At 62.2% G+C, this 57,247-nt stretch carries 50 protein-coding genes and 1 pseudogene (2 of these 51 only partly in view); 27 read left to right on the top strand and 24 right to left on the bottom strand.

All coding sequences use genetic code 11. From position 1 onward, the window contains the following. Positions 1-1,278 carry the 5' portion of an ABC transporter substrate-binding protein gene (locus ACJJVH_RS27760; RefSeq protein WP_112795084.1) on the bottom strand. The gene continues 75 nt to the left of window position 1, outside the view, so the window shows 1,278 of its 1,353 coding nt (coding positions 1-1,278); its start codon is at positions 1,276-1,278; the stop codon falls past the left edge of the window. A gap of 60 nt (positions 1,279-1,338) precedes the next feature. Continuing rightward, complete coding sequence (locus ACJJVH_RS27755; protein WP_112795083.1) at positions 1,339-2,343, bottom strand: LacI family DNA-binding transcriptional regulator; 1,005 nt, start codon at positions 2,341-2,343, stop codon at positions 1,339-1,341. Positions 2,344-2,549: 206 nt separating this feature from the next. Here ACJJVH_RS27755 and ACJJVH_RS27750 point away from each other — a divergent pair, with 206 nt between their 5' ends. The 3 genes from ACJJVH_RS27750 to ACJJVH_RS27740 are packed head-to-tail and all read left to right on the top strand — an operon-like array spanning position 2,550 to position 4,265. After that, complete coding sequence (locus tag ACJJVH_RS27750; protein ID WP_113405321.1) at positions 2,550-3,143, top strand: hypothetical protein; 594 nt, start codon at positions 2,550-2,552, stop codon at positions 3,141-3,143. Beyond that, positions 3,143-3,703, top strand: coding sequence for a hypothetical protein (locus ACJJVH_RS27745; protein WP_113451809.1), 561 nt, complete (start codon positions 3,143-3,145; stop codon positions 3,701-3,703). Before ACJJVH_RS27750 ends, ACJJVH_RS27745 begins: the two co-directional genes overlap by 1 nt. Next, a complete protein-coding gene (locus tag ACJJVH_RS27740; protein WP_412066708.1) occupies positions 3,693-4,265 on the top strand; it encodes a hypothetical protein in 573 nt (190 codons plus the stop codon). Before ACJJVH_RS27745 ends, ACJJVH_RS27740 begins: the two co-directional genes overlap by 11 nt. Before the next feature lie 2 nt (positions 4,266-4,267). On the opposite strand, the gene ACJJVH_RS27735 is transcribed toward ACJJVH_RS27740, so the two are convergent. Further along, entirely contained in the window at positions 4,268-5,599 is a 1,332-nt protein-coding gene (locus tag ACJJVH_RS27735) for a hypothetical protein (protein ID WP_412066707.1), read from the bottom strand. A gap of 40 nt (positions 5,600-5,639) precedes the next feature. Next, positions 5,640-6,710 (bottom strand): LacI family DNA-binding transcriptional regulator, encoded by a 1,071-nt coding sequence (locus ACJJVH_RS27730; protein WP_113422241.1) that lies wholly within the window; start codon positions 6,708-6,710, stop codon positions 5,640-5,642. Positions 6,711-6,930: 220 nt separating this feature from the next. Between ACJJVH_RS27730 and ACJJVH_RS27725 the strand changes: the two genes are divergently transcribed. The 6 genes from ACJJVH_RS27725 (at position 6,931) to ACJJVH_RS27700 (ending at position 13,784) form a co-directional block, all read left to right on the top strand. After that, on the top strand, positions 6,931-7,884 hold the full coding sequence (locus tag ACJJVH_RS27725; RefSeq protein WP_412066706.1) for a sugar phosphate isomerase/epimerase family protein: 954 nt from the start codon (positions 6,931-6,933) through the stop codon (positions 7,882-7,884). A gap of 58 nt (positions 7,885-7,942) precedes the next feature. Further along, positions 7,943-9,175, top strand: a complete 1,233-nt coding sequence (locus ACJJVH_RS27720) for an ABC transporter substrate-binding protein (RefSeq protein ID WP_113422243.1) — start codon at positions 7,943-7,945, stop codon at positions 9,173-9,175. Positions 9,176-9,245: 70 nt separating this feature from the next. Then, the gene (locus ACJJVH_RS27715) at positions 9,246-10,133 is read left to right on the top strand and encodes a carbohydrate ABC transporter permease (protein WP_112795076.1); all 888 of its coding nucleotides are present in this window, start codon (positions 9,246-9,248) and stop codon (positions 10,131-10,133) included. Next, positions 10,133-11,020: a carbohydrate ABC transporter permease gene (locus ACJJVH_RS27710; protein ID WP_112795301.1), complete on the top strand. Its 888-nt coding sequence runs from the start codon at positions 10,133-10,135 to the stop codon at positions 11,018-11,020. The genes ACJJVH_RS27715 and ACJJVH_RS27710 overlap by 1 nt, the downstream gene beginning before the upstream one ends. A 4-nt stretch (positions 11,021-11,024) precedes the next feature. Further along, entirely contained in the window at positions 11,025-12,107 is a 1,083-nt protein-coding gene (locus tag ACJJVH_RS27705) for an ABC transporter ATP-binding protein (protein ID WP_113358625.1), read from the top strand. Positions 12,108-12,137: 30 nt separating this feature from the next. Then, positions 12,138-13,784 carry a GMC oxidoreductase gene (locus ACJJVH_RS27700; RefSeq protein WP_412066705.1) on the top strand — a complete coding sequence of 549 codons (1,647 nt, stop codon included), beginning with the start codon at positions 12,138-12,140 and terminating at the stop codon, positions 13,782-13,784. Positions 13,785-13,850: 66 nt separating this feature from the next. Here ACJJVH_RS27700 and ACJJVH_RS27695 read toward each other — a convergent pair whose 3' ends face one another. Continuing rightward, positions 13,851-14,900 (bottom strand): LacI family DNA-binding transcriptional regulator, encoded by a 1,050-nt coding sequence (locus ACJJVH_RS27695; protein ID WP_412066935.1) that lies wholly within the window; start codon positions 14,898-14,900, stop codon positions 13,851-13,853. 457 nt (positions 14,901-15,357) lie between these two features. On the opposite strand from ACJJVH_RS27695, the gene ACJJVH_RS27690 reads away from it, so the two are divergent. The 3 genes from ACJJVH_RS27690 to ACJJVH_RS27680 all read left to right on the top strand — a co-directional run bounded on the left by ACJJVH_RS27690 (position 15,358) and on the right by ACJJVH_RS27680 (position 19,100). Continuing rightward, the gene (locus ACJJVH_RS27690) at positions 15,358-16,314 is read left to right on the top strand and encodes a sugar-binding protein (protein ID WP_112795299.1); all 957 of its coding nucleotides are present in this window, start codon (positions 15,358-15,360) and stop codon (positions 16,312-16,314) included. Between the two features lie 107 nt (positions 16,315-16,421). Continuing rightward, positions 16,422-17,963, top strand: a complete 1,542-nt coding sequence (locus ACJJVH_RS27685) for a sugar ABC transporter ATP-binding protein (RefSeq protein WP_113422246.1) — start codon at positions 16,422-16,424, stop codon at positions 17,961-17,963. Positions 17,964-18,092: 129 nt separating this feature from the next. Beyond that, positions 18,093-19,100: an ABC transporter permease gene (locus ACJJVH_RS27680; protein WP_412066704.1), complete on the top strand. Its 1,008-nt coding sequence runs from the start codon at positions 18,093-18,095 to the stop codon at positions 19,098-19,100. A 109-nt stretch (positions 19,101-19,209) separates the two neighbouring features. On the opposite strand, the gene ACJJVH_RS27675 is transcribed toward ACJJVH_RS27680, so the two are convergent. From ACJJVH_RS27675 to ACJJVH_RS27640, 8 genes are all read right to left on the bottom strand, one after another. Beyond that, positions 19,210-19,815 (bottom strand): alkylhydroperoxidase domain protein, encoded by a 606-nt coding sequence (locus tag ACJJVH_RS27675; RefSeq protein WP_412066703.1) that lies wholly within the window; start codon positions 19,813-19,815, stop codon positions 19,210-19,212. A gap of 22 nt (positions 19,816-19,837) precedes the next feature. Beyond that, on the bottom strand, positions 19,838-20,467 hold the full coding sequence (locus ACJJVH_RS27670; protein ID WP_412066702.1) for a CMD domain protein: 630 nt from the start codon (positions 20,465-20,467) through the stop codon (positions 19,838-19,840). 30 nt (positions 20,468-20,497) lie between these two features. Further along, the gene (locus tag ACJJVH_RS27665; protein WP_412066701.1) at positions 20,498-21,541 is read right to left on the bottom strand and encodes a putative FMN-dependent luciferase-like monooxygenase; all 1,044 of its coding nucleotides are present in this window, start codon (positions 21,539-21,541) and stop codon (positions 20,498-20,500) included. A gap of 4 nt (positions 21,542-21,545) precedes the next feature. Continuing rightward, complete coding sequence (locus ACJJVH_RS27660) at positions 21,546-23,228, bottom strand: dipeptide ABC transporter ATP-binding protein (protein ID WP_412066700.1); 1,683 nt, start codon at positions 23,226-23,228, stop codon at positions 21,546-21,548. Next, positions 23,225-24,145: an ABC transporter permease gene (locus tag ACJJVH_RS27655; protein WP_412066699.1), complete on the bottom strand. Its 921-nt coding sequence runs from the start codon at positions 24,143-24,145 to the stop codon at positions 23,225-23,227. The genes ACJJVH_RS27660 and ACJJVH_RS27655 overlap by 4 nt, the downstream gene beginning before the upstream one ends. Then, positions 24,142-25,083: an ABC transporter permease gene (locus ACJJVH_RS27650; RefSeq protein WP_412066698.1), complete on the bottom strand. Its 942-nt coding sequence runs from the start codon at positions 25,081-25,083 to the stop codon at positions 24,142-24,144. The genes ACJJVH_RS27655 and ACJJVH_RS27650 overlap by 4 nt, the downstream gene beginning before the upstream one ends. 59 nt (positions 25,084-25,142) lie before the next feature. After that, positions 25,143-26,777: a TIGR04028 family ABC transporter substrate-binding protein gene (locus tag ACJJVH_RS27645; protein WP_113405308.1), complete on the bottom strand. Its 1,635-nt coding sequence runs from the start codon at positions 26,775-26,777 to the stop codon at positions 25,143-25,145. Positions 26,778-26,985: 208 nt separating this feature from the next. Beyond that, complete coding sequence (locus tag ACJJVH_RS27640; RefSeq protein ID WP_113405307.1) at positions 26,986-27,888, bottom strand: LysR family transcriptional regulator; 903 nt, start codon at positions 27,886-27,888, stop codon at positions 26,986-26,988. A 138-nt stretch (positions 27,889-28,026) separates the two neighbouring features. On the opposite strand from ACJJVH_RS27640, the gene ACJJVH_RS27635 reads away from it, so the two are divergent. The 3 genes from ACJJVH_RS27635 (at position 28,027) to ACJJVH_RS27625 (ending at position 32,156) form a co-directional block, all read left to right on the top strand. Further along, a complete protein-coding gene (locus ACJJVH_RS27635) occupies positions 28,027-29,238 on the top strand; it encodes an HlyD family secretion protein (RefSeq protein WP_113422254.1) in 1,212 nt (403 codons plus the stop codon). 76 nt (positions 29,239-29,314) lie between these two features. Continuing rightward, the gene (locus tag ACJJVH_RS27630) at positions 29,315-30,919 is read left to right on the top strand and encodes an MDR family MFS transporter (RefSeq protein ID WP_412066697.1); all 1,605 of its coding nucleotides are present in this window, start codon (positions 29,315-29,317) and stop codon (positions 30,917-30,919) included. Between the two features lie 49 nt (positions 30,920-30,968). After that, positions 30,969-32,156, top strand: coding sequence for an adenylate/guanylate cyclase domain-containing protein (locus ACJJVH_RS27625; protein WP_412066934.1), 1,188 nt, complete (start codon positions 30,969-30,971; stop codon positions 32,154-32,156). Positions 32,157-32,331: 175 nt separating this feature from the next. Here ACJJVH_RS27625 and ACJJVH_RS27620 read toward each other — a convergent pair whose 3' ends face one another. Beyond that, positions 32,332-33,375 carry a helix-turn-helix domain-containing protein gene (locus ACJJVH_RS27620; RefSeq protein WP_113358650.1) on the bottom strand — a complete coding sequence of 348 codons (1,044 nt, stop codon included), beginning with the start codon at positions 33,373-33,375 and terminating at the stop codon, positions 32,332-32,334. 192 nt (positions 33,376-33,567) lie between these two features. Here ACJJVH_RS27620 and ACJJVH_RS27615 point away from each other — a divergent pair, with 192 nt between their 5' ends. The 5 genes from ACJJVH_RS27615 (at position 33,568) to ACJJVH_RS27595 (ending at position 40,195) form a co-directional block, all read left to right on the top strand. Next, positions 33,568-35,934: a beta-glucosidase family protein gene (locus ACJJVH_RS27615; protein ID WP_412066696.1), complete on the top strand. Its 2,367-nt coding sequence runs from the start codon at positions 33,568-33,570 to the stop codon at positions 35,932-35,934. Between the two features lie 76 nt (positions 35,935-36,010). Continuing rightward, positions 36,011-37,246, top strand: coding sequence for an ABC transporter substrate-binding protein (locus ACJJVH_RS27610; RefSeq protein ID WP_113422257.1), 1,236 nt, complete (start codon positions 36,011-36,013; stop codon positions 37,244-37,246). A gap of 125 nt (positions 37,247-37,371) precedes the next feature. After that, on the top strand, positions 37,372-38,247 hold the full coding sequence (locus ACJJVH_RS27605; RefSeq protein WP_112795058.1) for a carbohydrate ABC transporter permease: 876 nt from the start codon (positions 37,372-37,374) through the stop codon (positions 38,245-38,247). Continuing rightward, the gene (locus ACJJVH_RS27600) at positions 38,244-39,122 is read left to right on the top strand and encodes a carbohydrate ABC transporter permease (RefSeq protein WP_113358653.1); all 879 of its coding nucleotides are present in this window, start codon (positions 38,244-38,246) and stop codon (positions 39,120-39,122) included. Before ACJJVH_RS27605 ends, ACJJVH_RS27600 begins: the two co-directional genes overlap by 4 nt. Positions 39,123-39,124: 2 nt before the next feature. Then, the gene (locus ACJJVH_RS27595; RefSeq protein WP_412066695.1) at positions 39,125-40,195 is read left to right on the top strand and encodes an ABC transporter ATP-binding protein; all 1,071 of its coding nucleotides are present in this window, start codon (positions 39,125-39,127) and stop codon (positions 40,193-40,195) included. A 62-nt stretch (positions 40,196-40,257) separates the two neighbouring features. Here the strand turns inward: ACJJVH_RS27595 and ACJJVH_RS27590 are convergent, their stop codons facing one another. Both ACJJVH_RS27590 and ACJJVH_RS27585 read right to left on the bottom strand, forming a co-directional pair. Continuing rightward, positions 40,258-41,058: an alpha/beta fold hydrolase gene (locus ACJJVH_RS27590; protein WP_412066694.1), complete on the bottom strand. Its 801-nt coding sequence runs from the start codon at positions 41,056-41,058 to the stop codon at positions 40,258-40,260. A 235-nt stretch (positions 41,059-41,293) separates the two neighbouring features. Then, entirely contained in the window at positions 41,294-42,628 is a 1,335-nt protein-coding gene (locus tag ACJJVH_RS27585; protein ID WP_113358659.1) for an acetyl-CoA hydrolase/transferase family protein, read from the bottom strand. Positions 42,629-43,019: 391 nt separating this feature from the next. On the opposite strand from ACJJVH_RS27585, the gene ACJJVH_RS27580 reads away from it, so the two are divergent. Both ACJJVH_RS27580 and ACJJVH_RS27575 read left to right on the top strand, forming a co-directional pair. Next, complete coding sequence (locus tag ACJJVH_RS27580; protein ID WP_112795054.1) at positions 43,020-43,307, top strand: YciI family protein; 288 nt, start codon at positions 43,020-43,022, stop codon at positions 43,305-43,307. 112 nt (positions 43,308-43,419) lie between these two features. Beyond that, a complete protein-coding gene (locus ACJJVH_RS27575; RefSeq protein ID WP_412066693.1) occupies positions 43,420-45,120 on the top strand; it encodes an extracellular solute-binding protein in 1,701 nt (566 codons plus the stop codon). Between the two features lie 4 nt (positions 45,121-45,124). On the opposite strand, the gene ACJJVH_RS27570 is transcribed toward ACJJVH_RS27575, so the two are convergent. The 8 genes and pseudogenes from ACJJVH_RS27570 to ACJJVH_RS27535 form a co-directional block, all read right to left on the bottom strand. Beyond that, positions 45,125-45,931 (bottom strand): SDR family NAD(P)-dependent oxidoreductase, encoded by an 807-nt coding sequence (locus ACJJVH_RS27570; RefSeq protein WP_412066692.1) that lies wholly within the window; start codon positions 45,929-45,931, stop codon positions 45,125-45,127. 10 nt (positions 45,932-45,941) lie between these two features. Continuing rightward, the gene (locus ACJJVH_RS27565) at positions 45,942-46,799 is read right to left on the bottom strand and encodes a sugar phosphate isomerase/epimerase family protein (RefSeq protein ID WP_412066691.1); all 858 of its coding nucleotides are present in this window, start codon (positions 46,797-46,799) and stop codon (positions 45,942-45,944) included. Positions 46,800-46,809: 10 nt separating this feature from the next. Further along, a complete protein-coding gene (locus tag ACJJVH_RS27560) occupies positions 46,810-47,607 on the bottom strand; it encodes an SDR family oxidoreductase (RefSeq protein WP_112795050.1) in 798 nt (265 codons plus the stop codon). A gap of 66 nt (positions 47,608-47,673) precedes the next feature. Continuing rightward, the gene (locus ACJJVH_RS27555) at positions 47,674-48,651 is read right to left on the bottom strand and encodes a sugar ABC transporter substrate-binding protein (protein ID WP_412066690.1); all 978 of its coding nucleotides are present in this window, start codon (positions 48,649-48,651) and stop codon (positions 47,674-47,676) included. 89 nt (positions 48,652-48,740) lie between these two features. Then, positions 48,741-49,724 (bottom strand): ABC transporter permease, encoded by a 984-nt coding sequence (locus tag ACJJVH_RS27550; RefSeq protein ID WP_412066689.1) that lies wholly within the window; start codon positions 49,722-49,724, stop codon positions 48,741-48,743. Positions 49,725-49,728: 4 nt separating this feature from the next. After that, entirely contained in the window at positions 49,729-50,733 is a 1,005-nt protein-coding gene (locus ACJJVH_RS27545) for an ABC transporter permease (protein ID WP_112795047.1), read from the bottom strand. Next, positions 50,730-51,773, bottom strand: coding sequence for an ATP-binding cassette domain-containing protein (locus tag ACJJVH_RS27540; protein ID WP_412066933.1), 1,044 nt, complete (start codon positions 51,771-51,773; stop codon positions 50,730-50,732). The genes ACJJVH_RS27545 and ACJJVH_RS27540 overlap by 4 nt, the downstream gene beginning before the upstream one ends. Before the next feature lie 18 nt (positions 51,774-51,791). Further along, positions 51,792-52,139, bottom strand: a pseudogene (locus ACJJVH_RS27535) (ATP-binding cassette domain-containing protein); the annotation flags it as partial. A 467-nt stretch (positions 52,140-52,606) separates the two neighbouring features. Here ACJJVH_RS27535 and ACJJVH_RS27530 point away from each other — a divergent pair. The 5 genes in view from ACJJVH_RS27530 to ACJJVH_RS27510 are tightly spaced (at most 52 nt apart) and all read left to right on the top strand, a layout consistent with a single transcriptional unit that may run on beyond the window. Continuing rightward, a complete protein-coding gene (locus ACJJVH_RS27530; RefSeq protein ID WP_412066688.1) occupies positions 52,607-53,620 on the top strand; it encodes a 4-hydroxythreonine-4-phosphate dehydrogenase PdxA in 1,014 nt (337 codons plus the stop codon). Between the two features lie 52 nt (positions 53,621-53,672). Further along, positions 53,673-54,104: an SMP-30/gluconolactonase/LRE family protein gene (locus ACJJVH_RS27525; RefSeq protein ID WP_412066687.1), complete on the top strand. Its 432-nt coding sequence runs from the start codon at positions 53,673-53,675 to the stop codon at positions 54,102-54,104. Continuing rightward, entirely contained in the window at positions 54,101-55,633 is a 1,533-nt protein-coding gene (locus ACJJVH_RS27520) for a sugar ABC transporter ATP-binding protein (protein WP_412066686.1), read from the top strand. The genes ACJJVH_RS27525 and ACJJVH_RS27520 overlap by 4 nt, the downstream gene beginning before the upstream one ends. Positions 55,634-55,664: 31 nt before the next feature. Continuing rightward, positions 55,665-56,711 carry an ABC transporter permease gene (locus ACJJVH_RS27515; RefSeq protein ID WP_112795042.1) on the top strand — a complete coding sequence of 349 codons (1,047 nt, stop codon included), beginning with the start codon at positions 55,665-55,667 and terminating at the stop codon, positions 56,709-56,711. A gap of 22 nt (positions 56,712-56,733) precedes the next feature. Beyond that, positions 56,734-57,247 carry the 5' portion of a substrate-binding domain-containing protein gene (locus ACJJVH_RS27510; protein ID WP_112795041.1) on the top strand. Its footprint extends 596 nt past the window's final position, so 514 of the gene's 1,110 nt are visible here — the first part of the coding sequence; it begins with the start codon at positions 56,734-56,736; the stop codon falls past the right edge of the window.

Here is a 57,247-nt window from a genome sequence, read left to right as displayed (position 1 = left end):
AGGATCGGCGCCGCCGAGCTGTGTCTGCTGGATCGCATCGGAGATGATCTTGTAGACCTCCGGCGGCACGCGCGGTTCGGCGCGCGCTCCCGGATAGACGTCCGAGGCAAACTTGCCGATCATGCCGGTCTTGAACGCATCGCCGCCGGCTGCAAGCGCACTTTCGCGCGGCGGCATGTCCGACTTGCCCTTGGTGCACCAGTCGGCGACGCGCTGAACGGAATCCTTCTCCTTGGAAGCGAGCGCCCAGCCACAAAACTGCGCAGCCGCATCCGGATTTTTGCCCTTCGCGTTGGCGACGAAGGCCCAGCCGCCTCCGACGGTCACATACTTGCCGTTCGGTGGCGTCGGCAGGCGGAAGACGCCGTATTCGAAATCCTTGGCATTACTCTGCAATTGCGAGATGCCCCAGATGCCTACGTTCTGGATGGCGCAATAGCCCGAGGCGAGATTGGCGACCGTATCGTTGGCGCCGCTGCCCATGACCTGACGCGGTGCCGCGCCGGAATTGATGGCATCCTGCCAGAATTTCAACGCCTGCACCGTGGCCGGCGAATCGAAGGCGCTCTTGCCGTCCTTGCCCTGGAACTCCCCGCCACCCTGCCAGAGGAAAGGATACCAGGTAAAGTTCTGGTAGTAGCCGGGCTGGGTCTCGAACAGCACGCCGAAGCGCTTCGGCGTCGTCAGCTTCTTGGCAAGCTCGAGCAGGTCGTCCCAGGTCTTGGGAACATCGTTCTCGTTCAGCTTCGCCTCTTCGAAAGCCTTGACGGAATAGTACATCGCCATCGGCTCGACTTCCATCGGGATACCGTAGATCTTGCCGTCGACCATACGGTTGGCGATCACGCTTTCCGGGAAATCCTCCTTGGCGTCGATGTGCGGCGTCAGGTCCTGCAGGACGCCGCCATTGTAATAGCGCAGGAAATCGCCCGGCGAGATGAGGAAAATGTCCGGCCCCTCGCCCGAGGCGAAGGCGGTGGCGAGCTTCGGGCCGTTGATGTATTCGGCGTTGGGCACATATTCGAGCTCGACTTTCTGCGGGTGGCTGTCGTTCCAGGCCGCAACCGCTTTTTCGAACCAGTCGATCTGGCTCTGCACCGGGCCACCCGGCGCATAGAACTGCCAGAATTTCAGCGGCGCGCTCTGAGCCCGCACGGCCATGCGCGACACATAGGGGAAACCGCTCAACCCGGCAGCGGCGCCGACGGCGAGAACAGCACCGCCCTTGAGCACGCCGCGACGGGTTGCGGCAGCAATGAACTTGTCTTTACCAGTCATGACTTCCTCCCTTTTTGCCTGACCGCCGCCACGACTCCTCCCGGGCGACGGCACCTTAATTCATGCGGTATCGAAAGCGTGCAGATTGCAGGGGATCACCTCCGAGCGCGCCGGCCCGGCATAAGCTCCCGAAAGCCTCTCCAGCAGCATCTCGATTGCGCGATGGGCAAGCAGCGACGGCGTATTGCCGACCCTCGTAATGCGGGGCCGCACATATTCGAGCTGCGGCTGATCGCCGAACACGGCGATGCCGATATCCTTCGGCACATTGATGCCGCGATCGAAAAAAGCCGCGAGCGCGCCGGCCGCCATCAGATAGTTTCCGAAGAAGATCACCGACGGCAGATCGTTTCCATGGGTCGAGAGAAGCCAATCCACCGCCTCTTCGCCCGACGGGCCGAGATAAGTCCCTTCGCGCCGCAGTTCCGCAATCGGCTCGATGCCGCTGTCGCGCAATCCCTGCTCGAAGCCGGCGGCGCGCGCCATGGCCTCGGCAAAGAACGACGGGCCGGTCAGATGCGCGATGCGCCGGTGCCCCTTCCCGGCCAGGTAAGTCCCCATCTGATGGCCGCCGCCGAAATCGTCGATCTTGACGCTGTCGACCGCCTGGTTCGGCAGATCGCCGATGAACACGGTCGGCAGATCGATTTCGAACAGCGTATCGTGCATGCCGTGCAGGGCGAAATCGCCGACGATGAGGCCGTCGATCCGCCGGCTGCGAATCTGGCGGAGATAATGCTTGCCATGCTCTTGCGAGTGGCCGCCCGGAACATCCGTGTTGAAGACCAGAAGATCGACCCCGATCGCCTCGAGATCGGATTGAGCCGCCTGAACCATTTCCGGATAAAACGGGTTGCGGATATCCGGGATCAGCATGGCAACCAGATTGGTGCGGCCGGTTCGCAGGCTCTGCGCGAGCGGGTTTGGCACATAGCCGAGTTCCGCGATCGCCTCCTGGACCCGCTTGCGTAAATCCACCGACACCCGGTCGGCATGGTTCAGCACATGCGACACAGTGGTCGGCGAAACTCCGGCGCGCTTGGCAACTTTGGCGATGGTTGTCATTCGAGCACGCTACGTCATTGTAAATCGATTTGCAAATGGTTTTGCAAATCGATTTACAAGCTATAATCTGCGACTTGCGAAGCCGATGGACGGCCGCGACCGCGGAGCCGCCCTTGCCATAGCGCGTGCATGAGCCAAATAAGCCCTGTCGCCGGGCTCCCTTGGAAAGACCGGCGACAAGGGCAAATCCCAAGTCGGACCCGGCAATGAAGCAATCGGCCATCAGGAAAGCCAACAAGGCACTCTACACGCGTATCGTCGCCGGTGTCGGCGGACTTCTCGCCGGCGCGCTGTCCCTCGGGCTTTCGATCTATGAAACCCGCACGGGCGCGGAAGTGGAGCAGGTCGCCTCCGGCACCGCCGTCAATACCGGTCAGTGGAAGGTTACTCTCGTTTCCGCCAACACCGCCGACCAGACGCCGGACGGTCTGCATGTCGCGGACGGCAAGAAAGTGCTGACGATCGACCTGACGCTTGAGAACCTAACCGCGGAAAGCTCGAATCTGTATCGCGATACGCTGAAGCTCGAAAACATTCCGAATGCGCCCATTCCACAATTCTACCTTCCCCGGGATCGCGATGTGCTTTGGGATCTCCAGCCAAGGATGCCGGAGGTCGTGAAGGCGGCCTGGGAACTGCCCGCAAGCCAGAAGTTGCCCGACATTGTGAAGGTGACGATCGTCGGCACCACCTATAAGGCCAAGGACAATCTCTATGCCGCGCCCGGATGGTTCAATCCGACCGACGTGGCACGCGTCGATCTACCGCTCTCTCCGGCAACGGGAGGAACCCTCCCTTGATGCGGCTGCTTCTTTCCCTTCTGCTTATGGGTGCGACGGCGGTGATTCTGGCCTTCCTGCAATCGACCACCCCGAGCTATGCCGTCCTGACAGGGCCGATCGATACTGCCGGCCTGCAGAAGGACACGGTGTCGAGCCGGGCGTTCAGCGTCAAGGTCGACAAGATTGTGCGCGCCAAGACGATCTCGTTCACACGCTACGGCCAACCGGTGGAGCGGCAAACGGACGGCAGCTGGCTGATCGTCAGTGTCGAACTGCAATCGAAATACGAGACGATGACGATCCAGGCCGCGGCGATCGAGGGAGCCTCCGGCCGGCTTTACCGGCAGACCCATCGCGCGGACGGCGCCCCTCGCCTCGTTTCCGCCAAGGAATTGCAGCCTGGCCTGCCGACCACCGGCATCCTCATATTCGAACTGCCGGACGATGAAACGCGCGATATGACCCTGGTCGTTTCCAGGCAGCCGTCGCCTCAACTGGAATCGGAAATTCGCGTCAGGCTCGACCCGGGGAGCATCGAGACGCGCCAGCATACGGAGATCGCCAATAATGGTGTCTAGACGGGAAAGGCGGCTTTGGCTGTTGTCCTTGCTCGGTCTGCCCGCATTGCTGGCCGGCAACTACGCCATCGGCGCGTGGCGCAATGTCGAGGACTACGTCCGGCGCAGCGAATTGCGGGTCCATGACGATATTGCCGGACAAGCCTATGCCGGGGCAGTATGGACGCTCGCTCAGGCCAGGCTGATCGGCGACGGGCGTGAGGCAAAGATTACCTTTCCCGGACAGATGCGCCTCGTGATCGTGCGGCTGGCTGCAAAAGCCGAAGATGAGATCGGCGATTCCTGGACGCAATGCCGGTTGACCTTGACGGACCCCGGGGGTCACCGCTGGCTGCCCCTCAATTTCATTCTTTCGGGCAATATCAGCCGCGATCTCGATCCGCAGGCGACACCTGTCGATGGCTGCGATGCCGTATCCCGCCAGCCGCCGGCCAAGGGCGCGGACACGCTCATCGAGGAAAAGTTCGTCGTGCCGGCGGATGCGATTCCTTCCCTGTCGGTACGGCTGAGCTTCGCCTCGACAAGACCGGATGCCCTGTCCCTTCCATTGGGATTGAAATAACGTCAGTTGCCGCTGCGGCGCCACTGGCGTCCCCGCGCGAAGCCGATCTCCAGCGCGGCGGCCAGCAGGCAGATCTTGATCGGCATGATGAGAACGCCATCGCCGGGCGCGCTGGGGCTGCCGAAGACAAGCGAAATGGCTTGAGCGATCATCTGCCATAAGGGTAGGTCATGCGGGCCGATCAGCCGCGATGTGGCATACCATGCCCAGGCGGAACCCCAATCCAGCACCCTGTACAGCAGGACGACGGCGAGCGTCAGTCCGAGACCGGAATTCAGGGTAAGACCCACCCCCTCCGCCAGCGCTCTATAGCGTTTGGCCGTTCCCGCGATGAAATGCGAAACGAAGTCGCGGACGGCTTTCGGCAGTGCCTGCCAGCGCGAAACCGCGCGCGCCGCGCGCCCGTCTGCCAGCGGGCGCTCGCCATTGACGTCATAGCCATAGACCAGCGCGGCCAGGGTCAGCCAGACCACAGGATAGAGAGCATAGAGGAACAGGCCGCGCGCCTGCCTGGAAAGCGAGATCGAAGCTTCCTCGGCCGTCGGCGGAAAGACGGTTGCCGCGGCGGCATCGCCAACCGGATTGAGAAAGCCGAGGAAATGGCCGACCGTTTCCGGAAGCTTGGCCACCCAGGCGCGGATGTCGCCCTGCCAGATCGAAATGACGTAGAGACCGATGAAGGCCCAGTTCGCCTCGCAGATGACGATGACGATCGCCCAGACAGGTGCCTTCGATCGCTTGTGCATGAGCTTGGCAAAGCGCCTGACCAGCCATGCGCCGGCAACCGAGATGAGAAGCCATGCACTGCTGCCGAACTTCAAGGGGTTGTAGCCTTCGCCGAACAGCATCAGGTCAAGCGACAGTTTGGAATATTCCCGCACCGTATCGCTGAGAAAGCCCCAGGCGGCATAGTAGGCGAAGAACGGCACGAGCGTCAGCGCCAGTATCGAGGCGAAGCCCGGCGCCCCGGCGCCGTCGCCGCTCTCGGTTTCCGGTCGCGCCGCGGCAATGCGCGAGGCGGCGTCGAGTGCCGGCAATCCGGGCCGCACGGTCTCGAACAGCGCGACGATGATGACCAGCTTCAAAAGCACGACAAGCGCCAGCGTGGAAAGACCGGCCAGCGCATTCAGCCGGCCGATCATCACGGCAAGTTCGTTGAGAAGCGAATTTCCAATCAGGCCGAGGAGCCAGAGCGCCATAAGCTGCGGCCAGAAACGCCACAGCAATTGCACGGTCAGCAATGGCAGCTGGAACAGGTGGCGGATCGGTGAGCCGGTATCCTGGGAGAGTGCCGTCATGAGACCCATAGTAGCAACCGAAGCGGCGATCGCCAAGTGATTGCGACCTCCGGCCGGCTCGCAACCCTGTGCCTGCTCAGCTTTTGAAAGGGGCCATGCTCTCGCGCAGAATGAGCTTGCTGCGGATCACGACGCATGGTTCCCACTCCCTCCCCTCTTGCCCGATGGCATCCAGCAGGCGCGCCACGGCGATCTCCCCCATCTCCTCGAATGGCTGTTCGATCGTCGAGAGCGGCGGGAAGCAGAATTCGCAAACCGGTGCGCCGTCGAAGGAGACCACCGACAGGTCGCCGGGGATGCGAAGTCCCGTTTGCTGTATGCGGCTGACGAAGGAGATCGCCATGTCGTCGCTGGTGGCAATGACCGCTGTCGGACGCTCCTCGAGGCGCGCGAAATCGGCAGCGGCCTGGATGCCGATTTCGAAGCCCTCATGGTAGTCGAGATCGCCGCCGGACAGCGAAAGCGCGTCCTGCGGAATTCCCGCGTCACGAAGAGCTTCCAGCGCGCCGGCATGGCGTTCGACATCGTGATAATTACCCCTCGGACCGGCAATATAGAAAAAGCGCCTGTGGCCCATTCCGATCATTTCCGCGGTCGCGTCGCGCACCGCCTCACGATCGTTGGTGACGACGCTCGGCACGCCGGCATCGCTCATGTCGAGCAGCATGGAGACGATCGGCAGGCCCGCATTGGCCAGCGACCTCCCGTCGACCTCGGGCAGCTTGGACGACAGGATGATGACACCGCGAACGGTGCCGCCGAAAGCCAGGTCGAGAATATGCCGTTCCGATTCCGCGTCGCGACCCAGATTGGCGATCATCAGGGTGTAGCCATTCTGCAGCAGCGCCTTGTTGATGCTCTGCAGGACCTGGGGGATGACCTGGGAAACGCCGTAATAAAGCGACCCGGGAAGGATGATCATGACGGTGCTGGACTTGCCGACCCGCAAGCCGCGGGCCATGGCGTTGGGCGTGTAGCCCAGTTGCTTCGCGGCGGCATCGATCTTGGCACGCGTCTTCTCGTTCACGCGTCCCGGATTGGCAAGCGCGCGGCTTACCGTAGAGATTGCCACTCCCGCCAGCCTCGCGACATCCGCCATCAAGGGTCCGGAATGCTCCTCTACGGGCATATCCTTGTTATTTTTCACTTTTTTGTTTCCTTCCCGATGCCTGCCGCGCCGGATGCTACGGTAATCCCGCTCGTTTAGCAAACGTTTGCCAAAAATCGCTTGCATATGAAAACGACTTGTCTACTATCAAGGAATGGCAAACGATTGCCAAATGCTAGTGTATTGAAATAATTGAGAATTATTCGCCATGGAGCGCGCTCCGTGTGCGATGGCCCCTATCTTGAGAACGGACAGCATCATGAGCTCGACCGAACGACTTCGCTTTGGCGTGGATCTCGTCACTTTCTTCCATCCCGGCTTCTGGGGCGTCGAGGATTACGACGGCATCATCGCCCTGTCCCGCAACGAGCCCCGCGCCTTCTGGGACAAGATCCTCGATGCCGTGCAGGCGTCCGGCGTCACCGGCGTCGAGCTGACCTTCTCTCCCTTCAACTGGCAGGATGCGACGAAAACCTACGGTTCGGTCGAGGCATTTGCGGGCGAGCTGCGCAAGCGCGGCCTGACACTCGCGAGCGGCTTCTTTGCCGAACTCGAGGCCGCCGGCGATTTTACCGAAGCCTCGGCCCAGGCCGCCATCATCGGAAAAGCGGAGAAATATGCCGAGTTTCTCAAGGCGTGCGGCAGCGACATCATGGTCATCGGTGCGCCGCTGCGCCAGACGCCCGGCGAGCAACCCGCACGGTTCTTCGATTTCGAACAGGCACGCAAGATTGCCGACTTTCTCAACCGCCTCGGCGCTATTCTCTATGCGAAGGACGTGCGGCTTGCCCTCCATACCGAGGCGCATTCGATCTTTGCCGCTTCGCGCGATGTCGATCTGCTGATGCTGCTGACGGACCCCGCCTATGTCCACATGTGCCCGGACACCGCCCATATCATCGTAGCCGGCTCCGATCCGCTCGATGTCGTCGGCCGTCATCACGAACGGGTCATCATCGCCCATTGGAAGGACGCTCTCGGGCCGATGCCCGCCGACACGCCGATCGACAAGCATATCCACGATCGTCATCGCCCCTATTTCTGCGGCTTCGGGCTTGGCCGCGTCGACTGGCCCGGCTGGATCAGGCTCCTGCGCGACCGCGGCTACGAAGGCTGGGCGATCCTGGAACTCGACGCCGCCCCCGATCCGGTCGGCGACATCGCCAACGGGCTGACGCTTATCCGGCAGGCGCTGCTGCCGATCTATCGCTGATTTCATGACCTGACGACAAACGGCCCCGCAAAGAGGGCCTTCTTGAAGAGGTGGAACGATGAGAAACGCAATGAAACTGCTCATGATGGGTGCGGCCCTTGCCGCCGCGTCCGCTCCCGCTTGCGCAGCCGACAAGCCGAAGGCCGAAGTCATGACGTCGTGGACGTCCGGCAGCGAGGCGGCGGCGCTCGATGTCATCAAGCAGGAGTTCGAAAAACGCGGCGGCGTCTGGAAGGATTCGTCCATCGCCGGCTTCGGCGCCGCCGACGCCGCCTTCCAGAACCGGCTCGTCGCCGGCGATCCGCCCGCGGCCAAGCAGGCCGTGATCGGCCTTGCCAATACCGATTTCGTCAACCAGGGCCTGCTCAGCCCGATCGACGATACCGCCAAGGCCGGCAAATGGGCGGATGTACTGCCGAAGTCGATCCTCGACCTCATCTCCTACAATGGCCAGGTCTATCTTTCCCCTACCGACGCGCATGGCGAGAGCTGGGTCTTTTATTCCAAGGACACCTTCGCCAAGGCCGGCGTGACCGAGGAGCCCCGGACCTGGGATGAGTTTTTCGCGGCGCTCGACAAGCTCAAGGCCGCCGGCGTGCAGCCGGTCGCCTGGGGCGGCCAGTCCTGGCAGGAATCCAAGGTCTTCAACATGATCCTGCTGACGCAGGTCGGCATCGACGGCTTCCTCAAGATCTATGCCGACAAGGACAATGGCGACGCATCCGTCGAGGGCGTGAAGAAGACGCTCGATATCCTCGGCAAGCTTCGAACCTACGTCGACGAGGGCGCGCCGGGACGCAACTGGAACGACGCCACCGCAATGGTCATCACCGGCAAGGCCGGCGTGCAGTTCATGGGCGATTGGGCCAAGGGGGAGTTCGTCGCCGCCGGCAAGCAGCCGGGCAAGGATTATGGCTGCATGCTCGTCCCGCAATCACCGGGGATGGTGTATGTCGCCGATTCCTTCTCCTTCCCGAAAATTGCCGATCCGGCATCGCAAAAGGGACAGGCATTGCTGGCGGAAGTCGCCATGGATCCTGTGGTGCAGGTCGAGTTCTCCCTGAAAAAGGGTTCCGTGCCGATGCGCACCGATGTCGACAAGTCGAAGCTCGATATTTGCGCGCAAAAGGGCTTGGAACTGATGAGCGCCGGCAAGATCGTGCCGGATCAGGCCCTGATCCTCTCGCCGCAGCAGGCAGGCGCGCTCAACGACTTTGTCGACGAGTTCTGGAGCAACCCGTCGGAGGATAGCGCTTCCGGCGCCGAAAAGTTCTTCGCAATCTTCGAATAGAACGCTTCCGGGCCGGGCGGCGGCGGATTCGCCGTTCGGCTCCCTTCATTCCCCTTGAGAGAGTTTGCTCATGCAAGCCAAGCGCAGACGTTCCCTTGCTGCGACCTGTGCGCTACTGCCGACATGGATCGCCGCCATCTTCGTCTACATCGGCACCATGATCTGGTCCGTGCGGCTGTCCTTCACGGACTCGACGATCTTTCCGTCGTCCAACTATGTCGGCTTTGCCCAGTATGCGAGGCTGTTCAGGAATTCGAGATGGCTCGCATCGCTGGAAAACGTGCTGATCTTCGGCGTGCTCTATGTCGCAGGATGCCTTGCCCTGGGCTTCGTGCTGGCGGCCGCGCTCGACCGCAAGGTGCGCTTCGAAAGCGTCTTCCGAACCATATTCCTTTACCCCTATGCCATGTCCTTCGTGGTCACGGGGCTGATCTGGCAATGGATGCTCAACCCCACATTCGGCATCCAGGCGACGGTCCGGGCGCTCGGCTGGCAAGGCTTCGTCTTCGACTGGATCGTCAATCGCGAGATGGCCATCTATACCGTGGTCTTCGCCGGCGTCTGGCAGGGCGCCGGGCTCGTCATGGTGATCGCGCTCTCCGGCATGCGCGGCATCGGGGAGGAGCAGTGGAAGGCAGCCCGGATCGACGGCATCCCGGTCTGGCGCATCTACCTTTCGATCATCCTGCCGCAACTCGGTCCGGCGCTTGCGGCATCGGGCATGCTGCTCTCCATGGGGGTCATCAAGACCTACGATCTCATCGTGGCGCAGACCGGCGGCGGCCCGGGCTATTCGACCGAGGTGCCGGCGAAATTCATCATGGATAATCTGTTCGAACGCCAGAACCTCGGGCTTGCCAGCGCGGGCGCCACCGTCCTCGTGCTTTCCGTCGTCATGGCCGTCACCCCGTTCCGCTATGCGCTTGCCATGCGCGCCCGAAGAAGAGGAGCGCAATGATGACAGCACTTCGGCATCCTCGCGGCCCCAGGCCGTCACGGCTGACGGTCGGCCAGATCGGGCTTTACGCCTTCCTGGTGCTGTCGGCGCTCTTCTTCCTGCTGCCGCTTTATACGATGCTCGTGACCTCGCTGAAGTCGATGGAGGAAATCCGCCAGGGCCATATCTTCGCCTTGCCCGGCACCGTCGATCTCGACGCCTGGAAGACCGCATGGTCCGGGGCCTGCATGGGCACGCAATGCCTCGGCGTGCGCGTCGGCTTCTGGAACTCGGTCAAGATCACCGTGCCCGCCGTCGTCATCTCCGTCTTCATCGGCGCGATCAACGGCTATGCGCTGTCGCTCTGGCGGCCGAAGGGCTCGAATTTCCTGTTCGGGCTGCTGATGGCGGGCGGCCTCATTCCCTATCAGATCTTCCTCTATCCACTGGTGCGGTTGCTTGCGAATTTGAGCCTCTACAATTCCGTGGCCGGCGTGGTCCTCGTTCATGTCATTTTCGGCCTGCCGCTGGTCACGCTGCTGTTCCGCAATTATTTCGTCGCCATCCCCGAAGAGCTCTGCAAGGCAGCCCGCGTCGACGGCGCCGGGTTCTGGCGGATCTTCATCGAGATCATGCTGCCGATGTCGGTGCCGATGGTGATGGTTGCCTCCATCTTTCAGTTCACCGGCATCTGGAACGACTTCCTCATCGGTCTGGTTTTCGCCGGGCGCGACAATCTGCCGATGACGGTCCAGCTCAACAATATCGTCAATACCACCATGGGCGAACGCGCCTACAACGTGAACATGGCCGCCACGATCCTGACCGCCGTTGTTCCGCTCGCCATCTATTTCTTCTCCGGCCGTTGGTTCCTGCGCGGTGTCGCAGCCGGCGCCGTCAAAGGGTAACGCCATGCAGCCTGCCGTAGCGGTAAAAGACCTCAAGATTGCCTATGGTGACCATACCGTCATCGAAAGACTCTCCCTCGACATTGCCCCGCGGGAATTTCTGGTGCTCCTCGGCCCGTCCGGCTGCGGGAAGTCGACGCTGCTGAATGCGATCGCCGGCCTGCAGGACATCCGTGACGGCGAGATGTGGATCTCGGGCAGGAACGTGACGTGGGAGGAGCCGAAAGATCGCGGGATCGGCATGGTTTTCCAGTCCTATGCGCTTTACCCGCGGATGACGGTGCGCAAAAACCTGTCCTTCGGCCTGCGCGTCGCCGGCCTGCCCAAGGCTGAGATCGAGGCGCGCGTTGCCCGCACGGCGTCGCTGCTGCATCTGGAGAACCTGCTCGACCGCCGCCCTTCCGAACTGTCGGGCGGGCAACGCCAGCGTGTCGCGATCGGCAGAGCGCTGGTGCGCGAGGTCGATGTCTTCCTGTTCGACGAACCGCTCTCCAATCTCGATGCCAAACTGCGCAACGAACTGCGCGTCGAAATCAAGAAGCTTCATCAGAGCCTCGGCAACACGATGATCTACGTGACTCACGATCAGGTGGAGGCGCTGACCCTCGCCGATCGCATCGCCATCATGAAGGATGGCGTCATCCAGCAGCTTGCGAGCCCGTCGGAGATCTATCATCGCCCCGCCAATCTCTTCGTCGCGGGCTTCATCGGCGCACCGGCGATGAACTTCATCAAGGGAGAAATTGCCATCAAGGCGGACGGCCCGCTCTTCGAAAGCGACAGCCTGGCCGCGCATCTGGCCGACTATCCTTTTCTGGCGGCGGCCAAGGCTGGCCCCGCCACGCTCGGCATCCGGCCGGAACATATCGTTCCAGCCGGGGAAACAAGGCATCTGCCGACCCTCGCCGGTACGGTCTCGGTGGTCGAGCCGATGGGTGCGGATACCGTGGTCTGGTTCGACTGGGCCGGCCAGAGCCTGTCTTACCGCCTCATGGGCGACACGACGCTCCAGCCCGGCGCGGCGATCGCACCCGGGCTCGATATCGCCAGGGCCTCGCTCTTCGACGCCAACGGCGTCCGCCTCTAAACCGCCTTCGGATCATTACGGAAAATATTCATGTCTCAGACTGTTTACGATGCGCTGGTCATCGGCTCCGGCGCTGCCGGTTCCTTTGCCGCCAGAGAACTGACCGCCCAGGGGCTTTCTGTCCTTCTGCTCGAGGCCGGCCCTGCCGTGACCGGGAAGGATTTCGATCCGACCCGCAAGAAGCAGCCGGCCAGCAGCATCAACATCTGGGAGCGCGCCCGCGCCACGCTGAAGGGGCAGCCCATCCAGGCACGCGCCGCCTTCTTTACGGAGCGCTTCAGCCATTTCTTCGTCAACGACCGGAAAAACCCTTACACGACCCCGAAAGACGCGCCGTTCCTGTGGATTCGCGGCCGTCAGGGCGGCGGTCGCCTGCACAGCTTCGGCCGTGTGCTGCTGCGCTGGACGGATGACGACTTCAAGATAAAGTCGCGAACCGGCAAGGGCGTGGACTGGCCGGTCGGCTATGACGATCTCCTGCCTTACTACGAGGAGGTCGAGACCTGCCTCGGGCTTTACGGCAATCCCGACGGCGTGGAGACCCTACCTGATGGCATCTATGTCCGCCCTGCCAAGCTGACGCCGGCCGAACAGGTCTTCAAGAACGAAGTGGAAAGCCGCTGGCCGCAGCGGCATGTCGTTTCCTGGCGCTATATCGCGCCGGATGCCGAACGCACGCCAAAACCCTTGCGCGAGGCACTTGCGACCGGAAAGCTGACGATCCGCCACGATGCCATCGTCCGGCGTATCGTGACGGACGATCAAGGCGCCCGGGCAACGGGTGCCGAGTTCATCGATCGCACCACCGGCCAGGTCGAAACCGCACGGGCAACGCTCGTCGTGCTTTCGGCGTCTCCGATCGAAAGCGTGCGGCTGCTTCTCAATTCGGCATCCGCCCGGCATCCCGGGGGATTGGGCAACAGCTCAGGTGCGCTGGGGCGCTATTTCATGGACCAGCTTCCATGCCTCGCCTTCGGCTCCTTTTCCAAGGCAAAGGGATGGGCAGTCGACGATTCCGCCCCGGTCGATCCGTTCTACAACCCCTCCGGCGGCATATTCGTGCCACGCTTTGGAACCGGCGACGCCGGCCGCGGCGATTTCGACTATCAGGGCAGCATCGGCCGCGCGCCGACGCCCGACGACGAACCGGCCCGCCTGGCCTTCTTCGGCTTCGGCCGCATGCTGCCCTATGCGGACAACCGCATCACGCTCGATACGCGGCGCAAGGATTCCTGGGGCATTCCCGCGCCTCATATTCGCTGCGTCATGGGCGAGGAGGAGCACGCGCTGCTCCGCCAGCAGGAGAAAGTGCTTGTCGACATGGTGCATGGCGTCGGCGGAGATCTGGAATTCATCGGCTCCCCGACCGGCCTGAGGGAAATGGGCCGCGGCGCCTTTCCCGATGCCGATCCCTTCAGCCGTTTCATGTTCCGAAAATGGTTCCGCAAGACCATGTGCATGGGAGCGGCGATCCACGAGACGGGCGGCGCGCGGATGGGAGAAGACCCGCGAGATTCGGTGCTGAACTCTTACAATCAGCTTTGGGATGTCCCGAACGTCGTCGTCACGGATGCGAGCGCCTTTCCCGGCAGCGGCATCGCCGGCACGACGCTGACCGTCATGGCGCTGACGATCCGCGCCTGCCGGAATTTGGTCGGCCAGCACCAGAAGCGCTGATGCCGGCGTGATTTCCGGACGGGCGGATCGCCACCGACGCCTGTCCGGGCACCGGCGCGGCCGCGATCAGATCTTCCGGGCCTTGCGCCCGACCGTGGCGCCGGCCGGAGCCGCAACGGATGCGCGCTTGACGAGCGAGCATTCGAGCTTGGTGATCTGGTAGCGGCGCTCGCGCGGCAAGACAGCGGTTTCGAGATGCTCTATCGCCCACTGGCCCATGGCCATATGCGGCAGGATGGATGTCGTCAGAGGCGGCACGAGATGGCGGCAGATGTCCTCATCGTCATAGCCCATGACCGACATGTCCTCCGGAATGCGAAGCCCGGCCTCCTTCAGCGCCTCGTAGCAGCCGATGGCGGTGCGGTCGTTCTGGCAGAAGATCGCGGTCGGACGCTCGGCAAGCGAAAGCAGCTTCATGGTGCCGGAATAGCCGGCACTCGCCGACCAGTCGCCCTCGATGACCAGTTCCGGATCGAAGGGAATGTCGGCGGTCGCCAGAGCCCGGCGATAGCCGGTGAGGCGATCCTGCGCCGCCTGCATCCACGGTTCGCCCGTGATCGTCGCGATGCGGTGGTGGCCATGCGAGATCAGATGCCTTGTCGCCGTCTGACCGCCGGCAATCTCGCTTGGAACGACGGCCGGAAAGGCATAGTCGGAGGTGTAGCAATTGAGAAGGACGATCGGAATGTTGAGGTCGTAGAGATAATCCGGAACCTCGACCTCGCGGGTGAAGATCGTCATGTAGATCAGCGCGGAAATCCCGCTGTTGCTCAGTGCCTGGAGCGCTCTCGGCTCCATGACCGGATCGCTCATGGTCTGCGCGACGAGTAGCACGTTTCCGGCATTCCAGGACGCCTGGCGCGCGCCCTCGATCGCAACGACCGCTTCCGGACTGGTCGCGAGCTGGTCGACGGCAAAGCCGATGACCCCGTCCAGCTGCGAGGGCGACAGAAGCGCGGGCGGAGTGGAAAGAACCGGCGCGACGTAACCGAGCTGGCGGGCGGCCTCGATGACCCTTTCGCGGGTCTGCTGCGACAGGCGCATGCCGGGCGTGTTGTTCAGGACGAAGGACACTGCGGTCTGCGAACATCCAGCCGCCTTGGCGATATCGGTCATCGTGACGCGCGCGCCGGGACGGCGGCCGTTTCTCTTCGAAATTCTGCTGTCGTCGGCCGTTTGATCGCCGTTTGCGGCCGATATCTTCTTCATGATGGCGCCTCATCTCCCGTGAAACGAAGCCGGCCAACAACCCCACCGCCAGCTTCGCTAATATTTATTACCATCAATGGTGGGAGTTCGGCAACCGGTGCAATGATAAATCGGCACGCCATCCACAAATTCAGCACCCATATGGTCTTGGAATGACACAGAAAACAGCGTTTTCCTCGCGATCCCCGGCCATGCTCTCCGATTTGTATTACTAATTCTATTTACTAATCGAAATTAGTCGTATACCGTTGCCTCGTGGTTGGACGTGCCGCGTCTCGCTTTGCGAGAAACCCTAGGAGGGGGTGCAGGACGGGCCGCTACGAGTTGCAACTAGTCCCGCCAGCGGGTCTATGGGAGGATGATCATGAAGTACCTAAGACGGGGTGCTGCCGCCTTTGCGGCAGGGCTGATGTTAAGCTATGCATCGGCAACTTACGCCGCCGACAAGCCGACGCTCGCATTTGTAGTCAACGGCGCATCCGACTTCTGGAAGGCTGCCGAAGCCGGCGTCAAGAAGGCCCAGGCCGAGCTGCCCGATTTCAACATGGAACTGAAGTATCCGGAACAATCCTCGGTCGCGATCCAACAGCGTCTGATGGAAGACCTTGTGGCTGCGGGCGTCAAGGGCATCATGGTTTCCGCCGTCGATCCCAAGACCTCGACGGAGGGCCTGAACAAGATCGGCTCCGAAACCGCTCTGTTCACCACCGACAGCGACGCGCCGGATACGAACCGCGTCGCCTATATCGGCTCGTCGAACGTCGACGCCGGCAAGCAGGCTGCCGAAATCGCCAAGAAAGCCATGCCGAACGGCGGCAAGTGCATCGGCTTTGTCGGTCTTCTCGGTGCGGACAATGCCAAGGAGCGCATCCAGGGCATGAAAGACGGCATCGCCGGCACGAAGATCGAACTGGTTGACGTTCGCGGCGACGACATCGACCAGACAAGAGCGAAGAAGAACGTCGAGGATGCGCTGGTCGCAAGCCCGGACGTCACCTGTATGGTCGGCTTCTATTCCTACAACACGCCGCGCATCTACGAGGCGCTGCGCGAAGCCGGCAAGCTCGGCCAGATCACCGTCGTCGGCTTCGATGACGATCCGATCACGCTCGGCGGCGTCAAGGAAGGCACGATTGCCGGCACCGTCGTACAGCAGCCCTATCTCTGGGCCTACCAGGGCATGAAGCTGATGGCCGCCTACCTGAAGGGCGACAAGTCCGGCATTCCCGACAACAAGCTCATCATCATCCCCACGAAGATCATCGGCAAGGATGACGTTGACGCCTATGCCGCCAATCTCAAGGCGATGGCCGGCAATTGAGGCCATCCCGCAGCAGCGCCGGTTACGAGGACCGGCGCTGCTGGACTTGATAAATGCTCACGACGCGACGGCTTTCGAAGCCACGTCGCACAGGCGCGATACTCGTCATGAATCAACGATCGGATACACTGGTAGCGCCGGCAGGCACGGTGCCTTTTCTCAGCCTTTCGGGAATCGGCAAGACCTACCCTGGCGTCGTGGCGCTCGATAATTTCTCGATGGACGTCGCTCCCGGCGAGGTGATCGGCCTCGTCGGCGAAAACGGCGCTGGCAAATCGACACTGATGAAAATCCTCGGTGGCGTCGTCAAGCCGGATCGCGGAGCCATTCGTCTCGATGGGGCCGAGCAGGGCGCCTTCACGGTCGAAAGCAGCATCGCCTCGGGCATCGCCTTCGTCCATCAGGAGCTCAACCTGTTTGAAAATCTCGATGTCGCGGCAAATATATTTCTCGGCCGCGAGCCTCTGCGGGGCGGCGTCCTGAAGCTTGTGGACCGGAGCCGCCTGCGCGACATGGTCGCTCCTTTGCTCAAGCGCGTCGGCGCCAATTTTTCGCCCGATACGCCGGTGGCTTCGCTATCGCTCGCGCAGCAGCAGATGGTCGAAATCGCCAAGGCGCTCTCCATCAATGCCCGTCTCGTCATCCTCGACGAGCCGACATCGAGCCTGCCGCTGGCCGAGACGGAGAAACTGCTGGCCGTCATCTCGTCGCTGAAGGCGGATGGCATCAGCGTGATCTTCATTTCGCATCGCCTGCACGAAGTCGAACGCGTCGCCGACCGTGTCGTCGTTCTGCGCGACGGAACCCTGGTCGGCACATTGCCGAAGGATTCGATCGACCACGACCGCATGGTGAAACTGATGATCGGCCGCGCCCTGGCCGCGCGCTCGATAGAAGCCGCCCGGCCGCCGGGTGAGGTTGCGCTCAGGATTTCCGCAGTCCAGACCGCCGCCTACCCGATGCAGCCGGTCAACCTGGACATTCGCTACGGCGAAATCCTGGGCCTCGCCGGACTTGTCGGTTCGGGCCGCACCGAGCTTGCCCGCGTTCTCTTCGGGGTCGACCGGAGCTACGGCGGCACCATCGCGCTTGGCGGGCAGGATCTGCGGCTGCGTTCTGCCAGAGACGCCGTCGCCAACGGCATTTTCCTCGTGCCGGAAGACCGGAAACTCAACGGCATCCTGCTCGACATGCCGATATCGCAGAACATATCCCTGCCCAATCTTCCGGCCTATGCGCGCCGCTCCATGGTTTCGCCGGACCGCGAAAATGCAGTGGCCGAAAGCCAGCGCCGGCAGCTCGGCATCAAGGCGCCGTCGATCTCGACCCGCACCGGCACGCTGTCGGGCGGCAACCAGCAGAAGGTCGTGCTCGCCAAATGGCTGGCGATGCATCCGAAAGTGCTGATCTTCGACGAACCCACCCGCGGCATCGACATCGGCGCGAAGAGCGAAATCTATAACCTGATGCGCAAGCTCGCCGATGCCGGCGTGGCGATCCTGATGATCTCGAGCGACATGGAGGAGGTCATCGGCGTCTCCGACCGCATCGCGGTCATGCACGAGGGCCAGATCTCCGGCATTCTCGATAAGGATCAATTCAGTCAGGAAAACGTGCTTTTGCTGGCCGTCGGCAAGGCGCTACACTAAAGCGGTTCAGCTATCCACGGGATCTCTGAACCGTTCTATCTCCTTGTTTTAAGCACTTCCGGACGGAAAGCCGCTGCGTATTTCTCCTGGAATTGCTCTAACGGCTGCGGCCAATGGGAATGGAAATCGATGAGTAAGAAAGATCTGGGCCTGCTCCTGTTGATCATCGTCGTCGGCATCGTCGTCGCGATCATCAATCCGCGCTTCCTTTTGCCGATCAACCTCGCCAACACGTCGAACCTCATCGGCCTTTTCGGAATATTGTCGATCGGCCAGGCTTTCGTCATCATCACGGGCGGCATCGAACTCTCCGTCGGCTCGCTGGTCGCTCTGCTCGGCGTCCTGTTCATCGACTTCATTGCCGTCCAGAACATACCCTGGGCGGTAGCTCTCCCGCTCATCCTGATCCTCGGCGGCGTCCTGGGCGCGATCCACAGCTGGCTGATCACCAAGCTCAATCTTCAGCCTTTCGTCGTCACGCTCTGCGGCCTTTTGATCTATCGCGGCGCGGCGCGCTTCTACACGGCGGACGGTACGGCCGGCTTCGCCTTCGGCCAGAACTTTCCGACCCTGGAATTCCTGACGGCCGGCCGTTTCTACGGCGTGCCGAACACCTTCATCGCGCTCGTGATCATCGCTGCCGTCATGTGGATCGTCCTGCATCGCTCCGTCTACGGCCGCTATCTCTACGCCATCGGCAAGAACGAGGAGGCCGCCAAATATTCGGGCATCCGCACGAGAAAGATGGTGACGGTTTCCTACGTCATATGCGGTGTGCTGACGGCGCTTTCCGCGATCTACTTCGCCATGTACACGCGCTCCATTTCGCCGGCGAGCCATGGGCAATTCTACGAGCTTTACGCCATCGCCGCGGCTGTTCTCGGCGGCTTTTCGCTGCGTGGCGGCGAAGGGTCCCTCATCGGCGTGGTGCTCGGCACCATCCTCTTGCAGGAGCTTCAGAATCTGGTGAACCTCCTCGGCATCCCCTCCTCGCTCAACTTCGCCGTCATGGGCGGCGTGATTATGCTCGGCGTGCTGATCGACCAGCAGTGGAGCGCCATGCGCGCGCAGCGGCGCCTGGTCTCGGCTGCGCGCCAGGCGGAAACACGACAGCCGGCAAGCCAAGTGCAATCGTAGCGGCGACCCCGGATCGATTTGGCTGAAGCGGAGGCCGCAGAGTCGCGATGTCTGCTTGCAGCAACGCGGCTCCTGACGGCGAGCGCAGGCCGTATATCGCCCAAGAATCTCAGCCGGCCGGCGGCGTCGGCTCTCCCAGCGACAGCATCAGCCGGTTTGCCCAATTGAAGAAGGCTGCGCCATGGATGACATCGGCGATCTCCAGATCGTCCAGTCCTTCCGCGCGCAGCTTTTCGATTTCGTCCGTGCCGAATTGCGGCGGCGTCGCCGTCAGGGCCGCCGACGCCTCGACAACGGCATTCCACCGGCTGCCGAGATCGGCCTGGAGACCTTCGTCCAGCAGACGCTGCACGTCATCCGCCCGTTTGGAATGATGAGAGGCAAACCGCGAATGAACGGAGGCGCAGAAGATGCAGCCGTTCGCGCGCGAGGCGGCCGTGGCGGCAAGCTCGCGCTCGGCGCGGGGAAGACCGGCCGAGACGTTGTAGAAGATATCCTTGTCCGTCCTGGTGCGGGCCTGGAGAATATCGGGGTCGCGCGCCAGCAACATGAAGTAGGGCGATTTCGCGCGGGACGCATCCACAAGGCCGGCCCAGTGACGCTCGGTCAGATCCGCCTCGCCAAGCGGCTGCAGCCATGGGGTCCAACCGATTTCGGCCTGGGTAAAGGCATTCGGCCGGTTCTCGATTGCGGGATGAATGACGATTTCGGTCATATGGGAATTCCTCTTGATTCGACTAGGCCGAAGCCGCCTGCCCGGCATTCGCCGCGTTCTCTGCCAATGCCTTGAGGCCGGCGACAACGCGGATCTGAAACGCCAGAAACGCGACGATCTGCGATAGAGTCACGATGCCGGTCGCCGTCCAGCCGGCATCGAGCAATTTTTGCAACGCCGCGGCACTCGCCTCTCTCGGACGGAACACCAGAAGATGGCTGTGTTCGAGTGCTGTCGCCAGCTTCGGCCCGAGCGCATCCCGGTTCTCGCTCGTAACCTCGTAGACGAGTCCGGTCCGGTCCTCGCCGGAAAGCGGACCGGCGGGATAGTGCCCGTAGGGGCCGTTCGTGCGGCCGCGCTCGACTTCCACATCGACGGAGACGGCGAACGCCGCGCCGCCGGCCTGCTCCTTCAGCCTGGAGGCGTAGAAGCTGCCGGCCTCGTCCGCGCCGTGGAGCCCCGCAACGAAGACAGCGATGGCAAAGCGCTCCAGCAGCGTCACATCGCCCTGATGCGCGGGCTCAAAGAGCGCCTGATAGCTTTTCTGCGCATTGAGACGCGTCTCCGGCCTTTGCGCCCGCAGGCGATCCAGCAGGGATCCGGCGTGAATTCCCGCAAGGAGATCGATGGTATCCGTGGTCTGTGACGTCATGGTTGAGTCCTTCCCTTTAAATGCCGGTCTTCAGACCCGCGCGGCCCGGCGCGGTTCGTTCGCGGCGGAGCCTTGCCGCGCCCAGCCGAGTGCGGGCGCGACGTGCTTTGCGACAAGTTCCAGCGAGCGCAGGATGTATTCATGCGGCGGATCGACGGAATGCACCTGGAAGACCAGATCTGTGACCCGCGATAGCGCGGTATCGGCCCGCAGCGATGCAATGACGTCATCCGGCGTGCCGACATGAACGTCGAAAGCCCGGATCAGATCGGCCGTCGTTTCGCCCGAAAACGTAAAGCCGCTCGCCTTGAAGCGCTCGACGTTGCGCCTCAGGCCGATCTCGGCGAAGTGCAGGGCTTCCTTCCTGCTCTCCGAGACGAACAGGCTGCGCGAACCCAGAATTCGCGGCGGACGCCCGGCAGGCAAGGCCGCGAGATAGGTATCGATAATCGGATTCTGCAGGTCCCAGAGCTCGGCGTCCGGCGTTTCCGGCGGTCGCGGCTGCGTGCGCGACAGCATCAGCCCATCGCCATCGCCGCCGGCACGAATGCCGCCGCCGACGGAGAAAGTGGCCTGCCAGACGCGATCGCGCAGATGCGGCGCTTCGGGATAGAGGCGATTGCCGCCGGCAAGCTCGCCTCCGGCCCAGGCCTCGCGCACCAGGGCGAGGTGTCTGCCGTAAACCTGTCCGCGTTCGCCGCTTTCCAGGCCGAAAGGCAGGAACGATTGCGGGGTGCCGCCGGTGCCGAAACCGACTTCCAGCCGCCCGTCGAGCAGATGATCGAGCACGGCGGTGTCTTCGGCCACCCGCACCGCGTTTTCCATCGGCAGGGTGATGACGCCCGTGCCGAGGCGGATGCGGGAGGTTCGCGGCGCCAACGATGCAAGGAACACCAAAGGCGCGGGCAGGCCGCCCTCCTCGCCGCTGAAATGATGCTGTGCCACCCAGGCGCTGTCGAAGCCATGCTTCTCCGCGTGAACGATCTGTTCGGCGACAAGCCGGTAACGGGTCGCGGCGTCCGCCTGATCGAGGACGCGGCTGAAGAAGCCCAGTCTTTTCGGTGACGTACTCATGAAACTATCCTGCACTGAGGGGGAAATCGATTGATCGCGGAAACTTCTTGCCCGGAACGGCGTCGATCAGCTCACGCGTGTAGGGGCTCTGCGGATTGCTGAAGACATCGCCGATCGCGCCCGTCTCGACCAGCCGCCCGCCGTTGAGGACGGAGACCGTGTCTGCGATCTGCCGCACCACGGCAAGATCGTGGGAGACGAACAGATAGGTCAGCCCCAGCTCGCGCTGCAACTCGTCGAGAAGTTCGAGAATCTGGGCCTGCACCGTCACGTCTAGCGCCGAGACCGCTTCGTCCAGCACCAGGATCTGCGGGTCGAGCACCAGGGCGCGGGCAATCGCGACACGCTGGCGCTGCCCTCCCGAAAGCGCGTGCGGCCGCCGCTGAAATACCTCGGCCGGCAGCTTGACCCTGTCGAGGGTCGCGGCCACCTTTGCCAATCGCTCCCGGCGCGGCAGCCGCTCGAAATTCAGCAACGGCTCTTCCACGATGCTCGTGATCGTCTGACGTGGATCAAGCGATCCATAGGGATTTTGATAGACGAGCTGGATTTTCTTGCGAAAAAGCCGGAGCGTTTCGCCGCGCAGCGAAGACAGGTCCAGCCCGTCGATCACAACCTTTCCGGAAGTCGGCCGCTGGAAGGCCGAAACGATCCGTATGGTCGTCGTCTTGCCCGAACCAGATTCTCCGACGATCGCGTGCGTACTGCCGCGGCGCACGCGAAACGAGACATCGTCGACGGCCCTGAACCTATCCGCATCTCCGCCATGGCCGAAATCCTGAACCAGCCCTTCGACGACGATGATGTCATCGGTCGGCTGCGGCGCAGACGCGATCGGCCGAGGGGGAATGCGTTGCCGCTCGGCGTTGAGCGATGGCGCGTCGGCGAGCAAACGCCGCGTATAGGCGCTCTGCGGATGCCTCACGACGTCGGCGGTACGCCCCTGCTCCTGAATGCGGCCATGCTGCAGGACGATCAGCCGGTCCGATCGGTCGACGGCAATGCCGAGGTCATGCGTGACCAGCAGGACCGCCGTGCCGTATTCGCGCCTCAGATCGTCGATGAGGTCCAGAATGTGCCTCTGTACGGTCACGTCAAGCGCACTTGTCGGCTCGTCGGCAATGATGAGGGAAGGCTTCAAGGCCATGGCGATGGCGATCAGCACGCGCTGGCGCATGCCGCCGGAAAGCTCGTGCGGATATTGCTTCGCACGCAACTGAGGCTGGCTGAGACCGACACGCTCCAGAAGATCGATTGCCTGGACGCGCGCGGCCGCCCCCGACGCCCTACCATGGACGACGAGGATCTCGGCCACCTGATCGCCGATCGTCCTGACCGGGTTGAGGGAGTTGCCGGGGTCCTGCGGCACGAGGCTGACAACCGACCCGCGAATGCCATCCAGCCGTCTTTGCGGCCAGTCGCCGATCTCCTCGCCGTTCAGGCGGATGGCACCTTGCTGCAAAAGGCCGCCTTCCGGCAAAAGGCCGATCACCGCCTGAGCCGTCGAACTCTTGCCCGAGCCGGACTCGCCGACCAGAGCGACGACTTCGCCGGCATGAACCTGGAAATCGATATCGTGAACGACCGTGCGCAGACCGCTCCTGTCGCGATAGCCGATCCGCAGGCCCGCCACGTCGAGGATGGGAACGGCCTTGCTCTCGAGCGAGCCAATCAATGGAACCGTCATTTCCCGATCCTTCCGATAGCCCGGCTGATGCGATTGATGGAAATGACGACAAGGACCACGACGAGACCGGGAGCCGCCGTCAGCCACCATGCGGTTGCGATGTAATTGCGGCCCTCGGCGATCAGCAGCCCCCATTCCGGCGTCGGCGGCGGGGCGCCATAGCCGAGGAAGCCGAGGGTCGACAGCTGCAGGATGGCCCAGCCGGCCTGAAGGGCGGCAAAGGCGATCACCGAGGTCAGCGAATTGGGAAGAATATGACGCCACAGGACCTTGAGGAAGGTGCCGCCGCTGCCGAACGCGGCTTCGACATATTCGCTTCGCCGCACCGTCACGACCTCGGAACGCACCAGCCGGGCAAACTTGGCGATCAGCGTGCAGCCGACGGCGATTGCGGCATTGACCGTGCCGAAGCCGAGGAGAACGATGATGCTGAGCGACAGCAGCAGATCCGGAATGGACAACATGACGTCCACCAGCCTCATGATGACGGTCTCAAGCCTTCCGCCCAGTGAGCCGGCAAGAACGCCAAGCGTCGTGCCGACCAGAAGGGCGATGCCCACGGCGGCGAGCGCGCCGGACAACGAATGCACGGCTCCGTAAACGATGCGGGCATAGAGATCGCGACCGAGCGAATCCGTACCCAGCAGATGTGCCGTGCCCGGCGGGCGAAGATGCTGGCCCGGCAAGCCCTGAACCGGATCGCAGATCGTGAAGAGGCCGGGAAAGATCGCCCAAAGTACCGCCAGCGCGAGCACGAGGCACGCAAGGATGAGCCCGGGCTGGATGACCGGCCACCGCCGGCCGGATGGGACGGTTTTTCGAGAATTTCCCCGGAGCGTTGCCGACGACAGGCTGCCTTCAGGCTCGGACGGATCGAGGCTTGGATGATGTTGGACAGTTTCGATACTTGCCATCATGCGGCCCCCAATTTGGTCTTCAGACGGGGATCGAGCACCGGATAGAGCAGATCGACGACGAGATTGATGATGACGAAGGCGCCTGCGGCAATGACGACGATCGCCTGGAGAACGGCGACATCCTGACCGTCGACCGCCTGCTTGGTCAGGCCGCCGATGCCGTTGAGCCCGAAGACGGTTTCCGTGATGACGGCTCCGGCAACCAGCTCGCCGAACAAAAGCCCGGCGACGGTCAGGACCGGCAGCAGCGTGTTCTTGGCAACGTGCGCCCACAAGACCCTTGCATGGGAAAGCCCCTTGGCGCGGGCGACCGGCACGAAGGGCCTGGTCAGCACTTCGTCGATATTCTTCAGCAGGATTTGCGCCAGCGGCGCCGAGATCGGGACAGCCACGGTCAGGACAGGCAGGAAAAGACCTTCCCAAGGCCCGGGATTGATGACCGGCACGAGACGAAGCCGAAAGGAGAATATCTGGATGAACATGATGCCGAGCCAGAAGGTCGGCACAGAAACGAAAAGCGACGGAATCGACTGGATCAGGCCGCGCAGCCATGCAAAGCCCGATAGATTGGAGGCGATCGCGATGAGAACGGCAAGGCTCACTGCCACCGCGAAACCCAGCCCCGCAAGCAGCAGGGTCGGCGGCACGTTGGTCGCCAGCAGCGAGTTCACCGGAACCCCCGCCTGCAGGGAGTAGCCGAAATCGCCCGTCAGGAAATTCCAGGCGGAATGGAGATATTGCTGCAGGAAAGATCCGTTGGCGCCGTAAGCGGCCCTGATATCGGCAAGTTGCTCGGGGCTCAGCCCATAGTCGGGATTCTGGAACTTGATCAGCACCGCATCACCCGGCAGCGACTGCAGCAGCACGAAGGACACCGTGAATGCAGCCCACAGCACGAACAGGGCCTGCCCGATTCTGGATAATATGTATCTCGCCATACCGATCTTGCGCCTTCACATTCCGCGAGCCCGGCGCAACGACGGGCCCGCATCGTTCATCAATGCGCGGCAAGCCATGTGCCGTAGAAAGAGGGGCGGCCGACCGCCTCGAATGCAATCCCCTTCACGTAGGGTGCGCCCGCAAAGACCTGCGGCTCCTCGAAGAACGGGATGACATAGGCCTGATCCAGCAGATATTCCTGCGCGGCCTTGGCTGCGGCCAGGCGCTTGCCGCTGTCGGTTTCGGACGCAACGGTCTCGAGAATGCCGTTCAGCTTGTCGTCGGAGAAGACCGCCTTGGGATTGAGGCCGCCCTTCTGCAGCAGCGCATCCCGGTTTTTCGCATAGAACTGGCTCTTGATGACATCGGGATCGGCGCGGCCGACTTCGGCCACCACCAGCGGCGTCTTTGCCGGATCGACATTGTCGGTCACGAGATTTCCCGATGTGCCGGCCAGAACCTGCAGCTTCACGCCGATCTTGGCCCATTGCTGCGCGACGAGCTGCAGCACGGCCTTGTTCTGCGGCTGCGGCAGGGATTCGTAGACGGCGAGCGAAAGCGGCTTGCCGTCCTTCTGGCGAACGCCGTCCGTTCCCTTCTTCCAGCCCGCCTCGTCCAGCAGTTTCTCCGCCGCCGCCGGATCGTAGCTCAACTTCGAGGAAAGATCCGCATAGCCGGCCGCAGCCGACGAAATGATCGACTTTGCCTGCGGATAATTCGCCGAAAACAACGTATCGACGATTTCCTTGTTGTTCGTGGCATGCAGAAGCGCCTGGCGAACCTTGAGGTCGGCAACGAGCGGATTATCCGGCCGGAAGGCAACGCTGTCGTTCACCCCGCGCGTCGGCGCTGCATAGATCGCGAAGCTCTGATCGGCTACCTGCTTTTCGTCATAGGCTTGAAGCTGCCGGATGAAATCGGCCTGGCCGGAAAGCAATGCGCCGATACGCACGCTGTCCTCACCGGTGATGATGTATTTGATGCCGTCCAGATAGGCGCGGCCCTGATGTGCGAGCTTGACCGGACCCCAGTCGTAGTCCGGCCGCGCCTTCAGTTCGAGTTGCTTGCCGAGCGTCTCGCTCGCGACGACGAACGGGCCGGAACCGATGATCTTCGTCGCATCGCCGAGCTGGTCGAAAGGCAGGGCCAGCGTCTTCAGGGAGACGAGGCCGGAGCCGATGACGGAGGTTCCCTGCAGGAAACCGGGCGACGGCTTCCTGAAATAGAACTTCACGGTATAGGGATCGATCACCTCGCTGTGATCGTAATTGTTGATGACCTCCGAAACCGGCTGCTTCAGCTCCTTGTTGCCAAGGCCGAAGGTATCGTAGTTCCTGGCGACGGCACTGGCATCGAGCGGCGACCCGTCGGAAAAGGTCACGCCCTTGCGGATCTTGAAGGTGTATTCGGTGGCATTGTCATTGACCGTCCACGACTCGGCTATCCAAGGCTCGATCTGCAGGGTTTCCGGGTTCTGATAGGTCAGCTTGTCCGTTATCTGGTTCAGCACGCCGCCGTTCGGATAGAAGCCGCCTGCGGGCGGATAGAGGTTCGTATGAGCCTGCTGCTCCAGATAGATGAGCGTGCCGCCCTGAACGGGTTTGCCTTCGTCAGCCGAAAACGCGGCTGACGAGACAAGCGACAGGAAGCCGGCAGTCAGAACAAATGCCTTCAAATTTGCTGCGATCGTCATTGAAATCCCTCGGATACCGAACGTTCCGGAAGGGTATCGAAGCGACTGGAGCATTCCAATATACTCTATGGAATTAGTCTTCTATTTTTCGCGAAACTATTGAAACGACATCCGCCAAGTCTGCCATTATCGGCAACTTGGTGTCTGATCGGCAAAGGTGGCCGCGGTTGTCATCCCGGACCATGCGGCAGCGCGGAACGGCAGCCGATCAGGTCATCCATTTGCGGTGTTCGATAAAGCGTTCGGCCAGCAGGTCGATGAACAATCGCACCTTGGTCGGCAAATGACTGCGGTTCGGATAGATCGCGCTGATCGTAAACTCCACCGCCCGATAATCGGGCATGGCGCGCACGAGACGTCCGGCGGCGACATCGTCGAAGACGATGAAACTCGGCGCCAGGAAAATGCCCTGCCCGCTCTCCAGGAGAAACCGCAACGTCTCGGCGCTGTTGGAAACGACATTGCCGGAAATCTTGACGCCTTTCTGATTGCCGTCGGCATCTTCGAAACGCCATTCGTCGCCATAGGGATAGTAAGCATATTGCAGGCAATTATGCGCCGCGAGATCCGCCGGAACCGTCGGCATGGGATGGGTGTCGCGATACTCGGGCGAGCAGACCAGCATGTGACGCCAGGGTGTAAGCTTGCGCGCGACAAGCGTCGAATCCTGTGCCGGCAGTGTGCGGATCATCAGGTCGTAGCCCTCCTCGATCATGTCGATCGATCGTTCTCCGACGTTGAAGTCGAGCGCGATCGCAGGATACTGCGTCATGAATTCGTTGATGACGGGAAGCAGGAAACGAACGATGGCGCCGCTCGTGTAGATCTTCAGCGTGCCGCGCGGCATGGTGCTGAGCGCGCCCGCCGCGCGATCGGCCTCCTCGAGATCAGCAAGGATTTGCGAGGAACGCTCGTAATAGTACTTGCCCGTTTCCGTCAGGCTGACACGGCGCGTCGTGCGGTTCAGAAGCCGCACGCCGAGACGGTCCTCCAGGGATTGCACATGGTTGCCTACCATGGTGACGGACATGTTGAGCCGGCGAGCGGCCGCGGAAAAACCGCCGCATTCCACCACCCGGCCAAAGACTGTGAGGCTGGTCAGCCGATCCATATCGCCCTCGGATTATCCACTGTGAGTTGATGATGCTTCCAGATTTGAGGAGATTATCAGAAGGACCGTTCCGACGCATCTTCACCGCATCAAAAATGCCCCCTCGTGAAGGGGTAGCGATACGAGAGGAAACGGACGATGGTCGAACTACCCCGCAACGAGGCGTTCAGAAACGCAAGCCATGCCGATGCCGCTCCGGCTGGCGAGATTGCGAAATCCCCCGCCGCCGATGCGCCGAAGGCACCGGCTGCCGTCACCGCTCCCGGGGCGGGCCGAAAGCTCGTCAAGCGCGGTGTCCTCATTGCCGCCCTGCTGGCCTGCGTCGCCCTCGGCGCCGATTTCGGCTATCACTACTGGACGGTCGGACGCTTCATCGAATCGACGGACGACGCCTATGTGAAGGCCGATTACACCGCGCCCGCTCCCAAGGTCGCCGGCTACATCAAGGATGTGCTGGTCAACGACAACGACACGGTCAAGGCCGGCCAGGTGCTCGCCCGCATCGACGACCGTGACTTCCAGGCCGCCCTCTCGCAGGCGAAGGCGGACCTCAAGGCCGCCGACGCGGCGATCGCCAACATCGACGCGCAGATCATGCTGCAGCAATCATTGATCGGACAGGCCAAGGCGACGGTCGCAGCCTCGCAGGCCTCGCTCGACTTTGCCCGGTCCGATGCCGCCCGTCAGGCCCGGTTGATCAGCAATGGTGCCGGCACCCAATCGCGCGCCGACGAGACGCAATCGGCCAGCAAGCAGGCGGCGGCCGCCGTCGAGCGCGATCAGGCCGCGCTGGTCGCCGCTCAGAACAAGGTGCCGGTGCTGCAGACCCAGCGCGATCAGGCGGCTGCCCAGCGCGACCGCGCCGCCGCCGCGGTCCAGCAGGCGGAGCTCAATCTGTCCTACACGAATATCGTCGCCGCGGTCGACGGCACGGTCGGCGCCCGCTCGATCCGCGTCGGGCAATACGTGACCGCAGGCACGCAGCTGATGGCGATCGTTCCCCTGCATTCGGTCTACGTCGTCGCGAACTTCAAGGAAACGCAGCTGACCTATGTGCGCCCCGGCCAGTCTGTCGAGATCAAGGTCGACAGCTTTCCGGACGTTGCCATCAAGGGCCATGTCGACAGCGTCTCGCCGGCAAGCGGGCTGGAATTCTCGCTGCTCCCGCCCGATAACGCGACCGGCAATTTCACCAAGATCGTCCAGCGCATCCCGGTCAAGATCGTCATCGATGACGAGCATCTGGCGGGGCTGCTGCGCTCCGGCATGTCGGTCGAGCCTGAAATCGATACCAAGGCCGTTCAAACTTCGGCAGCCAACGCCGAAGCATCGTCCGGCCACGCCGGCTGATCCCGGCCTTCTTCGTCGAACGTCGCGACAACATCGTCACAAGATTTTTTCGGCTCCGGCCGAAAGGAGACGCGCCATGGCCACTCTTCAGATCGCCGCAAACAACAATTCGGCCGCAGCCGCGGCCGCCCGGCCGGCCATGAGCCCGCTGCGCATGTGGACCGCCGTGATCGGCTCCACGCTCGGCGCCTTCATGGCTGTCCTCAACATCCAGATCGTCAACGCCTCGCTTGCCGATATCCAGGGCGCCATCGGCGCCGGCACGGACGACGGCGGCTGGATATCGACTTCCTACCTGATTGCCGAGATCGTGGTCATCCCGCTCAGCGCCTGGCTTGCCCGCGTCTTTTCGGTTCGCATCTACCTGCTGACAAACGCCATTCTCTTCCTCGTCTTTTCGGTCGGCTGCGCCTTTGCGGCCAATCTGCAGCAGATGATTATCCTGCGCGCGATCCAGGGCTTTTCCGGCGGCGTGCTGATTCCGATGGCCTTCACCATCATCATCACATTGCTGCCGAAACCCAAGCAACCGATGGGCCTTGCCCTCTTCGCCCTCTCGGCAACCTTCGCGCCGGCCATCGGCCCGACCATCGGCGGCTATCTCACCGAAAGTTGGGGCTGGGAATATATCTTCTACGTCAATCTCGTGCCCGGCATTCTGATGGTCGGCATGCTCTGGGTATCGCTCGACCGCACGCCGATGAACCTGTCGCTGCTCGCCAAGGGCGACTGGCCGGGCATCATCACCATGGCCATCGGCCTCGCCGCTCTGCAGACGGTGCTGGAGGAAGGCAACAAGGACGACTGGTTCGGTTCGCCCTTCATCGTGCGCCTGTCCGTCATCGCCGCCGTTTCGCTGACGCTTTTTCTCGTCATCGAACTGCGCGCGTCCCACCCGCTCCTCAATCTGCGCCTGCTGGTGCGCCGCAACTTCGGCTTCGGCATCGTCGCCAACTTCCTGATGGGCGTCGCCCTCTACGGCTCGGTCTTCATCCTGCCGATCTATCTGACACGCATCCAGGGTTATAATTCCGAGCAGATCGGCATGGTGCTCGCCTGGACCGGCATTCCGCAGCTCATCCTGATCCCGCTGGTGCCGCGGTTGATGAAGCGTGTCGACGCCCGGATTTTGGTCGTCATCGGCTTCGCGCTCTTTGCCGCCTCGAACTTCATGAACGTCCACATGACCGGCGACTATGCCAGCGATCAGCTCTTCTGGCCGAACATCGTGCGCGCCATCGGTCAGGCGCTTGCCTTCACGCCGCTGACGGCCATCGCCACCGCCGGCATCGAGCAGGAAAATGCCGGCTCCGCCTCGGCGCTCTTCAACATGATGCGCAATCTCGGCGGCGCGGTCGGCATCGCGGCGTTGCAGACCTTTCTCGCCAAGCGCGAGCAGTTCCACTCGAACATTCTCACCAATTCGGTTTCCGTGTTCGAAGACGCCACGCGCGACCGGGTTGCAAGGCTTACCGATTATTTCATGAACCACGGCATCAGCGACCAGGCGCTCGCCACCCACAAGGCAATCGTTGCGATCGCCTCCAGCCTGCGCAAACAAGCCAATATCATGGCCTTCAGCGACACCTTCTTTCTGCTCGGCGTCGCACTCGTCGTCGCCCTGCTTGCCAGCCTGCTTCTCAAGAAACCCGGTCATCTTTCCGGCGGCGGCGCGCATTAAGCGCCGCATTTAAAAAGGGGAGGACATCGACATGACCTTGATCTACGACATGCCTGAAACCGCCACCCGCAAGTCCAGATCGCCGCGCGGCGGGATCAATCCCACCGCCGCCCTGAGCCTCATCGAATGGCTGACCGGCGACGAATGCCATGCTCTCGATGAGGCAAGCCTCGTCTCCGGGCTTGGGCGGCGCCTGCGAGCGCTTGGGCTGCCTGTCGACCGGTTGACGCTGCATCTGACGACGCTGCATCCCGAATTTGTCGGCCGCACCTTCGCCTGGGCGCCGGGCGAACCGGTCGAGATACACGACCGGGAACACGGCACGCGCCTGGCTTTCGCCAATACGCCGCTCCTCAAGGCGCAGGGAATGCGCGAACCGCTGATCGTCGGCCCCGGCGAAAGCGCGCATGGTCCATGGCAGCACATCGACATCTTCTCCGGCCGCGATCTTGTGCAGCTGGTGATAGCGCCGCTGTGCAATGCCGACGGGCCGATCAGCACCGCCGTCTTCGGCACGCGGCGGCCGGGCGGCTTCACACCCGTCGAACAGGACGTACTCGAGCGGATCCTGCCGGCTCTGCGCAACACCTGCGAGCTACACGTTCTGCGGCAATGCGAGCTCAGTCTGCTCGACACCTATATCGGTCCCATGACGGCGAGCCGTATCCTTGCCGGACATATCCGCCGCGGCGAGATCGAATCCATGGAGGCCGCACTTCTGCTGTGCGACCTGCGCGGCTTTACCGAACTCTCCAACCGCTTGCCCGGCGCCACCGTCCTCGGCCTCCTGAACGCCTATTTCGACAAGGTCGTACCGGCGATCAGCCGCGAGGGCGGCGAAGTGCTGAAATTCATGGGCGACGCCGTTCTCGCCTTCTTCCCGAATATCGACGCGGCCGCGGCCTGCAATGCTGCGCTGAACGCGGCAAAGACGATCCTCGACGAAGCGGATGGCTTCCAGTATGACGACATCGGCATCAAGGTCGGTATCGCGCTGCATTATGGCGAGGTCAGCTACGGCAATGTCGGCTCAGGCAACCGCCTGGATTTCACGCTGATCGGCCCCGACGTCAATGTCGTCAGCCGCATCCAGAGCGTCTGCAGCGAGAGGGGCGAAGCGCTCCTGCTGTCCGACGCCTTCTGCCAAAAAGCCGAGATCACGGATGCGGTCTCGATCGGGACGCATCACTTGAAGGGTTTTGCCGACCCGATGGAACTGTTCACGCTCATCCGCTGAGGCGCATTCTGCCCGACCGCGCGAGACAAACGATCACATGGGCTGGCGCTCTTCATCGCCTGCCGCCGATGTCAGGCTGCATCCAGTGTCATCCCCGCGTTTGCGGCAGCGCCCCGCTCGTCCATATTACCGTCGGCCGGCTGCCCATGCTCCCATGAAGACGTGTTCCATCACATCAGCTCAGGGCGGCATTATGCGGCGCACTCAATACGACCTGCTTCTTTCCGGTCGCCGTCAGGCCCACGGCAAGCTCCGCCGCCTTACCGACATTGACCGTATGCGCGGCAAGGATTCGCTGCGCTTCGGCGGCATCCTCTTCCGTCAGCATGCTTTGCGGTTTAAGCGGCCTGCTGCCGCGGCGGAACTCGGCCGGGCTGCAGCCGAAACGGGCACGGAACTTGTTGTAAAAGACAGCCGGATTGCCAAACCCGTTCCGCTCCATGATCACACTGATCGTATGATCCGTTGTGCGCAGCTCGTCCGCGGAACTGTCGAGGCGAAGATTTTGGGAATAGTCACGGTAGCCGATGCCGAGATGACGCTTGAAAAGGCGTGAAAGGTGGCTGAGGGTCAGACCCTCTGCCTCGGCAATCTCGCTCAGATGCTGATTTTCGTCGTTGTCTCCAAGCGTATCCATGATTCTCAGGATTCGATTGCGGCTGTCGGAGCGCAGTTGCGTACCGGCGGCGTCCGCCTTTTCGTACGGAATCCAGCGATAGATAAAGCAGGCAAGAAGATTGGCGATCGTCTGCCGCGCCATTGCCTCTTCCGGGTGGTTCGTCTGATCGAGGATCAGCCGCGCCATCAGAGCCTTGATCGGGGCAACGCGGTTCATGAACGAACGGCTGTGCAGAAAGGTGCGGCAGAGATATTGCCGCGAGGCAAAACCGGGCAGGCCCAGCCGCTCGAAATGCCCGGCATCGAGGTGCACTCCGCAGATAAGCGCGTCCCGGGAGATCGACGTCGAGTTGTGCGGGACGTCGGCGTTGATGATAATCATATCGTCTTGATTCATCTCGCAAGTCTGGCCGTCGACCACCAGACGGAAGCTGCCCCGGAGAACGAAAAGTATCTCCATTTCCCGATGCCAGTGATAGGGCACGTCGGCATAGCCGTGGACGAACGGGCGGCAGTGAGATCCCGCCGTCGGCCCGTGATTTTCAAACCCGCAGTCGCGGACCTCCTGCCACTGCTCGGTCCTCAAATAGGCAACGTTCATCGTCTGTCCTCCTCGCTCCGGCGAGGAATAAACATCAAAAACTGTCGTAGTTCCAGAGCAATTTTCGCGGCTAGATGATACCGGCGTCCTATGCCATCAATCCATCATTCTTTGGCGCGGACGGTGATGCCGCACAGGCGAGGAGGCCTGCAAAGGCCGTCGGAATGCCTGACAGGATGGGATGGAATGCCGATGACGTGGAATATATCCGACAAGGAACTCGCTCAGCTCGTGGAGCAGATGACGCTTGAGGAAAAGGTGGCGATGGTCAGCGGCTCCGGCCTCTGGCGCACCCCTGCCAACTACCGCCTTAATATCCCGGAAGTGCTGATGACGGACGGCACCTATGGCGTGCGCTATTCGATCGAGCAGATCGACGGGCCGCAGGACAGCGACAGCCAGCTTGCCGCGTTCCTCGGCGTGGTCAATGCCGACCTTTCGCGAGGCGTCGAGGGCGCCTTCGGCTCGACCCGGCCGGCAACCTGCTTTCCCAACGGCTCGTCTTTCGCCTGCTCGTGGGATGTCGATCTCGCGCATGAACTGGGCGAAGCGCTCGCTGCCGAGTGCCAGGCTTTCGGCGTCAACATTCTGCTCGGGCCTGGAATCAATATCCGTCGTATGCCGCTCGCCGGCCGCAGCTACGAATACTACTCGGAAGACCCCGTCGTGACGGGCGAAATCGCCGCCGCCGTCATCAACGGCATGCAGGAAAACGGCATCGGCGCTTCGCTCAAGCATTTCGCCTGCAACAACTCCGAGGTCCAGCGCACCACCATGAGTTCGGTGGTCGAGGAGCGCGCGCTTCGCGAAATCTATCTTGCCGGCTTCGAGCGGGCGATCCGCAAATCCAATCCCTGGACGGTCATGAGTTCCTATAACCGCCTGAACGACGTGCAGGCTGCGGAGAACCACTGGCTGCTTACCGAAGTCCTGCGTGACGAATGGGGGTATGACGGCGTCGTCGTTTCCGACTGGCACGGCATCAAGGATCGCCCCGCCTCCCTGAATGCGGGCAACGATCTCGACATGCCGGAGAGCGGCGCCCGCAAGCAGGAACTGATCGAAGCCGTCGAGGCGGGGCGCGTGCCGATGGAAACGCTCAACCGTTCCTGCCTGCGCGTGCTCAAGCTGGTTCGCACGGCCAGGAACAATATCCGGCCGGACGTGATTGCGGACTACAGGAAGCATCATGCCCTCTCGCAGCGCATGGCAGCGGAATCGATCGTTCTGTTGAAGAACGACAACGGCCTTCTCCCGCTCAGCGGCGCGAAGCTCCGGAAGATCGCCGTTGTCGGAGCGGCGGCGACCGAACCGGTCATCCAGGGGTCGGGATGCGCAACCACGCGCCCCACCGAAGTCGACATCCCGCTCGACGAGATTCAAAAGATGGCGTCCGGGGCGCACATCCGCTTCCATGCGGTTTCCGATTTCGACGCCGGCAGCGCCGGTGAACAGGCGGCCCTCGCCGAGATCGATGCCGCCGATATCGTTCTGTTTTTCGGAAACACCGAAGTCGGCTATGACGGCGAGGGGTCGGATCGCACGCATCTGAACCTGCATGACGGTCAGGACGACCTTATCGAGCGCCTGTCCGCACGCAACGACAAGCTCGTCGTCATTCTTGCAACGCCCGATGCGGTCGTCATGCCTTGGCTCGGGAGCACGCCGGCGGTGCTTGCCGCCTTCTTTGGCGGCCAGGGAGCGGGCCATGCCTTGGCGCAGATCTTGTTCGGCAAGCAGAATCCGTGCGGCAAGCTCACGGTCACTTTCCCGGCACAGCTCGAGGATACCCCCGGTTTCCTCTCCTACCCGGGCGAAAACAACCGGCATATCTACAGCGAGGGCATTCACGTCGGCTATCGTTCCTACGACAAGCGCAAGCTCGCGCCGCTTTTCCCCTTCGGTTTCGGCCTCAGCTATACGACGTTCGAATACGCGAATGTCGCGGTCGATGTCGCGACGATAGATGCATCGAGCACGTTCCAGGTTTCGTTCGACGTCAAGAACACCGGCAGCGTCGCCGGCAAGGAAATCGCCCAGATCTATGCCCGGCCCCACGCACCGCGCCTGATCCGGCCGATTCGCGAGCTGAAGGGCTTTTCCAAGATCGAATTGCAGCCCGGCGAAACCAGGCGGGTCGTCGTCACGCTGGATGCACGCGACCTTCGCTACTACGATCCCGATTACCGGCAGTGGCTGCTGGACGCCGGCAAGCTGACGATCGAGGTCGGGGCGTCTTCCCGCGACATTCGCCTCGAAACGACGATCGAGGTAAAGGCGCCGGCCCTGCCGCTGAGCATCCTCAATGTCGAGAGCCAGCCCTTCATGGTGCTGGAGCAGGAATTCGCCCGCAAACGCTTTGGCGAATTCCTGCAGAAGCAGCTCGGCCTCGATGACGAGGAAACGGAGAAGATGCTGGAATATTGCGGCGGCTCCTTCCTCGGAATCTACAACACCGTCGCCTGGGTCGCCGGCGACAAGATCTCGAAGAAGGACATGGCCGACTTCCTCGACGGCGTGAACAGGGACATGGGCGTGGTCGTCGGCAAGGCCGCATGACATTGCGAAGCGCCGGCCGTCCCGGCGCTTCGCAACAAGATCAAGAATAAGGGAGCTCCAAAGGGAGGGGATTGATATGACACTCAGGCACTTAACTTCCTCAGTCGCTTTTCTCGGCTTGTTTGCGGCGTCGACTTCCGCTTTTGCTCAGACTGTCGACGTGCTGCAATACTGGACGAGCGCCAGCGAATCCAAGGCCATGAACGCCATTGCGGATGCCTACAAGGCACGCGGCGGCAAATGGATCGACAGCCCGGCGGCCGATTTCGATTCCGCTGTTGCGGCTGCGACGAGCCGTATTGCCGGCGGCGAGCCGCCTTCGGCCGTGCTCATGACGCCAAGCGCCGCCATGCGCGACCTCGCCACGTCCGGACAGCTGCGCAACTTCGACGATCTCGCCGCCGCCGGCGGGTGGCAGAAGGTGATGCCGCCGATCGTCTGGAACAAGCTGAGCGTCGACAACCACCTCGTCGGCCTGCCCGTCGGCATCCATGCCGATAACTGGATCTGGTATTCCAAGCCGCTCTTCGACAAGCTGGCGCTCGGGGAACCCAAGAACCTTGACGAGATGTTCGCCGCCGCGGACAAGCTCAAGGAGGCCGGCTATACGGCCTTTGCTGTGGGCGGGGAGCCGTGGCAGGAAGTGTCCATCCTCACAGACATGATCATTGCCCTCGGTGGTCCGGAATACTGGAACCAGCTCTTCATCAAGCGCGATCCGGAGGCCATGAAATCGCCTATCCTCTCGAAGGCGTTCGACCTCTACCGCAAGGTTTCAACCTATACCGATCCGGCAAGCCCGGGCCGCTCGTGGAACGACAGCACCAACCTGGTGATAACGGGCAAGGCCGGCATGCAGTTCATGGGCGATTGGGCGCGCGGGGAATTCCTCGCGGCCGGTCAGGTCGCCGGCAAGGATTTCGGCTGCTTTCTCGCACCGGGAGAAAAGCCCGCCTATGCCGTGATCGTCGATATCTTCGCCTTCCCCGTCAACACGGATGCGGATCGCATCAAGGGGCAGACGATGCTCGCGGAAACGATCATGGATCCGAAGGTCGAAGCCAAGATCGCGGCCGTCAAGGGCTCCGTACCGTCCCGCTCCGATGTCGATACCAGCACGCTCGACGCCTGCGCCGCGAAGGGCGTCAAACTGCTCGGTGATCCGGCTGCGGCCGTATCGGCATCCTACGACGCTCTTCCCGGCGATCTGAACGGGCAGATGACCGACCTTGCGACGCAATTCTGGACCGACCCTTCCATGTCGACCCAGGCTGCCGTGGATGCACTGAGCAAAATTCTTCAAAGTAAGTAATCGCTGGAAGCGGGGTGGCCGATCGTCCGCCCCGCCTTCTCCGCCGACAGGCGGAAGAGGGATCGCGGACATGTTCAGGGGTGAGGAAAACGGTTGCGGCCTACCGTACCGTACGAGGACTTGAAATGACCAACTGGCTCAACCGGCAAGCCTTCAGGCCGGACATCACGATCGCGATATTCTTCGCGATCGTAGCACTTTTCTTCTACGGCTCGATTGCCTGGACCTTCTACATGTCGTTGACGCGCTCGACGCTGCTTCCGACCTATCAGGTGGTCGGCTTCGAGCAATACGTCAAGCTGTTCACCAACGATCGCTGGCTCGTTTCATGCCTGAACATGGTGATCTTCGGCGTTCTCTACATTCTCGGCACGCTGGTCTTCGGCATGCTGCTCGCGATCTTTGCCGACCGGCAGATCCAGGCGGAGTCGCTCTTTCGCACCATCTTCCTTTATCCGCTTGCCGTTTCGCTGATTGTCACCGGCCTTTCCTGGCGCTGGCTTCTGGACCCTGTGAACGGTCTGCCGGCACTGATGCGCGCCATCGGCTGGGAGAGCTTCACCTTCGATTGGCTGACCCGCCCCGATCGGGCCATCTATACGCTCGTCATCGCCAGTATCTGGCACTCGGCCGGCCTTGTCATGGTCATTGTACTGGCAGGACTGCGCGGAATTGACAGCGACTTGTGGAAGGCGATCCGAATGGAGGGCATTCCGGTCTGGCGTGCCTATCTCCAGGTCATCTTTCCAGGCATGCGTCCGGTCATCGCGTCCTGCGTGGTGCTGCTGATGTCCGAAGTCATTCGCGGCTACGATCTCGTCATCGCCATGACGAAAGGCGGTCCCGGCATATCCACGGAAATGCCGGCGAAGTTCGCCGTCGACTTTTACTTCGCGCGCGTCAATCTCGGTCTTGCCTCGGCGGCGTCGATCATGATGCTGGTGCTTTCGCTGGTCCTGCTGACGCCCTATTTCCTGAGCGAATTCCGGAGGCGCACATGACGGCCGCAGCACAGAAACCGGCTTACGGCGCCCGCGTCGCACGCGCCGGCCTCTATACGTTCCTGATCGTTTCGGCCATCTTCTTCCTGCTGCCGCTCCTGCTGGTCATCATGAATTCGCTGAAGCCAATGGAGGAAATTAGGCAGGGCAACCTGCTGGCGCTGCCGGTCAACCCCAATTTCGATGCCTGGGTGGCCGCCTGGAAGAGCGCATGTACCGGCCTGGAATGCGGCGGGGTTCGCCCCGGCCTGTGGAACTCGATAAAGATCAGCGTCCCGGCCGTGGTGATCTCGACATTGGCGGGCGCGCTCAATGGATATGCGCTCGCCCAGTGGCGATCGCGACATGCCAACATGACGATGCTGCTGATCACCGTCGGCCTGTTCATTCCCTATCAGGCCATGCTCTATCCGACCGTCAAGATCCTCAGCAACGTCGGGCTGTTTCGCACCTATCCCGGTATCGTCTTCGTGCACGTCATCTATGGCCTGCCTTATACGACGCTATTGTTTCGCAACTTCTATGTCGGCATTCCCGATGAAATCAGTCGTGCGGCACGTATGGAGGGCGCGAGCTTCCTGCGCACCTTCTGGTCGATCATTCTGCCGCTTTCGACCAATATCCTGATCGTCGTGGCCATCCTGCAATTCACCGGCATCTGGAACGATTATCTGCTCGGTCTGATTTTTGCCGGAAACGACAATCTTCCGATGACGGTCCAATTGACCAATATCGTCAACAATGCGCGCGGCGCAGCCAATCCGAACATCAACATGGCCGCGGCGCTGATCACCGCCATCCCGACGCTCGTCGTCTATTTCGTCTCCGGCCGCTATTTCGTCCGCGGCATTGCCGCCGGCGCCGTCAAGGGTTGAACATGTCCAGCATTTCTCTCCACCAGATAAAGAAATCCTTCGCCGGCCTGACCATCCTGCAATCGGTCGACATGGAAATCGAAAAAGGCGAATTCATCGTGATTCTCGGTCCATCGGGCTGCGGAAAATCGACCCTGCTCAACGTCATCGCCGGTCTGGATGATTGCGACGCCGGCCAAATTGTCATCGACGGCCGCGATGTAAGCGGGCTGGAGCCGAGCGAGCGCGGCCTTGCCATGGTGTTTCAGTCCTACGCGCTCTTTCCCGCGATGACGGTGCGGCGCAATCTGTCGTTCGGCATGCAGATCGCCGGCATACCGAAGCAGACGATAGCGGAAAAGGTCGCCTGGGTCGCCAAGCTCCTGCAGCTCGAAACCCTGCTGGAGCGCAAGCCGAGCCAGCTTTCCGGAGGACAACGCCAGCGCGTGGCTATCGGACGCGCGCTCGTGCGCTCGTCGAGCATCTGCTTGTTCGACGAGCCGCTTTCCAATCTGGATGCAAAATTGAGGGCCGAGACCCGTGTGGAGCTCAAGCAGCTTCACGAAACCCTGAAATCGACGATGATCTACGTCACGCACGATCAAATCGAGGCCATGACCATGGCAGACAGGGTCGCCGTCATGCACAAGGGGAAGGTCGAGCAATTTGCCCCTCCCCAATCGATCTACGAAAAGCCGGATAGTCTCTTCGTCGCCGGGTTCGTCGGCTCGCCGTCGATGAATTTTCTCGACGGCAGGCTCGATGGCGCGGCCCGGTTCCTGGCCGATGCCGTTTCCATCGATATCTCCGGCTATCGGTTCGGAACGCCACCGGCAGCCGAAGACGCCGTTCTCGGCATCCGATGCGAAGACGTTTCGGTATTGGAACAGAACGCGCCGGATGGCATTCCGGCCACCCTGGCCTTCACCGAGCTACTGGGAGCGGATGCGCTCGGCTGGTTCGACTGCCTCGGCAAGCGCTTCAGCGTCAGAATGAGCATCGAAGCGGCACGCTCCATGCGCAAACACGTCAGCCTCCGGTTCAACATGGCAAAAGCTTCGATATTCTCGAAATCGAGCGAAAGGCGGCTGTGAGCATGAACGCGGCAATGCCTGGATAACGTCGGCGCGAGCCGTGTCCTTCCCCGGAACTGCTCTTAGGCCGCCGCGTCGGAGCCCTTCAAAGTTTTCAGCCATCCGGCTATTTCGTCGACAAGCAGATCCGGGCATTCCCGGTGCGGCGTGTGTCCGACATCGGGCAGGACGCGGCAGATACCGCGACCGTTGGCGATGATGCGGGGATGGGCAAGCGAGCCGTATTCGTCGCGATCGCCATGGATGGCCAGAACCGGACGGCTGATCCTGGCGAGCGTGGGCTCCAGGCTCCAGGATTCGAATGCAGGAGAAAGCCAGGTCCCGATCCACGCTTTCAGAACCCACTCCGCCTTTTCACCATGATAGCGGGTGAGCCTGTCCAAGGCTCCCGGCAGGGAAAAAGCCTCTTCAGCCACCTTGATGCCCTCGATCGTCCTGTCTTCGACAAAAGCCTGCGCTGCGATGGTGATGATGGCTTCGCATCGCTGCGCAAAGAAGGCGCCAGTCTCCACGGCCATGCCGCCGCCGACGCTATGGCCGCATGCCACGAAGCGATCGACCATAAGATTGTCCAGAACGAACGGAAGCTGATGGACCGCCTCATCGCGCAGGAAATTCAAATCGAGCCTGTCATGACGCGCGGACGATTGCCCGAAGCCGAGCCTGTCATAGGCAATCACGCGCCGCTGCAGGTCCGCCGCCAGCAACGCCGGAAAATCTCTCCAGAGCGTGACGCATCCGAGTGAATCGTGATGCAGGACGATGGGCACCCCGCCGCTCTCCGACCGCGGCGTCCATGACTTGGCAAACAAATCTCCCTTTGGCGTTGCGATCCAATGTTCGGCTTCCTCGATATTCCGCATTCTGTCCTCTACGCTACGATCGACCGCCCGTCGACGATTGCCGGAGGGCGGCATTTTTCTTCCTGCGTGCACGCAGCCTGGAACCTATCGCGATTTTCGGAGAAATGCCTCCGGGCATATCGAAGCATCCGGACGATTTGCCGCCAGTGACGATATCCCCGCACTTGGAGCAATTTCAGGAAAAGTGCGCAGCGGCTTTCCGTCCGGAATCGCTCCAGTCGAAGATTCCGATCCGTCAGGCCGGCGCGTAGAATCCTGCCTCGTGCGCTGCCCGGTCCAGCCCCTCGCGGAAATCGGGGTGAGCCAGTGCGATCAGTGCCTTTGCACGCTCTGCCACGGACTTGCCCTTGAGATTGGCCCAGCCATATTCCGTGACGATGATGTGGATATCGTTGCGCGGCGTCGTCACCGGGCCCGTCAGCGTCGGAACGATCCGCGAAAGCGTTCCCTTCGCCGCCGTCGCATGGCAGGCGATGATCGAGCGGCCGCCGCGCGAAGCATAGGCGCCGCGCACGAAATCCACCTGCCCACCCGTTGCGCTGAACTGTCTCCCGTTGACGAATTCGGAATTGCACGCACCATTGAGATCGATCTGCAGCGTGGCATTGACCGACACGACACGGTCGTTCTGCGCAATGACGAACGGATTGTTCACGTAATCCACGGGATGCGCCTCGACATCGGGATTGTTGTTCAGGAAATCGTAGAGCGGCTTGTCTCCCAGCGCGAAAGTGAAGATCGATCGGCCGAGATGCGTTTGCTTGCGGCTGTTGTCGACCATGCCGGCCTTGATGAGAGCGGCAAGTCCCGGCGTCATCATCTCGGTATGAATGCCGAGGTGACGGTGCTGCGAAAGACCGGCACAAACAGCGTCGGGCAGCGCGCCGATGCCCATCTGCAGGCAATCGCCATCGTCCACGAGCCCGGCAATGATGGCGCCGATGGCATCGTCGACCTCGGAACGGGGAGCAGGAGCGAGTGCCGGCAGGCTGGCGTCATTTTCGACCAGCGCCGTGACGCTCGACACGGGAATCATGCAATTGCCGCGCACGTAAGGCATGTTGGGATTGACTTCGAGGATCAGCCGGATCCCGGGCTTGCGCGAGACCGTCGCCGAATAATCGGTGCTGATGCCAAGGCTGAAGTTTCCGTCCGAATCCATGGGGGAGACGGTGGCGATCAGCGTATCCACCCCGACATGCTCGACTAGGGAGCGAGGCACCTGGCTGAAATGGCACGGCACAAGGTCGACGGCAGGCAGCGTTTCCGCCAGCCGCCTCTTGTCGAGCGCGCGCTCCACCGCTCCGTGAAAATAACTCATCGGAATGATCCGGTCGCGCAGATCGTGTTCGAATACGCTGGTGCCGGCGATACCCGTGCAAAGCAGGTAATGAAGCCTGACATTTTCTATGGCACCTGCCCGGGCACGCTCGGCCAGCGCGGCAAGGACGGCCGGCGGCTGGCCGGCCGCCAGCGGCATGGCGATCTTGGCGCCGGACGGGATCAGGGCGACGGCCTCATGTGCGGAGCGCAGGCGTTCGCGATACAGCGTCAGATGATTGGCAGCCATCGAGTCCTCCCCTTGAATGCCACTTTCGGCACAGATCCGCATCCTCCGCGCGATCGCATACGGTCCCACCTCCATGGCCGTTGCGAGCGCTTTCATTGCAGCGGGACGCGCCTACATAAAAGCGCGCAACTTGCCGTTTGCGCAAGACCCGAGCGTCGCCGGTGCCAGCAAACGCGCGAGATGCCACAGAAGCGAAGGCTGGATCGGCTCCCATGGGACAGACCCGAATGGACGGACGGTATCAAGCGCTTCCGTTGGCTCATCCGATTTAGTCCAATATGGACCATTACGATTTCGCGCCCGGCGATTCTGCACCTATTCTTTCGCGGTCCAAGGGAGAGACGCTGGCCGGCGACCTTCGCCGGCCGCAAGCCGCAATGGGAGGACTATCATGCTCTATGCCGTTCACTGCCTCGATCACGCTGACGCGCTGCCGCGTCGGCTGGCCAATTACGATGCACACAAAGCTTATCTGGCAACCGGCGCGGTCAAAACCGTGATTTCCGGACCGCTCGTGGCGGCCGATGGCGAAACGATGATCGGCTCGCTCTTCGTGTTCTCGGCAAACACCATCGAGGACGTGAAGGCCTTCAATGCCGGCGATCCGTTCCATGCGGCCGATGTCTGGCAGAGCGTCAGCATCAATCCCTTCCTGATGCGGGTCGATAATCGCGACTGAACAGAGGAAGCCGCTCCTGACTGGCGCGATTCCGGATCGGTCCAATCTGGACCATGGCTGGAGTCGGGCGCCCGAACTTGTATCTTCCCGCTGAGTTCCTGAGGATAGCTGGATGAACGACCACGAGTTTCTGCGTGTTTTCGAGTTCGTGGATCGACTGCGCAAGCCGTTCCTAGACGTCGCCGGTATCGAAGACGAGGCATCCTGGCGGATCGTTCACTACCTGATGACGTCCGAGCTCGAAGGCTATCCCGTAACGATCAGCAAGCTTGCGCTTGTCTCCAATCTGCCGCGGGGCACGGCCATCCGGCGGATCCAGGGCATGATCGAAGACGGGCTGATCGAACGGCGATCGTCCTCCGAAACGGCAAAGCGGGCAACGTTGCATCCGACGGCCCGCCTTTCCGCCCTGGCGGTGAACTATGCGGCGCAGACAAAGGCTCTGATCGCGGAAATTCTGGGTGGACGCCACGTCGAGGAGCATGAGGCGGACTATTATTTCGGCGCGCCGAGGCGCGGCAATTCCGTCATCCCGCCGATCAATCTGCTGACCAACAGGATCACGAAGGGCGTCGAACTCCAGTTCCTGCTGAACGACGACAATTATTTCGCCGCCATGCGCAACATGTGGTCGGACTTCCGCAACAATCTGGCGACGGCGAAGAGCTTCAAGCTGGTCCACCAGAACGACCTCTACCGGGAAGGCCTCGCCAATGGCGCGCGCGCGGTTTCGGCTTATGACATCATCGCAATCGACATGCCGTGGCTGGGGGAGTTTGCGAGCAAAGGGCTCATTCTTCCCATCGGCGAGATGATCCGCGAATCCGGTATCAACCCCATGGACTTTCACCCGTCGATCTGGTCGACGACAACGTGGCAGCGCGTGGAATACGGCGTGCCGATCTACTGCACGATCGAAGTGCTGGCATGCCGCTCCGATCTTTTCGAGAGAACCGGTTTCGCACTGCCGCGCACCTTCGACGACGTCATCCAGGCGGGCCGTTCGTTTCACAATCCGGCCGCGGATCGGTATGGCATCGCTTGGAACGCGGCGCATATGCCGCTTGCCTCCAGCTTCATGTTCTTTCTCGGCTGCTGCGGCCAGACGGTGCTCTCGATCCGGCGCACGCCGACCGGCTACTCCACCGAAAACCTGGATGCGCAGCACATGCGGCCGCAAGTCGACAGCGAGGCAGGCCTGCTGGTCCTGGATTACATGCATCGGCTGGTCGAAATCGCGCAGCCTGGTGTCCTCGAGGCGGACTGGGACGATGCCTGCGCCATTTTTCTCAAAGGGCAGAGCGCCATGGCTTACGTCTGGACCATGCGTGCGGCGCAGTTCGAGGCGGAAGTGCGTTCCGCCGTGAAACGGCGGGTCTCCTATGTGCCGCAGCCATCCGGGCCGGGCGGCACCAACACATCGCCCATTGGCGGCTTTCTGCTGTGCATTCCCTCGAACATCGATCCGAAGCGGCTGCCGTTGGCAACCGAAGCCCTTGCCTGGATGGCCTCGCGCGAGGCGATGAAGGAGCATGTGAAGAACGGCTTTCCGGTCGCACCGCGCTTCTCGGTCAGTTCGGATCCCGAAGCTATTGGAAGATCGCAGCTCGTGCGCTTCGTCGGCAGCCTCGGCAACCGCAATCTTCTGCGCAACTGGCAGCGCCCGCCGGTTCCTTTCTACACCGGCATGGAGCGCATCATCGGCGAGGAAATCCATGATGCGCTTTCTGGCAGGAAATCCGACCGGGCGGCCCTGAAGCATGCTCAGGACCGGCTCGACCGGATCATCGATCGCAAACGTATCGACGGCTGACCCGTCAGGCAATCGCCCGGATCGAGCCGCCGTCGACGCCCCAGACGGAAGACGTGACGAAGGAGGCAAGGTCTGAGGCGAGGAACACGATGACATTGGCCACTTCCTCGGGCTTGCCGAGGCGACCGAGCGGCAGCTGGCGCAAGGACATTTCGTGCTCGACGGCCTTCTGCGGCTCCATGTTGTGGAACTTGCCCATGGTTTCGGCAAAGCCGCCCGGCTGCGTCCAGAACGGCGTCCAGATCGGCCCCGGCGCAACGGCGTTGATGCGGATGTTGTTGACGCCTTCCGTGCGGGCAAGCCCCTTGGTCAGCGCCAGCACGGCCGCCTTCGACGCCGAGTAGTCGATCGGCACGCCTTCGGGCTGTCGCGCCAGATCCGAGCCGTTGTTGATGATCGCGCCATGGCCCTGCTTGCGCATGACCGGCAGGACGGCGCGGGTCATGCGCACATAGCTCATGAAATTGAGCGAGAAGGTCTTGTCCCAATCCGCATCGGTCAGCTGGTCGAAGGTCCGCACCGCTCCGGCGCCGACGTTGTTGACGAGCACATCGACCACGCCGCCAAAATGGGCGATGGCCACCGCCACCTTTTCCTCGATATCCCCGGCGGAGGAGAGATCCGCCTTGATGGTCGTCGCTTTGCCGCCGGCCGCGTCGACGGCGGCCGCCGTCTCGGCAAGCCCGGTCTCGTCGATATCGAAGAGCGCGACCCGGCTTCCTTCGCGACCGAAAGCGACGGCCGTCTCGCGGCCGATGCCCTTGGCCGCGCCGGTGATCAAGACCGCCTTCCCTTTAAGATTGGTTTCCATGAGATCCTCCCTATTTTGCGGCAAATTGCGCCATCGTGGTTTCGAACGAGCGACGTGCCGCCTCTTCGAGCGGCAAAACGCGATGTTTTGTCGAGATCACTTCCACCGAGTAGAAGCTGTCGAAGCCGGTTTCGCGGATCGCGTCGATGAAGGCAGGCGGATTGAGCACGCCCTCGCCGCAGAGCCGGCGTTGATGGATCGTGTCTTCCCATAGCGTGCCGACGACCGTTCCATCGGCATCGTCGAGCTCCACCGAGACGACATACTGCTTCGGAATGCCGGCAACGGCTTCGTAAGGAATGCCCGCCCGGGCGATATGCCAGATATCGAGCAGCAGCCCGCCGTTCGGCTGCGCTGCCCCCTCGACGATGGCACGCGCCGTTTCCAGCGTCCGCACGTTGGAAAAAGGCATGACCTCGAGCGCGATCTTCGTTCCATGACGTGCAGCTTCCCCGCAGATCGCGGCAAAGCTGTCGGTGACATGCGGCAGGTCGATTGCGTCGGCCTCGAATTCCGGCGCGATCTTCACATCGCGCGCTCCGAGCACTTCCGCCGCTTCGAAGAGTTCCCGACGGACTTTGTCCGAAGCGATGCGCAGCTCGCCCGAAGCAAACCAGTGCGTGATGAATTCCAGCTCGACATGCGGCATGGCGTTGGCATCGAGGATGCGGCGCATTTCCTTGAGGCCGATCTTCTCCCTCGTGGCCTGAAGATCGGCATGGATAAGGCCGACACCCTTGTAGCCGGCCTTCGCCGCCGCCTCCACGCGCTCGGCAAAGGAAAAGGGGCTGATTTCGTTTTCGGCGAACGGATAGACATCGCCCGAGATGGTCCAGTATGCGGCGACGAGTTCAATTGGCTTGCTCATGACATCCTCCTCACACCGATGCGCCTTCGGAGCCCGTGCGGAAATCGAAGCTCGTGGTCAGCCCGCCATCGGCGACGATCTCCGCGCCGTTGAGCGCCGTCGAGGCGTCGGACAGCAGGAAAAGCGCGGCACGAGCGACTTCTGCAGGATCGAGAATGCGGCCCGAGGGCTGGCGATTGGCGCGGGTCGAGAGAAAGCGGTCAGGATCGATGGCCGACTTCATGTGGCGCTCGAACAGGCCGGCCAGCATCGGCCCCGGGCTCAGAACGTTTGCCCGCACGCCCTGGCGGGCATGATCCATGGCAACCGTGCGCGTCAGCTGGCGGACTGCCCCTTTCGAAGCGGCATAGATGGCAAGCTGCTGCTCGGCAAAGGTCGCGTCGATGCTGGCGACGGCGACGATCGGACCGCCGCCCCGTGCGATCAGCAGCGGCAGCAGCGCCCGGAACGCAAGCGCTGTTCCGATGAAGTTTACCGACATGGTCTTTTCCATGGCCGCCTTGTCGAATTCGAGCACTGTTCCGACATTCAGCATGGCCGCGGACGTGACCAGACCGACCGTTCCGGGATCCTCGCTGTTCACCGTCGCGACGATGCCTTCCCACGTCGCCTCATCGGTTACGTCGCCCTGAACGTGGGAGTAGAGATCGCTCGAAAGGATTTCCGGAGCCGGGGCCAGATCCACGCCGATCGTCCGTACGCCGCTTTCCGCCAGCAGGCGGGCGATGTTGGTTCCAAGACCAGAGGCCGTGCCGGACACAACGACGAGTTCCGGAAGAGCATTGTTGAAGACTGGCTCCGAAGCCATGGGATATTCCTTTTCTGAAATCTGGAGAGGTGAGACACGGCGCTCGACGCCGTGCCCCGGTTCAATTCAGCGGCCGATGGCGGCGTCGCATTCGGAAATATTGTCCTTGGTGATGATCTCGTGCGGCAGGAAGATCTCTTTTTCGACCGGCTTGCCGTCGAGAAGATCGACCACGGCTTTTGCCGCATACTTGCCGTCGTCGATGGGCGATTGCAGGACGGTGGCATATTGCGTGCCGTCCTTGATCTGATTGACGCCCTCGATCGAGCAGTTGGAGCCGACAAGCACGAGTTTTGCCGGATCGATTCCGGCGCGCTTCGCGGCCACGATGACACCCGACATCATATTGTCGGCCTGGGCGTAGACGCCTTTCACCTCGGGACCGATCTGCGTGAAGAGAGCAGCGGCGGCATCCGTGGCCTTGGTCTGGTCCCAGTTGCCATTTTGCTTGCCGGCCACGGTGATACCGCCGGCCTTTTGGCCAAGAACCTCTTCGAAGCCCTTGGAGCGCAGGATCTGGGGCGGCGTGCCCGGAACGCCTTCGACGATGAAGATCTTGCCTTCGCTGCCGAGTTTCTTCTCGGCAAAGCCCTTGATCATGGCTTCCGCCGCGGACTGGCCGTTGCCGAGATCCGAGGGACCAGTGAAGACATTCCAATAGTCGGCATACTTCTTGTCAGGCTCGGAATTGGTGATGACAAGCGGAATCCCGGCCTGCTTGATCTTGCGCAGGGAAGGCACGATGGCGCTCGAATCCGCCGGCCACAGCACGATGGCGGCCGGGTTCTGCGCGATGGCCTGATCGACCTGCGATGCCTGTTCGGCGGCATCGTAGTTGGTGATCTTCACCTCCAGATCGATGCCGGCGGCGGCTGCGACCTCCTTGAAGGCCCGCTGGTGCAGAGCGCAATATTCACACTCCTCCGTCACCGTCAGCAGGATCACCTTCGATCCCTTGGCGGCGGCGCTCGCCATTGCCGGCACCATCAGCGCACCGAGCATCGTCGTTGCCATCACCAGTTTCGTCAGTCCTGAAAGCCTCATTGCTCTTTCCTCCCGTTTAAAGAGTGCACGCCTCCTTGCCCGCCGATTGCGCCGGCGGTGATTTTACGAAGGTCGTACGGTTGGTTCCGCTAAGCGGAATGCCCGGCCCGCAACATTGTGAGCCGCTCGCTCATCCATGCGCCCAACTGACCGTCGAGCAGCACGATTCCCATCAATACGAGGCCGTTGGCGAAGAGGATGCCTGTCGCGCCCATGCCGATCAGGCTCATCCCGTTGTTCATCACCGTCAGGATCAGCGATCCGAGCAGCACATGCGCCGGCGTCCCCGAACCGCCGGACAACGCCACGCCGCCGACGATTGCGGCGGAGACCGCCTGCAGCATCAGATTGCCGCCTGTCGTCGCCGCCGCGCTGGCAAGGCTCATCGCAAGCATGCTGCCGGCAAGCGCGGCTGCGACGGCCGAAAGCACGAAGACGATCAGCAACGACCGCCCGACCCTCGCGCCGCTGGCCGCGGCCACCTGCCGCTTGCTGCCGGCCACACGGATATCGCGGCCCATGAGGGTGTAGTGCATGAGGATGCCGACAAGTGCGAAGGCAGCAAGCGTGATCAGGCTGCGTGCCGAAAAGACGACGAGAACCGGATCGTCGAGCGCAAAACCGAGATCGAAATCGTCCGTGCTGATGACCTTCCCACCGGCGAGCCAGAAGGCAAACCCCGAGAGCGCCATCATAGAACCGACGGTAACGACCAGCGAGGATACGTTGAAGCGGCTGATGACGATTGCGTTCACGCCGCCGACCAGGACCGCGAAGACGAGTGCCACCCCCATGCCGCTGACAAGGCTGTCGCCACCGGCCACCAAGGTCAGGAGACCGCCCACGGCGACCATCGAGCCGACGCTCAGATCGAACTCTCCGGCGATCATCGTCAGCGACAGGCCGAGCGCGACCATGCCCAGCAGTGCGAAGGATTGCATCAGCGCGTAGAGATTTCGGCCGCTGATGAAGGCCGGGTTCCAGAGGGCGAAGATCACGACCAGCGCGATCAGAAGAGCAAGGCGAAGAAGGGTCGCGCCCGAGACCGCCTTCGATTTGTAGCGCGTCGCCATGGGCCTACCTCCGCAAACCGAGTGAAAGAGCGCCAAGGATAACCGAGCCGATGACCACCAGCCCCTTGACGATGAGCTGAATCTCCAGCGAGAGACCCTTGAGCAGCAGGATATTGGAAATCATGGCGAGGAAGACCGCGCCGATGGCGGCATCCAGCACGCGCCCCTGGCCGCCCCTGATCGCCACGCCGCCGACGAGCACGGCGGCGATGGCATCGAAATCCAGCCCCGCACCGAGCTTCAGATTGCCCTGCGCGGCCTGGGAGCCGTAGAGAGCTCCGGCAAACGCCGCCGCCATGGCCGCGAAGACATAGGCAAGAACCAGAGTACGCTCCACACGAAGGCCGGTGAAGGAAGCAGCCTTCGGATTGAGGCCGATCAGACGCAGCTCCCGGCCGAAGCGGGTCCGTTCGACGACGAAGCCGAGCACGACCGCGGCGAGCAGGAAGAGGAGGATCTGGTTGGGCAGGCCGAGGGTGCGACCGACGCCGAGCCAGCTCGCATCGCCCTGCCCCACGACGGTCAGCCCCCCGGAATAGAAGGAACCGGCGCCGGTGATGATCGAAGCCATGGCGATCGTGGTGATGATCGGATTGGTTCGGAAGAGCCCGACCGCGAGACCCTGGGCAAATCCGAACAGGGCACCGATCATCACCACCACGACCAGGCTTGGGAGCAAGCCTAAATAAAGGAAGGACGCGAAGAGGATGGTCGAGACGGCGGCCGTTGCGCCCATCGACAGCATGAAGAGATTTCCCGAGAGCGTGATCAGCGCCATGCCCACCGCCGCGATGCCGACCGCCGATGTCGAGTACATGATGGCGGAGACATTGGCGTTGGACGAGAAGCCGGGAATGGTCAGCGTTGCCCAGAAGGCGAGAAGCAGGGTGGCGATCCACACGGCCGTCGACTGGATGCGCTCCGGCCGGACAAGGCTGGCGCCGAGCGCCTTCAGGTCGAATTCGGTCAAGGCCGTGCCTCCACGCGTCGTATTGCTTTTGCTGCTCATGCTGCCCTCCTGACAGGACCGCGCACGACATCGCCGAGGACGGAGTCCATCGTCGTTTCTTCGACCGGCAGGTCATTGACGATCTCGCCGCGGAAGACCGTGATCACGCGTTGCGACAGTTCGCGGATCTCTTCCAGGTCCGTCGAAAAGAACAGGACGACCAGTCCCTGGCGGGCGAGCGCCTGGATTTCACGATAGATTTCGGTTCGGGCGCCCACATCCACGCCCCGGGTCGGCTCGTTGAGCACAAGGACTTTCGGTTCGAGCGCAACGGATTTGGCAATCGCCACCTTCTGCTGGTTGCCGCCCGAAAGCGTCGATGCGGCGAGCGGCAGACGCCGGCTATCGATCTGGAACCGCCGCGCCAGATCGTTGGCGCGCTGGCGGGCATCGGCAAGCGCCAGGACGCCGAAACGGTTGAGGCGATCGAGGATCGCCGCGGTCAGGTTGACCTCTATCGGAGCGCCGAGAAAGAGGCTCTTGCCGCCGCGATCCTCGGAGACATAGGCGATGCCCGCACGCGTCGCCGCAGCAATCGAGGTAACGTTCACGGCCTGTCCATCGATGCCGATCGAACCCGTATAATGTCTTTCGAGGCCGGCGAGCGTTTCGACCATCGCATTGGCGCCGGCGCCGAGCTGGCCGATGAGCCCGACGATCTCGCCTTTGCGGAAAGAGAGATCGACCGGCTGGAACTTACCGGGCACGCCGAGACCTGCGAGCCGTACCACCGTGTCGGCGGCGGCAAGTTCGGCGCTGTTGCGGATCGAATGCGCGGACGACACCTCACGGCCGATCATCTCGGTGACGAGCTCGTCGTTCGTCCATTCGCCGGTGGGCTTGGTCATGACGCGCTGACCGTTGCGGAAAACGGTGACACGATCGGTGAGCGCGAAGATTTCCGGCAGCCGGTGGCTGATATAGATCACCGCGGTCCCCTGGCCGCGCAGCCACCGCACCGTCTCGAAGACGCGCTGGATCTCGGCGTCGGAAAGGCTCGCCGTCGGTTCGTCCAGGATCAGAACCCGGGCACCGCGCATGACGGCTCGACAGATTTCGAGAAGCTGCTGCTCTGCGATCGCGAGCCGTCCGGCTTCGATGTCGAGCGGGACATTTGCCAGGCCGAGCTGGTCGAGCGTTTCGCGCACCCGCGCCGTGTAGCGCCTGCGAAAATAGAGTTGCGAAATATCCGGATCTCCGAGGAGCACGTTGTCGAGCACGGAAAGGTGCGGAATGATCGACAATTCCTGATAGACGACGGAAACCTGCTTCGGACTGGTGAGCTCGCCTGCCTTGAGGAGTTCGCCGTCGATGCGGATCTCGCCCGCATCCGGCGCCATCAGCCCGGCGATCATGCGCACAAGGGTACTTTTCCCCGCACCGTTCTCTCCGCACAGGGCGTGGATCTCACCGGCCTGAAGATCGAAGTCGACACCTTTGAGCGCCTGGATTCCGCCGAAAGATTTGCGCAGGTCTCTGACCGTCAGAACGGCTCTTTTGTCCATGATTTCCTCCCAAGCATCGCGCCTCCGAGCGATGAAAGAGAAGCTAAACCAGAAATCCCGGCAGCCCATAAGCAAATAGTCCATATTGGACCATCGAAGCCAGAGCGGCCTCCCTGATACGGCAGATCACCTGGGCGCATCGGGCGGCACTGTTGGTAGAACGACAACACGCACCCGGCAGCCGTCCGGCGTCTTCTCCGATTCCTCTCGAAGCTCGTCCGGTTAACGCGGCCCGCGGCTGGACTTTTCGCCAAAATCCGCCTGATTATGCGCGGCGCGCCAAATTCTGCGTTCTGTATACAACATACTTGACGGCACAAAGTTTCCCAATTAGCCTCCCACCGAAGTCGAATGACAGGTGCAATCCGATGTCGAGTGGAATGAACGGCAGCCCCATCATAGCGCTTGCCACGGGAGACCCGGCTGGCATAAGCCCCGAGCTGACGGCGAGGTTGATGATCTCGGAGCCGGTCAAGGCGGCGATGCGGCTGATCGTCATAGGCGATCGGCGTGTGCTCGAGCGCGGCGCGGACGAGGCGGGGCTTGCCCTCGACTTCGAGGAAGTTGCGCCGGATGCGCTTCCCGGTGCGAGCTCAGCTCGTCCCGTCTTCGTCAATCTCGCAAATCTGGATCCCGATACGATCGTACGCGGTGAAGCGACCCCCGTTGGCGGCCGGTTCGCGACCGAGAATTTCGCCTTCGCCTTGACGCTCGCCAAAAACGGCGTGGCGGATGCCGTTTGCTTCACGCCGTTCAACAAAAAGGCAATGCGGTACGCCTATGATGGCTATGATGACGAGATACGCTTCATCTCCGACGTGATCGGCTTCAGCGGAAAGGCAAGAGAGTTCAACGTTTTGGAGAACGTATGGAATGCGCGCGTAACATCGCATATTCCCCTTGCCCAGGTCGCCCCGAGCCTCTCGGTCGATGCGATCCTGGCCGAGCTCGCGCTCACCTTCGATTGCCTGCGGAAGACAGGGATCGAATCTCCGAAGATTGCCGTTGCCGGTCTCAATCCGCATGCAGGCGACGGCGGAAGCTTCGGCCGTGAGGAAATCGACATCATCGCGCCTGCGGTCGAAGAGGCCGTGCGCCGCGGCATGTCGGTCAAGGGCCCCTACCCCGCCGATACGGTCTTCCTGACTGCCTTGAAAGAAGGTTTCAATGCCGTCCTGACGATGTATCACGATCAAGGGCAGATCGCGATGAAGATGATGGGCTTCGACCGCGGCGTGACGATGCTCGGCGGCTTGCCGTTTCCCGTTTGCACGCCCGCGCATGGCACTGCCTACGATATAGCGGGCAAAGGGATCGCCAACCCGAATGCCAGCGAACGGGCGCTTCTGCTTGCAGCCAGCATGGCAAGCAGGGCGCACTAGCCGAAATCGGCAGATACTGACTTTGCGACATGCCATGGAAGGGAGTGAGGCCATGGAAGACGACAAGGTGCTGATCGAGGATCCGCGCATGAGGCCGCTCCCGCGGCCCGGTGCCGCGCTCGAACGCCCGTGCACGGATGCCATATGGAGTGAAGGCCCCGTGTGGTGGGAAGACGGCGCCGTTACCAGGAGCGGCTTCGACGTCGTCGACGGGCGGTATCCGAGAAATGGCCGCGTCTTTGCGGTCATCGAGCCCGGCCTGTCCGATGGCTTCAGGCTGGACGCCGATGGTAACCTGTTCACGAGTTCGGCCGACGGCATCCAGGTCTATGCACCGGATGGAACGCGGCTCGGCAAGATCGTCGTGCCGGAGGTCATTTCGAACTGCACTTTCGGCGGGCCCGATCGATCGACTCTTTTCATCACGGCCAGCACCTCGCCCTCTTCGATCGAGCTGGCGACGAGAGGCAGTGTGCTGCCATGAATGCTTCCTCCGGTTCTCAGGCAACGGACGGACGGCCGGCGGACGACGCCCTGGTCTGCTTCGACAATATCAGGAAGCAGTTCGGCGGGGTTCAGGCGTTGCGCGGCGTCTCCTTCTCGCTCGCCGGCGGAGAAATCCTTGCTCTGCTCGGAGAGAACGGCGCGGGCAAGTCGACGCTCATCAAGGTTCTGGCCGGGGTCTACACGCCCGACGAAGGCGAAGTCCGCTATCGTGGCAAGCGGTATCTGAATGCCGCCCCGAAAAGCGGCGTGAGGCAGAGCGTCGCCTTCATCCATCAGGATCTCGGACTGCTCGAGTGGATGACGGTCGCCGAAAACATCGCCATGGCAATCGGCTTTCCACGCCGGGCCGGCATCATCGACTGGGAGAAGACCGGCGCCACCGCCCGCGCCGCCCTCGATCTCATCGACAGCGACATCGATCCCGACCGGCGCGTCCAGGATCTGAGCCGAACCGAGAAATCCCTGGTCGCCATTGCGCGTGCACTGGCCGTCGAGGCGGATGTGCTCGTGCTCGACGAACCGACGGCAAGCTTGCCGGCCGACGAGGTGAGCCGGCTGTTTGCGGCGCTGAAAAGGCTGCGTGACAGGGGAATGGGCATGATCTTCGTGTCGCATCGTCTGGATGAGGTCTTTCAGATCGCCGACCGGGTGGTCGTTTTGCGTGACGGACAGCTTGTCGGCGACGAGAAGGTCGCGGATGTCGATGCCGACAGCCTGGTCCACATGATTATCGGACGATTGCCCGAACGCATCGTCACCAAGACGGACAGCGTCGGCGGCCGCACGCTGCTTCATGTGCACGGCATGCGGATCAACGACGGACCGCCGCTCGATTTCACGCTTTCGCAGGGCGAAATCCTCGGTCTCGTCGGGCTGCGCGGCGCGGGCCAGGAAAATGTCGGGCGGGCCCTGTTCGGCGCATTGCGCTTTTCCGGCGACGTGACGCTGAACGGCAAGATCTATAATCCGGCCACCCCGCGTGCAGCGATTGCGAGCGGTGTCGGCCTCATCGCCCGTGACCGGACCGAGGAATCGACGTTCGCGGCGCTGAGTATCCGGGAAAACGCCTATATCAACCCCGGAGCCGTCGGGCGGCCCCTCCTGTCCATCATGTCGCCGCGCCGCGAGGCGGGACTGGCGGCTATCCTCGGGAAGGCGGTCGGACTGCGCCCCAATGAACCTTCCCTGCCGATCGAGGCCCTGTCAGGCGGGAACCAGCAGAAAGTCGTCGTCGGCCGCTGGCTTTCGATGGGCGGAAACCTGCTGATCGCGGAAGAGCCCACCGCCGGCGTCGATGTCGGCGCCAAGGCCGAAATATACGGGCTCATACGGGAAGGGCTGAAGCGCGGCCTGGGCGTCATCCTGATCTCCACGGATTTCGAGGAGGTGGAGAAGCTGTGCCATCGCGCGCTGGTTTTCAGCCGTGGCGCGATCGTCGACGAATTGACGGGCGATGCACTGAACATGGATCGCCTCATCTATTCCGCATCCGCTAAAGCCAGCTGAATTGTGACGGTATCGGGAGGAGCCGCAGGTCATGCAATCAATCAAATCCAACGCAGTCGAACCGACGAAATATGATCTGCGCGGGAAATCGCTCGGAAAAAAGCTCCTTCACCTTCTGCCGGTCTACGGTCTGGTGCTGCTGACGCTTCTGCTGATCGTGATCTTCTCGCTCATTCTTCCCGACACGTTTCCGACCATGCTGAACGTGCGGTCGATCATCAGCGACAAGGCGATCATCGCCATTCTTTCGCTTGCCGTGATGATCCCGATGGTCACGGGCAAGATCGACCTCACCGTCGGCTACGGCATCGTACTCTGGCACATTCTGGCGATCAGCCTGCAAACGCAGTTCGGCTTTCCGTGGCCGGTGGCGGTGATCGTCGTCCTGCTGCTGGGCGCGTTCGTCGGCATGGTCAACGGCATCCTGGTCGAGGTCGCCCAGATCGACAGCTTCATCGCCACGCTGGGAACAGGAACCATCCTCTACGCGCTCGCCCTATGGCACACCGGCGGCAGACAGGTGGTAGGCACCCTTCCCGAAGGCTTCTCCGCGATCAACAACAGCTGGCTCTTCGGCCTGCCGATCACCGGCTATTACGTCCTGGCCCTGGCGGTCGCTCTCTGGCTGCTGTTCGAATATACGCCGCTCGGCCGCTACCTCTACGCGATCGGCGCCAGCAATCGCGCCGCCGCGCTGAACGGCATTCCGGTGCAGCGCTACGTCATGGGCGCCTTCATCGGTTCCGGCGTGCTCTCTGCGGTCGCCGGCATCATCCTGGCGTCCAAGCTCGGCATCGGCCAGGCAAGCGTCGGTCTCGAATATCTGCTGCCGGCGCTCGTTGGCGCGTTCCTTGGGTCCACGACGATCAAATCGGGCCGGGTCAACGTCTGGGGCACGATGGTGGGCGTCACCATTCTGGCCGTCGGCATTTCCGGCATTCAGCAATTCGGAGGCGAGTTCTTCGTGGAGCCGCTGTTCAACGGGGTGACGCTGCTGATTGCCATCTGCATTGCGGGCTATGCGCAGAGGAGGCGCAGGTTCTCGACACCAAAGGATACAAACTCGAAGGGCAACTAGTTTTTCAATGGGAGGGAAGAGCATGCGCATGAACAGTTATTTAGCCACGACCGCGGCCATCTTGGCCTGCATGCTGGTGAATGTCTCGGTGGCTTCGGCGGACGCGCTGGTCGACGAAGCCAAAGCCAAGGTGGCGGCGGCATCCAAGAAGGTGGACAAATGGGACGGCCCGACCTCCGGGCCCAAGGCGGCGGCCGGAAAGACGATCGTCTACGTTGCCGGCGATATGCGCAATGGCGGCATTCTCGGCGTTTCCGACGGGATCAAGGAAGCGGCTGGCGTAATCGGCTGGAACTATCGCGCGATTGACGGTCAGGGCTCCGTTTCCGGCCAGGCAGCCGCTCTCGCTCAAGCCGTGGCCCTGAAACCGGATGCGATCGTCGTCGGCGGCAGTGACGCCGTCCAGCAGAAGGCTGCGCTCACCGCCGCCGCCAACCAGGGCATCATCATTGCCGGGTGGCACGCAGGTCCGGTTCCCGGCCCGATGGATGACGAGCATCTATTCGTGAACGTCACCACGAATGCCATGGACGTTG

This window comes from Rhizobium sp. SYY.PMSO (assembly GCF_046840415.1).
Lineage (GTDB): Bacteria > Pseudomonadota > Alphaproteobacteria > Rhizobiales > Rhizobiaceae > Rhizobium.
The sequence above is the reverse complement of the archived record's forward strand: the minus strand, read 5'-3'. Positions and strand labels throughout refer to the sequence as shown.

Coding starts and splice junctions, on each gene's coding strand:
- ACJJVH_RS27755 (WP_112795083.1), bottom strand. CDS start 2,343: ATGACAACCATCGCCAAAGTTGCCAAGCGCGCCGGAGTTTCGCCGACC.
- ACJJVH_RS27750 (WP_113405321.1), top strand. CDS start 2,550: ATGAAGCAATCGGCCATCAGGAAAGCCAACAAGGCACTCTACACGCGT.
- ACJJVH_RS27745 (WP_113451809.1), top strand. CDS start 3,143: ATGCGGCTGCTTCTTTCCCTTCTGCTTATGGGTGCGACGGCGGTGATT.
- ACJJVH_RS27740 (WP_412066708.1), top strand. CDS start 3,693: ATGGTGTCTAGACGGGAAAGGCGGCTTTGGCTGTTGTCCTTGCTCGGT.
- ACJJVH_RS27725 (WP_412066706.1), top strand. CDS start 6,931: ATGAGCTCGACCGAACGACTTCGCTTTGGCGTGGATCTCGTCACTTTC.
- ACJJVH_RS27720 (WP_113422243.1), top strand. CDS start 7,943: ATGAGAAACGCAATGAAACTGCTCATGATGGGTGCGGCCCTTGCCGCC.
- ACJJVH_RS27715 (WP_112795076.1), top strand. CDS start 9,246: ATGCAAGCCAAGCGCAGACGTTCCCTTGCTGCGACCTGTGCGCTACTG.
- ACJJVH_RS27710 (WP_112795301.1), top strand. CDS start 10,133: ATGACAGCACTTCGGCATCCTCGCGGCCCCAGGCCGTCACGGCTGACG.
- ACJJVH_RS27705 (WP_113358625.1), top strand. CDS start 11,025: ATGCAGCCTGCCGTAGCGGTAAAAGACCTCAAGATTGCCTATGGTGAC.
- ACJJVH_RS27700 (WP_412066705.1), top strand. CDS start 12,138: ATGTCTCAGACTGTTTACGATGCGCTGGTCATCGGCTCCGGCGCTGCC.
- ACJJVH_RS27695 (WP_412066935.1), bottom strand. CDS start 14,900: ATGACCGATATCGCCAAGGCGGCTGGATGTTCGCAGACCGCAGTGTCC.
- ACJJVH_RS27690 (WP_112795299.1), top strand. CDS start 15,358: ATGAAGTACCTAAGACGGGGTGCTGCCGCCTTTGCGGCAGGGCTGATG.
- ACJJVH_RS27685 (WP_113422246.1), top strand. CDS start 16,422: ATGAATCAACGATCGGATACACTGGTAGCGCCGGCAGGCACGGTGCCT.
- ACJJVH_RS27680 (WP_412066704.1), top strand. CDS start 18,093: ATGAGTAAGAAAGATCTGGGCCTGCTCCTGTTGATCATCGTCGTCGGC.
- ACJJVH_RS27675 (WP_412066703.1), bottom strand. CDS start 19,815: ATGACCGAAATCGTCATTCATCCCGCAATCGAGAACCGGCCGAATGCC.
- ACJJVH_RS27670 (WP_412066702.1), bottom strand. CDS start 20,467: ATGACGTCACAGACCACGGATACCATCGATCTCCTTGCGGGAATTCAC.
- ACJJVH_RS27665 (WP_412066701.1), bottom strand. CDS start 21,541: ATGAGTACGTCACCGAAAAGACTGGGCTTCTTCAGCCGCGTCCTCGAT.
- ACJJVH_RS27660 (WP_412066700.1), bottom strand. CDS start 23,228: ATGACGGTTCCATTGATTGGCTCGCTCGAGAGCAAGGCCGTTCCCATC.
- ACJJVH_RS27655 (WP_412066699.1), bottom strand. CDS start 24,145: ATGATGGCAAGTATCGAAACTGTCCAACATCATCCAAGCCTCGATCCG.
- ACJJVH_RS27650 (WP_412066698.1), bottom strand. CDS start 25,083: ATGGCGAGATACATATTATCCAGAATCGGGCAGGCCCTGTTCGTGCTG.
- ACJJVH_RS27645 (WP_113405308.1), bottom strand. CDS start 26,777: ATGACGATCGCAGCAAATTTGAAGGCATTTGTTCTGACTGCCGGCTTC.
- ACJJVH_RS27640 (WP_113405307.1), bottom strand. CDS start 27,888: ATGGATCGGCTGACCAGCCTCACAGTCTTTGGCCGGGTGGTGGAATGC.
- ACJJVH_RS27635 (WP_113422254.1), top strand. CDS start 28,027: ATGGTCGAACTACCCCGCAACGAGGCGTTCAGAAACGCAAGCCATGCC.
- ACJJVH_RS27630 (WP_412066697.1), top strand. CDS start 29,315: ATGGCCACTCTTCAGATCGCCGCAAACAACAATTCGGCCGCAGCCGCG.
- ACJJVH_RS27625 (WP_412066934.1), top strand. CDS start 30,969: ATGCCTGAAACCGCCACCCGCAAGTCCAGATCGCCGCGCGGCGGGATC.
- ACJJVH_RS27620 (WP_113358650.1), bottom strand. CDS start 33,375: ATGAACGTTGCCTATTTGAGGACCGAGCAGTGGCAGGAGGTCCGCGAC.
- ACJJVH_RS27615 (WP_412066696.1), top strand. CDS start 33,568: ATGACGTGGAATATATCCGACAAGGAACTCGCTCAGCTCGTGGAGCAG.
- ACJJVH_RS27610 (WP_113422257.1), top strand. CDS start 36,011: ATGACACTCAGGCACTTAACTTCCTCAGTCGCTTTTCTCGGCTTGTTT.
- ACJJVH_RS27605 (WP_112795058.1), top strand. CDS start 37,372: ATGACCAACTGGCTCAACCGGCAAGCCTTCAGGCCGGACATCACGATC.
- ACJJVH_RS27600 (WP_113358653.1), top strand. CDS start 38,244: ATGACGGCCGCAGCACAGAAACCGGCTTACGGCGCCCGCGTCGCACGC.
- ACJJVH_RS27595 (WP_412066695.1), top strand. CDS start 39,125: ATGTCCAGCATTTCTCTCCACCAGATAAAGAAATCCTTCGCCGGCCTG.
- ACJJVH_RS27590 (WP_412066694.1), bottom strand. CDS start 41,058: ATGCGGAATATCGAGGAAGCCGAACATTGGATCGCAACGCCAAAGGGA.
- ACJJVH_RS27585 (WP_113358659.1), bottom strand. CDS start 42,628: ATGGCTGCCAATCATCTGACGCTGTATCGCGAACGCCTGCGCTCCGCA.
- ACJJVH_RS27580 (WP_112795054.1), top strand. CDS start 43,020: ATGCTCTATGCCGTTCACTGCCTCGATCACGCTGACGCGCTGCCGCGT.
- ACJJVH_RS27575 (WP_412066693.1), top strand. CDS start 43,420: ATGAACGACCACGAGTTTCTGCGTGTTTTCGAGTTCGTGGATCGACTG.
- ACJJVH_RS27570 (WP_412066692.1), bottom strand. CDS start 45,931: ATGGAAACCAATCTTAAAGGGAAGGCGGTCTTGATCACCGGCGCGGCC.
- ACJJVH_RS27565 (WP_412066691.1), bottom strand. CDS start 46,799: ATGAGCAAGCCAATTGAACTCGTCGCCGCATACTGGACCATCTCGGGC.
- ACJJVH_RS27560 (WP_112795050.1), bottom strand. CDS start 47,607: ATGGCTTCGGAGCCAGTCTTCAACAATGCTCTTCCGGAACTCGTCGTT.
- ACJJVH_RS27555 (WP_412066690.1), bottom strand. CDS start 48,651: ATGAGGCTTTCAGGACTGACGAAACTGGTGATGGCAACGACGATGCTC.
- ACJJVH_RS27550 (WP_412066689.1), bottom strand. CDS start 49,724: ATGGCGACGCGCTACAAATCGAAGGCGGTCTCGGGCGCGACCCTTCTT.
- ACJJVH_RS27545 (WP_112795047.1), bottom strand. CDS start 50,733: ATGAGCAGCAAAAGCAATACGACGCGTGGAGGCACGGCCTTGACCGAA.
- ACJJVH_RS27540 (WP_412066933.1), bottom strand. CDS start 51,773: ATGCGCGGTGCCCGGGTTCTGATCCTGGACGAACCGACGGCGAGCCTT.
- ACJJVH_RS27530 (WP_412066688.1), top strand. CDS start 52,607: ATGTCGAGTGGAATGAACGGCAGCCCCATCATAGCGCTTGCCACGGGA.
- ACJJVH_RS27525 (WP_412066687.1), top strand. CDS start 53,673: ATGGAAGACGACAAGGTGCTGATCGAGGATCCGCGCATGAGGCCGCTC.
- ACJJVH_RS27520 (WP_412066686.1), top strand. CDS start 54,101: ATGAATGCTTCCTCCGGTTCTCAGGCAACGGACGGACGGCCGGCGGAC.
- ACJJVH_RS27515 (WP_112795042.1), top strand. CDS start 55,665: ATGCAATCAATCAAATCCAACGCAGTCGAACCGACGAAATATGATCTG.